Source organism: uncultured Methanobrevibacter sp. (assembly GCF_947166415.1).
Classification (GTDB): domain Archaea; phylum Methanobacteriota; class Methanobacteria; order Methanobacteriales; family Methanobacteriaceae; genus Methanocatella.
The window spans coordinates 1-46,897 of record NZ_CAMVEE010000014.1; the positions used below are offsets into that span (position 1 = coordinate 1).

The following is a 46,897-nucleotide window of genomic DNA, read 5'->3' on the forward strand; positions in this document are numbered from 1 at the left end:
GAAGAAATGCTCACCTACTTCAGAAAAACCGATGATATCAGAACCGCAGCTGACGAAGCTCACAAAAAATTCATCGAAGCTCGTAAAAACGCTTCAGCTAAACACGAAGAGTTCAAAGCTATCTTAAGCGACATTCATGTTATCAACAAAAAATTAGGTTCCAACAAACCTAAACGCAGAAAATCCGATAACAAATCTTCCGGTGGATCCAACAAAAACCGTGAAGAAAGAGAAAGAGCTGAAGAAATCTTTGAAAAATTCAAAAACGGTGGAAAAGTATCTACCGAAGAGATTTTACTCTTGCAAAAATATAATATAGGTTAAATTATTTAACCTACTTTTTTTTACTTTTTTAAGGTCATAACATGTCTGAAGAAAAAATTGAAACTTGTTTTATTTGCGGTAAGAAATTTGATATGGCAAAAGCGGATTTAGCATATTATAGGCATGATAAATATCCTATTTGTGATTTCTGTGCCGATTTCTATCGTTTTTTCAATGAGGAGTTAACTCCTAAAAAAGAATAATTTTTTTTAATTTTTTTTTATTTCGCTGATTTTTTGAGAATAGAAATATTTTTATAGTACATATTTTATTAAAATATGTTTATAATTGAGATGGGAAGAATATAATGCATGAAGTAATAATTTGCGAAAAACCGAGTTCTGCTGAAAAAATAGCTAAGGCGCTTTCACCAAGTGCTAAAAAGAAAGTATACAATAAAAAAGTTAAATACTGGGAATTAACTAGGGATTCAAAAGACATTACAGTATTATCTGGTGTTGGTCATTTGTATTCATTGATTCCTAAGGAAGCAAGGTACAGAGTATCTTTTAACTTGCACTGGGTGCCTTCTTATGAAGCGAGCAAAGCCAGTTCATTTACCAAGAACTACCTTAGAGCTATTAAAAAATTCGGAAAGGATGCTGATGCATATATTCATGCTTGCGATTACGATGTAGAGGGAACCTTGATAGGCTATAATGCTTTAAAGTATGCATGCGGTGCAGATTCACTTAAAAAAGCATCTAGGATGAAATTTTCCACTTTAACCAAAAAAGACATCATAGATGCATATGAAAACAGAATTGACATTGACATGCATCAGGTCGACAACGGTATTGCCCGCCATATTTTGGATTATTACTTCGGAATGAATATCTCAATTGCTCTTTCTGATTCCGTTCGCAAAACCAAACACAGATTCTTGAAATTATCTGTTGGAAGAGTTCAAACTCCGACATTGTCCATTTTGGTCAATCGTGAAAAGGAAATTAGGGAGTTCGTACCTGAACCGTACTGGAATATCAAGGCGATTCTGGACTTTGAAGACATTGAAATCAAGCATGTCGCTGGAAACATTTTCGATCGCGAATTGGCCGAAGAGATTTTTGACAAGTGTAACGGAAAGGATGCGGTTGTCGATGAAATCGAGATTTCCAATTCCAGAACCAAACCTCCAGTACCATTCAATTTAAGCGGTCTTCAAGCTGAAGCTTACAGTGTATTTGGATTTTCACCAAAAAGAACTCAAATTGCCGCTCAAAACCTTTATAGTGCAGGTTATACTTCTTATCCACGTACTTCTTCTCAAAAATTGCCTGAAAGTTTAGGTTTTGAATCAATATTCAAGCAATTGTCTGCAAATCATGAATTCAAAAAGCACATTGACCAATTGCCTTCCAGATTGAAGCCGAACAACGGTAAAAAAGAGGATGCTGCTCACCCACCTATTCACCCAACAGGGATCCTGCCGACCAAGTTGAACAGCGACGAGCAGAAAATCTATAATTTAATAGTATACCGGTTCATTGCAGTATTTTTCGATGCAGCCAAGTTTGAAACCATGAAAACAACCCTTGACATTGAAGGCGAAAAGTTCAAGTTTTCAAGAAGAAGAGTTACCTACAAAGGATGGATGGAACATTATCCGTTCAAAAAAATAGACAATGAAAGGTTCCCTGACGTTAAGGAAGGGGATATTATGAGCGTTAAGGAACTCATTTCAGAAGAAAAAGAAACCAAACCTCCTGCCCGTTACAATCAGGCTTCATTAATTAAGGAACTCGAAAAGAAAAATCTCGGAACCAAGGCTACCCGTGCCGATATCATTGACAAGCTATACGACAGGAAATACATAGAAGGAAGCAAAATTGAAGTCAACACTCTAGGTGAGGACTTGATTGATACCTTGGATACCTACTGTAAAAATCTGACAAGCGAAAAGTTAACAAGGTCTTTGGAAATAAAGCTTGAGGATATCAATACTGACAAGACCACTAAAGACAGCGTTGTCAGTGAAGGAGAAAAGGAAGTTAAGGAAATCCTAATAGATATCGACAAGAACATTAAAGGTATAGGATCTAAGCTTTATGAAGCATATCAGGCAAGCAACATTGTCGGCGAGTGCAGCTGTGGTGGAAAACTGGTCAAACGTTCAGGAAGCTACGGCGACTTTGTAGGATGCACCAATTATCCCGACTGTAAGGTCACTTATTCTCTTCCGGTAAACGCGAATGTCATTAAGAAAACCTGCGATAAATGTGGCCTTCCAATGATTGTGGCAGGAAAAGGAAAGAATCGCCAGGAAATGTGTCTCGATCCTAATTGCGGTAAAGAAAATACTCAACCTCGCGGCAATCGTGAAGTTGTTGGCAAATGTCCTAAATGTGGTAAGGATCTTCTTAAAAGGTCTGGCCGTTTTGGAGAATTTGTTGGATGCAGTGGATTTCCGAGATGCAAATTCACATGTTCCCTTGATGAACTCGAAAGTAAAGTAAATTAAAATTTACTTTTTTTGAATTTTTTTTTAATACATAATATTTAATAATAGAAAAATAATAAATATAATTCAATAAAAATATTTTGCATATCATTCGAATATTTTTATTTGTTTCTTATAATTTTAATAATGAGTTAAAATTCTCACTCAATGGAATTTTAATATTAAAGGTATAGAGGATTTTTATATGAATAAAAATACAATTTTAACAATCAGTAAATCAATAATCATTATTTTGATTTTGTTGGCTGTTGTTTTTGCATTAAAGGCTCCTGCAGCCGATTTACCTGTACTCAATAACGATATCAAAGGTGAGTACGTGGATTCCTCTGGTCTTCCTTATTTCAGTGAAATGGATTCATACTATAACTTAAGGTTGACTCAGGATTATGCTGATCACGGTTATGTCGGAGACAAAATGATTAACGGCAGCGAGTGGGATATGCATAGGTACGCTCCTGATGGAAATAAGATTAATTATGAGCTGGGCATAGTATATCTTACTAATTGGTTGCACGATGTTGCAAACAGTGTATTTGGTGGAAATTATTCAATAAAAGAAGTTGCTTTCTGGACTGGAGCAATAATTTCTACACTTGCCGTAATCCCGGCGTATATATTCTCAAGAAGACTAACAAATGATTTGGGCGCAATAGTTGCAACATTACTTATTGTTCTTGCTCCAAACTACTTTGCACACACATTCCCAGGATTTTTCGATACAGATATGTTCTATTACATATTTTCCCTGTTCTTCATATTCTTCTTTGTTGAGACTATAAGAGCTGATAATATTATCTGGAAGGTTGTTTTTGCTGTATTATCAATTTTATCAATTGGTTTGTTCTCACAATCATGGACAGGTTATATCTTTTACATAGGTTTAATGGGAATATTCTCAATCGCATATCTAATTGTATGTTACTTCTTTAACATTGGTGATGACAAAAGTGATTATCCGTCTAAGTTGTCCTGGCTATTGCATCAGGACGCATTATTGTCTATAGTGATTTTAGGAATCATTGGATTTGCGGGTCTCGCTATTTTCAAAGGCGTCGACGGGGTATTTGGAATATTTGGAAGTTTAACTGGTTTATTAAGCTTGCAATCTGCTTCTAGAGTAGTTGGCGGTTTCCCTAACGTACTTGTTTCTGTTGCAGAGATGCAAATGCCGTCTTTACTTGGAAGCGGACTTACTTCTGCATTCCTGGCTAATACTAATGGTGTAGTCAACGGTATTGGTGGAATTTCAATCTTATTCGCTGGTTTAACCGTTATTTATGTACTGGTTTCCAGATCATTTAAATTCAGATCAGTTAGAGATGCTGTTAAGACTGAAGGCAAACCACAAAAAGGAAACAGGTTATCAGCAGCTAAAAGAATTGATAATGATCGTAAGTTTAAACTTTCATTAGCTGATTTGAAATTCAGTGGAGACAATGAAATTTTAGCAGACAAACGTTTAACAGTTTTATATGCCACATTATTTGTTGTATGGATTGTAATTACTGCACTTGCGGTAAGTAGAGGTTCAAGGTTCATTACAACTATCGTATTACCATTTGCGTTATTGACAGGTATATTTGTAAGTTATGCTTCAGACTATGTTAAAAACAGATTGGAAGACGACAGATGGTTGGTTGTTATTGTCTGTTTATGCGGATTTTTAGCAGCATTGCCATTGGCAGCTATCAACAATATTTTCGGAATAGCATTATTCTTAGTTATTATTGCAGTTGGTGTTGTTGCAATTTATGGAATTAAACCTAATGCGGCCACCAAAGTTCCGCTTAAAAAATATGTTGTAATAGCAGCTATTGCAATAGCTCTTGTCACTCCAACAATTTGCGGTGCTTATCTTACTTCCCAAACTGTAGTTCCGGGTACCAGCGATTCAATGTGGAATGCAATGCAGTGGATTAATGAAACCCAATCTAATGACACTGTTATCACATCATGGTGGGACTTCGGTTACCTCTTTGAGATTGCTGCCGATAAACAGGTAACATTCGATGGAGGTTCCCAGACAGGAAGCCGTGCATTCTGGCTGGGTCAAGCTATGACTACGGATAATCTGGAATTGTCCGCAGGTATATTTAGAATGTTGGATACAACAGGTGAAAGAGCTACCGAAGCATTAGTGAATATTACTGGTGATTCAGGTAAATCAGTGCATATTTTAATTGATATCTTACCGAAATCATCTTCCGATGCTCAAAAAACTTTAGTTGACAAATATAATCTAAATTCACAACAAGCAGCTTACGTGGTTAACTTTACACACCCTGAAAACCCTCGTCCGGTGATATTTGTTGCATCTTCAGATATGCTTCAAAAGGCTGGCTGGTGGACTTACTTTGGAGCATGGAACTTCGAAAACCAATCTTCAGTAAACTATAACTATTACGTTCCAACAAGCCAAGTAACCGTTAAACCTGGTCAAACAGGCAATTTATCCATACTCGATTCCGGCGGTATGGACATAAGGGCAGTCATTGAAAGGGGTACAGGCAACAATACTACAGCAGCACATGTTGAAGCGTTAAATAGTGCTACTGGTGAAAAACTCAAACTGAATGACAGTGAGTACAATCCGTTAAAAGCATCCAATCTCATTGTAATTGAAGATGGATATCTCATGAAAAATGAGTCTATCAAAGGTGCTGAAGATGGAAACTTCACTTTATTCCTGATGGGTAACAGCAATCAGTACACACCTATTTTAATGAGCAATGAATTGGAAAATTCAATGTTCACACGTTTATTCCTATTGGGTGGTGCTGGTCAGGATGTATTCACCAATGTCCATTCTGAAAACGGTGTAATGTTGTACCAAGTTAACTTCAACAATACTGTAGCTGGCGGTGCGAGCTCATCAAACAGCACTGCATAATAGATTAGGATTTTCCTAATCTTCCTTTTTTTATTTTAATCATGGTGATTTAATGGGGATTGAAGAGAAAATAAAAGACATTGAAGATGAAATAAAAAAGACACCATATAATAAAGCTACTTCACACCATATTGGTAAACTCAAAGCAAAACTTTCCAAATTAAAAGAGGAATCTTTGCAAAGAAGCAGTGGCGGGTCCAAAGGTCAGGGTTTTCATGTAAAAAAATCCGGTGATGCTACTGTGGTTCTTGTAGGCTTTCCTTCTGTTGGCAAATCCACTCTCTTAAATAACATAACAAACGCGGAAAGTAAAGTCGGAGCTTATCAGTTTACAACATTGGACATAGTTCCGGGAGTAATGGAACATAAAAATGCCAAAATTCAAATTTTCGATATCCCTGGAATTATTACCGGTGCAAGTAGCGGTAAAGGAAGAGGTAAAGAGATCTTATCCGTTGCCAGAACTGCAGATTTAATTTTAGTTGTTTTAGATACTTTGAATCCACAACATTTGGATGTTATTATCAACGAATTAAGGAGTATTGGTATCAGACCTAATGAAAGACCTCCGGATGTTACAGTTAAAAGGAAAAAGCTCGGTGGTGTAAAGGTTTCATCAACTTGTCCATTGACTCATTTGGATGAAAAGACAATTAGGTCGATCATTAATGAGTATGGAATGCACAATGCGGATGTGCTTTTCAGGGATGATGTGACAATAGACCAATTCATTGACGTGCTTGACAGGAACAAGTCATATGTTCCGATGCTGGTCCTATTGAATAAAGTTGACCTTGTAGATGAGGCATATATCGAAGAGCTGAAAAAATACATTCCGGAATTCATTCCAATTTCCGCGGACAAAAACACCAATATTGATGAGTTGAAGGATTTAATATTTGACAATCTTGACTTGGTGAGAGTCTACCTTAAACCTCAAGGAAGAAAAGCGGATATGGAAGACCCGTTAGTTATCAAGAAAGGTTCTACCGTCATTGATGCATGCGGAAAACTCCACAGGGAGTTTGTTAAGAATTTCCGCCATGCGAAGGTTTGGGGAACTTCAGTTAAATTCCCAGGTCAGAAGGTAGGTCCCGATCATGTGCTCGAAGATGAAGACGTTTTAAGAATTATTTTGAAAAAATAATTCTTTTTTTGATTTTTATGAAAAAGACTATTTTTATTTCAGGAACTCCATGCACTGGAAAGACTACTGTAAGTGAAGGATTGTCTGATAAGTTAGAGTGCAGGTTAGTCAAGATTAATGATTTGGCTATTGAAAATGATTTTGTATTGGGCATTGATGAAAACAAAGGCTATAAAATCATTGATGTTGACAGATTAAATGAAAAAGTCAATGAAATAATATCCTGCAGCAGTGAATTGCTTATTTTTGAAGGGCATTTGGCGCATTTGTGTGAGGGGGCAGATAAGGTATTTGTTTTAAGGGTGCATCCTGATATATTGCGTTCAAGGCTGGAAAAGCGTGATTATTCCGAATCGAAAATTCATGAAAACCTCGAAGCCGAAGCGATGGGAGTATGCACTGCGGAAGCCTATGACATTTATGGTGAAAATGTTCAGGAGATTGATGTTGGTGAATTGGGCATTGGTAAAATCATCGATTTGCTTGAGGATGCCATTTTTGACCGCATTACTTTTCCGGTGGGTGAAGTCGATTTTATGGATTGGCTTATCACTCAACACTAATTTTCAAATGATTTTTCAATCCACTCGAAAATATTGAAAAATCCACAACCTTTATAAATAGATAAAAACATAATTATTCTTAATATTCATATTAACCTAAGGTTACTTTTTAACTATGGTTTTTGTTTTAATTTGCGCAAATCATTTTAAATCAATTTTGAATATTATATCCTATTTTCATAATTCATGAGGAGGATATTTTGAGTAGAGGAAAAAGACCGAAGTGGATGATTGAAATAGCGATTGAAAGGATGAATATCCTTTTTGAGCGTGCCGAGATGGAATTCATCACCCATCCGGAAAGATCCGATCGTTATGTAGAACTTGCTTTGAAGTTATCCACCAAGTACAATACGAAGGTCCCTGAAAAGTGGTCCAGAAGATATTGTAAGAAATGCAAGAAATTCCTTTACCCTGGTCATAATTGCACCGTCCGGCTAGTTAACTCGGAAGTTAACATTTTTTGTGGTGAATGTGGCCATGTTATGAAAATTCCTTATCACAGGGAAAAAAAGTTAAAAAGGAGAGCTAAATATGAGTCAATCAAAAAAAGAAATGATGAATAGAGCTCTTTCCGCAATGACAATCAACATTGGTAAAAGTGGCGTTAATGATAATGTTATCGAAGAGATTAAACGTCAGCTCAAGGCTAATGAAATTGTTAAACTTAAATTTGCAAAAAATATCGCTAGAAATAAAGATGATTACATCGACGAAATTGTCACAAAAACAAGAGCTCAGCTCATTGACGTTAGAGGACATGTTGCTGTAATCTACAAAAAAAAGCCTTAAACATTATAAATTTAGAGTTACAGGCCCTATTTTTTTAGGTCTTAAATTTACAGTGGATTAAGCTACAATAAAAATAAATATTGGAGAATTAATATGACTACTGTATTTGATGTACCTGCAGATTTATTAATTGAAAAAGTCGCAGAAGAATTTAAAAATAATGATAAAATCAATTCCCCTGCCTGGTCCAATTTTGTTAAAACTGGTGTTCACAAAGAAAGAAAACCAGAAAACGCAGATTGGTGGTATATTAGGACTGCTTCCATTATCAGAAGAGTATACATGGATGGTCCAGTGGGAGTTATTAGTTTAAGAACTTTTTACGGCGGTAAAAAAGACCGTGGAGTACGTCCTGAAGTTTTCAGAAAAGGAAGTGGATCTATCATCAGAACCGCACTTCACCAATTAGAAGACGCAGGATATGTTGAAAAAGTTGAAGGTGGAAGAGTTGTTAGTCCAGCAGGAAGATCATTCTTAGATAAAATTTCTGCTGAAATTATTAAAGATATTCCTGAACTTGCAAAATATTAATTAGATTATTTGGAGAGTTTGATATGAGCGATTTAGATGAAATTCGTCAAAAAAGGATGGCTGAGTTGCAAGCTCAACAAGCTGCTGCGCAAAATCAAATGCAACAGCAAGCAGCTGCTCAAGCACAGCAACAAGAAGCTCAAAGACAATTCGAAGCTCAGAAAAAACAAATGTTAGCTCAAATTATGACCCCTGAGGCACGTAATAGATTGGCTAACCTTAAGTTAACTAAACCTGAACTTGTTAATCAAATTGAACTTCAATTGATTCAATCTGCGCAAGCAGGCAGTTTAAGAGGTAAAGTTACTGATGATCAGTTAAAAGTTCTTTTAAGACAAATTGCTGGTCAGAAAAGAGAAATTAAAATCACAAGGAAATAATATCAATGAAAGCTGGTGTTTTGTATAGTGGTGGTAAAGATTCATCTTTTATGGCAGTCATGCTTAAAAGGTTAGGTCTTGATGTAGAATTATGCACCGCTAACTTTGGCGTATACAAGTCATACATTCCAGCAAGCAAATCAGCAAAATCCTTAGGTTTTAATCATAGGGTTCTTGATTTGGACATCGGATTGCTTGATAAAACCTGTGACATGATAATGAATGACGGGTTCCCGAATGATGGAATCAAATTCATCCACGAAAATGTCATTGAAAAGGTCGCTGAGGAGTACGATATTATTGCAGACGGGACAAGAAGGGATGACAGAACCCCGAAACTCAATGTCAATCAAATAAGAAGTCTTGAAGATAGAAAAGATGTCCAGTACATTAATTTGGACAGTTTTGGTCACAAATCTGTTAAGTTAATCACATCAAATCTATTCGAAATATCTCATGAGAAGAGCAACAAGGACAACAGTTCAGATTATGAGGTTGAAATAAGGACTTTGATTGATGAGAAAGGAGGAAATTCATTGGACATTTTCCCCGAACATTATCAAACTCGTGTTATCGGATATAAAAAATAATTATTATATGTATTACAGGTGAGAAAATGAGTAGAAATAAACCATTAGCTAAAAAATTAAGAATGGCAAAAGCAAACAAACAAAACAGGAGAATTCCAATCTGGGCTTATGCTAAAACTAACCGTAAACTTAGATACAGACCAAAACCTAGACATTGGAGAAGAAACAGTCTTAAATTATAAGAGGGGTTATTATGGAAAGAGTTTACACAATTCCACTTAGAAATGTAAAAAACGTTAAAAGGACTATCAGAGCTCCTAGAGCTATCAGAGAAGTAAAAAACTTCTTAACCAAACACATGAAAGCTGAAGAAGTAAAAATTGATGAATCTATCAATCATGCTATTTGGGAAAGAGGTATTCAAAAAATACCTTCTAAAATTACTGTAAAAGCAGTTAAAGATGATGATGGTGTTGTACAAGCTACTTTAGCAGAATAGCTATAGTACCTTTACCATGCTATTGAGTACAAATGTGAGGTAACAATATGTTAAAAAGAGTAGATATTGTAGGAAATCCGAATGTTGGAGTCTTTGTTCTAGCAACTGACGATTTAGCTATTGTTCCTTATACCCTTTTAGATGAAAAGGCGGATATTATTAAGGAAGCTTTAGATGTTGAAGTTGTTAAGTCTTCAATTTCAGGTAGCAGTCTCATTGGATCTTTAGCTGTTGCTAATTCAAATGGTATTGTTGTTTCCCCACATGTTTTGGATAGAGAAATTAAACAGTTTGAAGAGCTTGGTTTAAATGTGGCAACAATTCCGGGTCAATACACTGCTGTGGGTAATATTGTTGCAGCAAACGACACCGGAGCTATCGTAAGCCCATTTTTATCTGACGAAGCTGTTCAAGTGATTGAAGAGACTTTGGATGTTAATGTCGAAGCAACTTCCATGGTTGGCAGCGACATTATCGGTTCTTTGATTTCAGTTACCAACAAAGGATTCTTAATCAGTGGTAACGCTGTTCCAAGTGAAATAAACTTTGCTCAAGAAGTATTTGGTGTAGAAGGAGATATTGGTACTGTTGGTAGAGGTATTTCTTTAGTCGGCGCTTGTATCATTTCCAATTCAAATGGTGCAATTGTAGCTAAAGATAGTACTGGTCCTGAAATGGCTAGAGTTGAAGAAGCATTAGGCTTTTTAGATGATTTTTAATTAATATATCATGAGGGATTTAATATGATAACAAAAATTTACAGAGTTAAAGGTACTTTTGTAATGGGCGATGAATATCATAAGTTTACTAAAGAATACAAAGCTACTTGTGAAGCTGATGTAGAACAAAAAATCTACGAACGTTTCGGAAGTAAACATGGTATTACCAGGAACCAAATTTCTATTAAAGAAATTGAAGAAATTGCTCCTGAAGATGTCGAAGACCCAATCGTAAAAGAAATTTTATAGGCACGTGTAGGTGTTATTATGGAAGATCAGCAAAGATTAAACAATCTTCTTAATGAAATTAATGCATACAGACAGCAAGCTGAGTTAATCCAACAACAGATTGAATTGATTCAAGCTTCCATCGCTGAAGTGGATGCATTATCCAACACTCTCGATGACATTGAAGGAAAAGAAGCAGTTGAAGCTTTCGTTCCTGTAGGTGCTGGTTCTTTCATTAAAGGGGAACTTAAAAGTACTGATGAAATCATTGTAAGTATCGGTTCCGGCCTTGCTGTAAAAAAAGATGCTGATGGCGCCCGCGAAATTCTCGCTGGACAAAAAGAAGACTTAAAAGATAGCTTAGATAAAATGTTAGCTAACTTACAACAATGCTCTGACATTATGGGAAGTCTTCAAGCACAAGCTGAACAGATTGCAGCTGCAGCTCAAGGCAACATTACTCAAATGTAATGGCATACTTTACAATTTTTTCTTTTTTTTCTTTTTTTGATTTTACAATTTTTTAATTTAGTCTTTTTTTTTTTTATTGATTTTGTCACTATAAACTCATAAGTTTCAATCCCATGAAAGATTTGTTAAAATTGATGATAAATGTGATGGATGGAGCGAAACGTCTAGTTATGTCCTGTTCTATTAAAATAATTTGATTCAGCACCCACCATGTGTTTAACTAAAATTAAAGGCAAAATCAGGGTTTATTCAACGTCAAAACCCTTTTCTATCATGCTGTTTTTAAGAATCTCCATAGCTTTTATAGTATCTTGTCCAGAAACCCTCTTAATCATACGATTGTTTTCATTGAACCTTCCGACAAAATAATCCTGCTGTTCCTTACTTACAAGGTCAAGCCGAGTATAGTTTGTAAGGCATTCCAGAAGCGCAAATACTCCTCGGTTTAAAGCCTTTGCACATGGATTGTTTTTGACTATTTCCACAACATCACTGCTTATGATATAAGCTTCTCCATTTGATGTTACATGGTCTTTAATCGGATCCATTTTTCTAATATCTGTGACATCACAAATGATATATGCTTCTGCATTTTTCAATATTGCAATGTCCTCATCATCTGTAAACTCTTCAATATCCAAGTTTCCGATGGTTGAATTTACAAAATTTATGGGATCAAATGTAATATTTACAACATATTTTCGTGTTTCCATAATGTTTTTCAGGGTTTGTGTGCCGACAAATAATCTGCATCCAAGTTTGTCTTTGCCTTTGCATACAATTCCTATTGGCGCTGCATTTTTTACACCGTCCTTGCTCATGGTAGTGTAAATCCCTTCATATTTCTGCCCTTCTTCAATTCCAATATCTGTCAAATCCAGAACCATTTTATCACCATATTAATTTACATTTTAATTATAATATCTATTTATTAATCTAATTAAAAATTATTGTCAAAACACCATTTAAAACGACATCATCTTTACTATTTTTAACTGTAATTAACTTTTTGTTTTTAAAAATCAGTATTTATTTAGATTATTGGGCTTAACTGAGAAATTATTTCCTTAAAATAAAGATTTAGCTAGTAATTTTAAAAGATATATAAATAGTATGTTAAAAATGGTTTACATTAGAATAATTCCGTTTGAAATATAGGGATTTAAAATTTGAGAGTTTTGGACCGCTCCGTTTTTTCTTTTTTTCACTTTTACAATTTTCAAATTTGGTCTTTTTTTACTCTTTTTTAAATAATATAAAAAATATAGATATTATTAATTAAATTTTTCACTAACTGATAGGTAGGGTTAATTTTGTTTGAATCATTGAAAAAGAAATTTTCACGTACTAGTGAACAATTGGAAGAAGAGCTTAAAGAAGAGGCTATGCAAGAAGATAATTTCCAGGAAGAATCCGGAAAAAGGTTTTCATTTTTCTCATTCGGCAGAAAAAAAGAGGAAGAGGATGCTGATGAATCCACTCTCCTTCCGGAAGCTGAAGAAGATGAAGAAAAAATTATCGAAGACACTCCAGAAATTGAAGAATTAGAGGAGGATTCTGAAGCCACTGAAGAGAAAAAATCTCGTTTTTGGAGCAGGAATAAGGATAAGGATGAGGAAGATTCAGAAGAGGATGAAGATTCAGATGATGGGTCTGAAGAGAAGAAATCTCACTTCTGGAGTAGGAATAAGGATAAGTATGAAGAGGATTCAGAAGAGGATTCTGAAGAAGAGGAGTCTGGAGAGAAGAAATCTCACTTCTGGAGCAGAAACAAGAATAAGGAAGATATTTCTGCCGATGGAGAAGCTAGCGGAGGACTTTTCTCCTTTGTAAGAGAAAAAACCATTCAGGAAAAACACGTTGAAGATGTGTTGTGGGACCTTGAAATGGGTCTTCTTGAAGGGGATGTTGCAATGGAAGTTGCAACTGAAGTGGTTGAAAGTGTAAAGAACAACCTTGTCGGTAAAAAGATTAAAAGAAGTAATGATATCACTGAATTAACTTACAACGCTTTAAGAGATTCAGTAGCCGAAATTATTGATGTTCCAGGCAAATCCATGACAGAAATGATTGAAGAGAAAAAGGTTCAAGGAGAACCTCTTGTCGTAATGTTTGTCGGAATTAATGGTACTGGAAAAACCACAACAATCGGTAAACTGGCAAATTACTATCTTAAAAAAGGTTACACTCCTGTAATTGCAGCTTCTGACACATTCAGGGCAGGAGCTATTGAACAGGTAACTTATCATGCTGATAATGTCGGCGTTAAAATCATCAAGCACCAAAAAGGCTCAGATCCTGCAGCAGTAGCATACGATGCTGTAGAGCATGCCCGTGCACAGGGAAAAGAGCTGGTCTTGATTGATACTGCCGGAAGGATGCAGACCAATACCAATCTTATGGATGAAATGAAAAAAATCAAGAGGGTAGCCAACCCTGATTTAGTCATATTCGTCGGTGATGCGCTGACAGGTAACGACGCAACCGAACAGGCTGCAAAATTCAATGAAGCTATTGACATTGACGGAGTCATTTTAACCAAAGCCGATGCGGACAGTAAAGGTGGTGCATCCCTTTCAATAGGTTACGTCATCAAAAAACCGATAATGTTCTTGGGTGTCGGCCAGGGATATGATGACATCATGGAATATGATGCTGAATGGATGTTAAATCAATTGTTCAGCGAAGATGAGACAGCAGTTGAAGCTTTAGAGGAATAAATGAATATCAAAAAAATATTATTGATGATATTGGCGGTTCTAGTCATAATCGCCATAGTATCAACAACTTTGGGTGTTGGAAGTGACAATTCATTAGCCCAGTCATTAAAAGCGAAGGAAAACGTTTCCATGGCTGTTACAGGCGATGTAATGTTTGCACGAAATATGCCTGGCGTTTTGAGTTTGGACTCAAGCCCATTTGAAGGAGTAAGTAATGTAACATCCAATGTTGATTTGCTTTTGATAAACTTTGAAAATGCAGCAACATACTCTGAAAATCAGATAAAAGGCGATGTGCCTTTAAAATGCGACCCAAGTTATGTTCCATTGGCCAAGGCCAACAACAATACTGTCGCATCTCTTGCCAACAACCATGCATTCGACTATGGTATTGAGGGCATGCAGGATACAGTCAAATATCTGGGAGATGCAGGAATAACTCCTATTGGCGCAGGTGAAAATGAAAACGAAGCCCACAACGCCGTTGTCAAGGAAATAAAAGGCAGAGACATAACAATTCTAAATTATATGGATTCAAACAATTTTGTAGAATATGGCTATGAGGTAATGCCTTATGCAAATGGATCTTCTGCAGGATATTCTGCATATGACTCAGAAGATGCTCAAAAGCAGATTTCCGAAGCAAAAGACAGGGGATCCGATTTGATTGTAGCATATCTTCACTTTGGAAATGAATATTCCACTTCTCCAAACGAAGATCAGGTTAAAATTGCCCATGAATTGATTGATTACGGTGCGGATGTTGTAATAGGTTCTCACCCTCATGTTCCTCAGGGAGTTGAAATGTATAATGGAAAACCGGTCTTTTACAGCCTTGGAAACTTCATATTTGACCAGTCAAACCCTGAAACCCATGTGGCATATTTCGTCAAAATCGATTTGGTAAATGATACAGGCAGATGTACAGTTTATCCTATAGTCATTTCAAATTACTTGCCTCAGTTCATGGGTGAAGAAGAGGGCACAGCTCTTTTAAGCGGACTGTCTCCACAATCCAAAGAGATGGAAATTCATGATGGCGTAGGTACCTTAAATTTCAATTTGACTGAAAATTAATATTTTCTTTCAAATTCATTATTTTTTAATTTTAATTCTTTTATTTTTATCAAATCTATTAAATTTTACATTATTTTATTTATAGGATGTTTAAATAATATCATTTTTGCTATAGCGAGTCAACAAATCAATATTTCATTCATGATTAGATTAGTATTTATCTATTTTAAATTCCATTTATTTAAGCTTATTATACTTTATTTTAATATAATTGTTCTTTTATTTTCAATTTATATGTATTTTTTATCTTTTTTTATTAATTTAGTCAATTTTAAAGCTATTTTCAAATTTTAAAGTTTTAAAAACATTTATATATGGTTTAAAATATAACTTTATCCACGAATTGATTTTTTTTAAAAATATAATGGATGGTGAAAAGATTTCGATAAAAAATAAGGCATTAGTAATTTCTTTAGTATTGATGTTGTTTTTAATACTAGGTGCTGTCAGTGCAGCAGATACTAATGTTTCAGATATTCAAAATTCAAATGAAAATGTAAATGTCGATTTGAATGAGGATAACGATATTTTAGAATCTACATCTGATGATAATTTACAAGATAATGAAGAGAAAACTAATTTAAGTTCAACTGAAGGCGAGAATAGTGTAGCTAGCCCAGAAAATAATGATGTTGTTGCTAGTCAAGAAAGTGAAGTTTTAGGAGATGTTGAAGCTTCAATGAAAGTCGTATCTCCTTCAGTGATAGTAAATAAAGAAGCATTTTCTGTAAGATTAACTGATGCAAATGGAAATGGACTAGCAAATAAGGAAGTGAAATTTTCACTTAATGGAGGCCATTTCACAAGATACACTGATGCGTCAGGTTACGCTAATTTAAAATTAAATTTACAAACTAAATATTATACAATTCATTACATGTTTAATGAAGCCGGTTACACTACCGTTAAAGGCAATTCAACTTTTTTAGTTGTCAGCGATAATCAGCCAACATTTGCCGCAAGCACATACATTGCTTACAGGGGATTCATGAATCCTTATACTGTAGCATTATCCGTTGATGGAGTAAAGTTGGCAGATAAGAGAATAAAACTCACTCTTGATGGAAAAACATATTACAGAACTACCGATGCCGATGGAAAAGCCGTTTTAAACATTTTCTTAAGTCCTGGAACTTATGTTGTAAGATACATTTTTGATGCTCAAGACGGCCTTAAAAAGGCTTCCGGATGCAAAACCATAATAGTTAGGCAAGGAATGCCGATTACAATTACTTCAGCATCCTCCCTGACAATGCCTGAAATGGTGTCTACACCTTATAAGGTAAAGGTGCTTGATGCTAGAGGAAATCCCGTTAATGGAAAAATCATTTTCAAAATCAAGGGCAAGTCCTATACAAGAACCATTGGCAGTGACGGCATTGCTTCTGTAAACATCAAATTGCCTCAAGGTACCTACAAAATCGCTAGTTACCACAATAAAGACTCATTATACAATTACAGGTACCTATCCAAAGACATAAAAACAGTTCAAGTAACTAAGGATCACGGGTTCTGGATTTTCGGTTCCGATATGAACAATGTGAACTTGAATACCTTGAATCAATATGGAACCAAGCACATATTCCTGAATTATTATGCACTTGAATTATATGGAAAGGCAAATGTGGAAAAATTCATAAGCAAAGCAAATAATTATGGCATGAAAGTCCACATATGGATGCAAGTGTTCTATGATGGAAGTTGGATTTCACCGGTAAACAGCGACGGGTCATATAAATACAGCTTCTTCAACTCTAAAATAAATGAAGCAAAATCTTATGCTGCCATTAAAGGTGTTGCTGGAGTTCACATGGACTATTTAAGATTCCCTGGAACCGCTTATAAACATCAAAACGGTGTGAAAGCTATCAATTACTTCACAAAACAGCTAGCAACTGCAGTGCATAAAGTAAACTCCAAGTTAATTGTTTCTGCGGCCGTGATGCCTGAAGTAAGTTCCAATAAATATTACTATGGCCAGGACATTCCTACATTATCCAAATATCTGGATGTAATTGTTCCTATGATTTATAAGGGAAATTATGAGGCAGGAACTTCCTGGATTAAGTCAACAACTGCGGCGTTCGTAAAACAAAGTAACGGTGCAAAAATCTGGACAGGACTTCAAGCTTATAGGTCTGACGACGATGTAACTTTATTATCCTCTACAGAGCTTTATAAAGATGCTAAAGCTGCAATGGAAGGAGGAGCAGCGGGAGTTATATCCTTCAGATGGGGTGTATCAAATTACATTAAATTCCACACATTATAGAAATTGATTTTTCTATAATCTTACTTTTTTTTTAAAGAGGTGCGTATGAAAAAAATATTCTTGTTTTCAATTATTCTTTTAACACTATTCCTGGCTATTTCTTCAGTTTCAGCTACTGAAAACGTAACTGACGTTCTTGATGATGTGGATGGAGATACTGTTGGAGGAATCATTGAAGAAAATGCGTTTGAAGAAAGCATTTCGGTTGAAAATGATAACTTGACTGAAGATGCAGACAGTGAATCTGAACGGGATATCTATCAGGCAAGCCATGATGATGATATTGGCAATTCTGTGGAAGTGGAAAGTTATCAGGCTAGTGATAATAATGCAATGGCCACTTCTGATGTTACAAAGGCCACTTCTAAAATGGCAACCTATAAATCTGCAAGCTACGATTCATTTCTCACCAAACTTACATTCAAATTAACTGCAGACGGTAAGAATTTAGCCACCAAAACGATTAAAGTATCTGTTGACGGTAAACGTTACAACATTACTACTGATATCAATGGTATTGCAAACCTTTATCTTACCTTTAAGAAGGGATCCTGCTTTGTTTATTATATCTACTCCGGAGATGCCACTACAGAATATCTTAAAGGTAAATTTACTGTATGTACTGGAGCATCCTATAAAACCCATATGACTGTGGCCGATAAGGATATCAATTACAGGGCAGGTTCCAGAACAGTGTTCGGAATCAAGCTATGCGATGAAAAAGGCAATGCCTTAAAAAATCAGGTAATCAGATTTACAATTAAGGGCAAAACATACACTGCCAAAACAGCATCCAATGGGTATGCGAAGATTTTTGTAAAACTTAACCAGGGATACCATAAGATGGCAGTATCATTTTGGGCAAATAAGCCTTATTTGAAATCAATGCTTTCCCATACAATCTATGCAAGGCCTGCAATGGGCGCAGGTAATGGATATTGGGTTTTTTCAGACAATATGAACAGCGTTAATTTCCAGGCATTGAAAAACAATGGCTGCAAACAGATATTATTGCATGTCCACTCAATTTCCGTTCACGGACAATCTGCTGTGGAATCATGGATTGCAAATGCGAACCGTCACGGAATCAAGGTTCATTTATGGATGCAGATCTGTTATGGTGAAGGAGGATGGGTTTCTCCTGTAAGGGATGACGGTTCATTCAAATACGCTTGGATGAATTCCAAAATTTCTGAAGCGATAAGCTATTCTAAAGTGAAAGGTGCTGCTGGAGTACATTTGGATTATGTAAGATACGGTGGAACAGCCCATAACCACATCAACGCTGTAGAATCCATCAACTATATAGTTAAAAAGGCTTCACTAGCAATCCATAAGGTAAGGGCAAATTCAATCTTTTCAATTGCTGTCATGCCAGAACCGGATATGATGCATTATTATTATGGTCAGGACATTCCGACATTGAGCAAATATGTTGATGCAATTATACCTATGGCATATTGCGGCAATTACGGCCAGTCAAATAACTGGCTCACTTCTGTAACAAGCACATTTGTCAAGCAATCCAATGGTGCTCAAATTTGGTGCGGATTGCAAGGTTATGTTTCTGATTATGATGTCACTCCGCTATCTCACTCAGCACTTCTTAAGCAAGCAAAAGCGGCTAAGGATGGTGGGGCTGCTGGTTCAATAATATTCAGACATGGATACTGTCCAAATCTTAAATTTACTTGGGTTTAGAAAGATTCAATCTTTCTACCATTTTCTTTTTGACAAGGCTTTGAGTCTCTTTTTCTCAATGTTTTTTTGTTTATCTGATTGATATTGCTTTTTTTGGCGATTGGTTGCTGTTTCATTGTTTCGCATTATGGTGACAAGATCTATGGAGTTTCCGCTGCAGGCAAGCATTATCCTGATTTCTTTGTAATCTTTTGATTCCGGTGCTTTATAAACAACGGCATATTTCTCTCTTTCAACGTGTTCCCAACTCAAAGGTTCTTCATTCATCAAACAATCGATAACATAGCTTCTTGAAAGTCCATTTTCATCGAGACGTTCCTGGAAATGTCTGTTTTCAAAACACCAGTTTATGCTTGAAGTTTCTCCCATTATGAATTTATCAAAAACATTCATTTTTATTCACAATTATAATCTGTTAGGTTTATTATATATTATTTACATAAATTTATCCAATAGAGGAAATTATTATGTCTGAACAAGCACAATGGGATTCATCCCTGGCGTTTATATTTGCAATGATTGGGGCCGCTGTTGGTCTGGGTAACATCTGGCGTTTCAGTTATGTACTTTATTCCAATGGTGGAGGGTCATTTTTCATTCCTTACTTTATTGCGATTGCTATAATGGGAATCCCTTTTTTAATATTAGAATATGGTGTGGGATTTAGTTTCAAGGAATCGTTTTCAAAAATCATGCGGAAAATAAAGCCGGAATTTGAAATCATTGCTTGGATATTGGTTCTTTTTGTCTTTGTAGTAACAATTTATTATATGGTAATTCTTAGTTGGGATTTAGTATATCTTTTAAGCAGTTTCACTTTCGGATGGGGAACTGATACCGCGGCTTACTTCGTAAACACTGTCGGCGGTAGTTCCAACCTTTCAAATGCCAGCTTTTTATTAATCCCTACAACAATTTGTGTTTTATTGTTATGGATTGTATTATGGTTTATTTCACACAAATCTGTAGATAAGGGAATAGGTAAAGTTTCTAAAATATTAATCCCGTTACTTTTCGTCATAATGGGTTTCATTGTTATTTATGCATTGACTTTGCCTGGTGCGGCAATAGGTATTGAAACATTGCTGACTCCTAAATGGGATATGCTTTTTGATGTAAACATATGGCTTGCGGCTTTTGCTCAAATTATCTTCTCATTAAGTATGGGCCAAGCTATTGCACTTACATATGCCAGTTACTTACCTGAAAACTCCAAATTAATTGACAACGTTTTGATTGTTGTTGCTTCAAATTCAGCTTTTGAAATATTTACAGCATTTGGGGTATTCTCAATTTTAGGATACATGTCAATGACAGCAGGTACTCCAATGATCCAATTGGTAACTGAAGGAACTGGTTTGGTATTTATCGTATTCCCAATGATTTTCAATATAATGGGACCTATCGGACGTATTTTAGCTCCATTACTGTTCTTAGCTATTTTATTTGCAGGAGTCACTTCAGCGCTAGGTTTCTTCGAACCGATGCTGAATTCAACTTCAAACAAATTAGGATGGTCCCGTAAAAAAACAGCCACTATCTTATCTGTAATAGCTTGTTTCTTCTCTTTAATTTTAACAACAGGAATCAGCAGTTATTTGGTTGGAATTATTGATTCATTCGTTAATGAATTCGGAATATTGTTGTTAATCGGTATTCAATGTATTATATTTGCATGGTTCTATGGTGTGGAACACTTTTTACCTGCATTGAACGAACATTCAACATTTAAAGTTGGTAAAATATGGAGCTTTGTAATTAAATACTTGCTTCCAGTCGTATTAATTTTAATGTGGATTGTTGGTATTATCAGTTTATTCAGCACTGCTAAAAGCTTTGAGATAATGGTTGATCTGGTCATTATCATTGCAGTTTTAGTCTTTGCGTTTATACTAACCAAAATCAAACCTGCAAGTGAATAATCTTTTTATTCGCTTTTTTATTTTTTAAGTGTATATTCTTAAATGAATATAATCTGATTTTTTCCGCAAACTTATTTTAAATATATCTTGGACTAATTATTTGGACATATTTTTAACTAACATATAAAATACTTTGAGCTATTTTTCATTATTTGCCATTCTTTTTTTCACACGATTTTAGAATTCTCATTGGTAAAATTAGTTCATGTTATCTTCAGAGTTTTTTCCCATGTTCATTAAAATAAGAGTATGCTTGCCGTGTTGCAAACGAAACAATATTGTATATAAAAAAAGTTCTGTTGTCAGATAAATCTAAAGGATAGAAATCCTTTAGACTTAAACTAAAATAATTTTTTTAGTGTAACCGAAGTTACAATTATTATTCTTTAAATGTATTTATTTAAATGTTTAGTTATTTAGGCATGCTTAAATAATCATATTTGGTAATATGGCGCCTATTTTTGATAAAAATCTAAAAAAAAGAAAAAGTGAGGTACTCTAGAAGTATTGAGTACCACTAGTTGGTTCCAAGCTAATTCCTTGAGTGTCCTGCAGGTTTCCATAGCAATCATATACGTTAACGGTAGCGTAATCAGGATATAGGCTATAGGAATCAGCGCTAGCAATGTTTACATATCCTGTTGATTCTACAGGTGTTGTAACGTAATTGCCTTGGTTCAAGCTATTTCCATCCCTTGAATAGAAAATTTTAATACCAATCTCTTCGCCTGCGTGTTCAGCACCCAGATAGATTTTGGCAAAGGTCTTATCATCTAAACCGCTTCCGGTTGTAAATGACCCTCCTCCTATGTATAGAGGATATGTTGTTTTTGTAGGGTTGTCTGTTATAACAGATTCCGGATTCGGATTGTTTTGACTAATCTTATTTGGGGATTTAGGGGCTTGAGTCTTTTGTTCATTTGTTTTTTCAACTACTTTTTCAACAGGGGTTTTGCTTTCTTGTGTTTTTGCAACAGTTTTGTTAACCTGATTTTTGGTTTTTTCAACTGTTTTGTTTACTTGATTTTGTGTTTTGTTCACGGTTTTGTTTACTTGAGTAGTAACGTTTTTTGGAGTTTTTACTTCTTTAACTGTCAAAGCACTGGTATCTTTTACATTGCTTGTGTTTGCCATTTTCTGCAATAGGTTCAAATCGTGTCCTGTAAGGATGATGTCTGTATCGTTTACAGTTTTTACAAGCTCATAGAAAGTACCGTTTCTACTTAAACTGGAGTATATTTTAACATCTGAACTGTTGGATGCTACCAGATCCATGTTGTCTGAAATCAAACTGTCAGTCAAGTTTTTATTTATAATGATTCCTTCAATCTCTTTTGCATAATCTCCGGAGTTTTTGTAGTATAACATTCCTTTTCCTACTTCAGTCTGATTATTCTTTAAGCTAAAATCAGATCCAACTGGAGTATCTATTTCAAATGCTTTAAAATCCTGAGTTTTTAGTTGAATATTGGAATTCGCTTTATCATTATCAGCACCCATTCCTTGTGAGTAAATAAATATTCCAGCTAGGATAATCAACGCAATAGCTATTAAGCCAATAATCAATGTTTTGTTTTTATCCATTTTCTAAACACCTCTCTAATAGTATATTTAATGCAATGTTATATATAAATTGATATTTTCACATCAGATTGTATTTTATCATAATAAATCCTATTATTGCCCATTTTCGTTATTTTATTGGAGTAATCTGCACTTCTGTATAGGATGGCTTTTTGAAATTGAACAATTCAAGTTAAATTGAATTTTATCAAAATTTTATATATCATGTCGACAAAATAATATTTAAAGAGGCGATATTTTGAAATTTAATAAAGTTTTTATTTTATCTTTCATTTTATTAGCTATTCTTCTCATAGGCGCTGCAAATGCAGCGGAAAATACTACTGAGGGACTTCAACAAACAGACAGCAATGAAATTTCCATTGATGATGACATGGAAATTCCAACAGAAACCCCGCAAGATGATGATTATCTTGCAAACGAAACATCAACACTAAGCAACGAAGTTAATCAAAGCGAAATAGCTAGTGAAATCAATATAACATTTGAAAAGCAAATGTGGAGATACAACTTAAGCGACGTTAAAGTAGATTTGCCTGAAAGCGCTTCAGGTGTATTTTCCTTAAAGATAGGTCACGAAACAATTTACAATGAGACCATTACAAACAAATCTTTCTCAATTCCAATCAAAATGCCTGACTATCACTATCCGATTTTCATCAATAGATGGCCATCCAGTGATTATATGGTATATCAGGTAACTGCATATTACAATGGCATTGATGTGTTAGATAGCCCGATTCATTTCATGCTTAACGCTCCGGACAGCTATAATATATTGACTGTTCCACCTGAAATTTTACAGAATGCAATAAATCATTTAATGTCTATTCAGCTCCCGTATTCTGCAAACGGAATAGTTAAAGTTTATGTGGACGGCAAATTGATTAATCATACCAATGCTGCCGGGTACTGGTTTAACTATGATATTAATGAAGTCATTTCATTACCTCTGGGCAATCATACAATGTGTGTCCAATATTCAAATGACACATATTACGCTCCAAAAAATGTAACAACCACTTTTGACGTTGTAAACGTTTTAATCGATATTCCAGATACCATTTACATTAACCATGACTCCTGCGTAACAGTTACTGTTCTCAATACTACCTCCGGTACAGTATATGTTTATTTAGATGGTAAATTCGTATATAAATCTAAAGTTGATAAACATGGGGAATTTTTGCTTTCCCTTGAAGATTATTTGAGATGCAATTCCAGCGAAGTGACAGTTGCATTTATGGGTGCTGAGTACTGCAGAGTCCTGACAAAAGATGTCAATATAACCTATGATTTCGGTATTGAGTATATACGTCCCGTTTTTGAAGTTGGCGAAGAAAACATTATTGACCTGTGGTTCCCGGACAATTTCAACAATTCTCTGGTAACCGTAACAGTCGATGGTGTAGACTATCCGTTTGTACATCCTGATTACATGATGAATAACTGGGTTGAAGTTGACGTTTCCAAAGTGGGTGTTGGAAACCATACCCTTGTTGTTTCCTATCCGGGTGATGATTTGTTTGCACCTAAAACCGAAAGTTTAAATTTCACTGTAATCTATGCCATCAATGGCCCTGACTGGGTTATTGAATTTAAGGATTCATCAGCATTTCATTTAACCCTTCCTAGTGATGCCGATGGTAATCTGTCAGTTTATATCGACGGCAAGTTATATAAAACTTCAAGGTTAGCTGACGGCAAAGCAGTCATAAAAGTAGATGATTTGGCTCCGGGTGAGTATATTTTTGCAGCCGAATACACAGGTGATGATTATGATGTTGACAATATCACAAGATTCTGTGAAATTGGGCCAAGAATTGCATTAAACCAATACTTCACAGTAGGTTCCAATGAATATATGATATTTGAAGTTCCTCAATCTTGCAGTGGAAACATAACAGTTGAAATAGGTGACAGGATATTCAAAAGAACTGTTGTCAGTGGTGTTGTAAAGATATCTCTAAAAGACTTTAAAGTCGGAGAATATGATGTGGACGCTTCCTATTCCATTGATGGCTATGAAGGTGTCGCATGGGATTATTTCACTGTTGTAAAGCCAAAAATACAAATCAAATCAATCAACCTATACACTTCCGGAGTTTATGCATCTGTTAAAATATTGGATGCACAGGGAAAAGCAATGGCAAACCAATTGGTAACATTTAATATTGCAGGCAAAACCGTCAAGACAAGGACAGGATCCAACGGCATTGCATCATTTAAAGTTTCAGCCAAACTTCTTGTTAAAAAATATAAAGTATATGTTTCATGCAATGGTGCAAAAGTATCCAAAACTCTGCTTGCCAAAAAGGTTGCGACATTAAAAACAGTCAAAATCAAAGCGTCAGCTAAAAGCCTAGTTTTAACTGCAACATTAAAAGAAGGCAAAAATCCAATCAAATCAAAAGTTGTCGTTTTCAAATTCAATGGTAAAACCTATAAGGCAAAGACAGCCTCTAATGGAATTGCAAAGGTTACCATTTCAAAAAATATTTTGAAAAATCTTAAAGTGGGCAAAAGGGTCACTTATCAGGCAACCTATTTGAAGGATATTGTCAAAAAATCAGGTCTTGTATCAAAATAGGGTTTTCCCTATTCTTTTTTTTATTTTTAAAAGATTTAATCGACTTTCTGTAAAAATTTAAATTTTTCGAGTAACCCCATATTTTCATGTAATTTTCAATAAGGTTGCTAAAAATATCTTATTTTACATAACCCGTTAACAATTTATAGGAATATTTGGATTCATAGCATTTTTATTCAAATTTGAAAAATTTTTTAACATCCTCTAAAATCGATAGATATTTTCTAATTTTTTTTGTTCACAGAATTTTTGATCTTTTGTTGTGATGATATTTTTTTTGTTTGAAAAGATTTTGATTTTTTGTGCCATGGAAAATTTTTTTCAATCAAATTTTTTTGCTAAGTTTTGAAAGTTGATATAACTTTTCATAATAATTTATCTGAAAGGGATATCTCAATTCAATTTAAGGACTTCTCTTATTAAAAATTTGTAAGAATTGCAACACAACCTATGGTTTAATGACACATAAAATCAAAATAAATGCAATCATCATAGGTTCTCAAATGGCCTTTTTTCAGGATAATCTTCCAAAAGTCATATTTTTTAGACTTATTGGAACGAAATTTTCTTCCAATAACGAAAACTATTTATATTATAATCATATACCTATGTATGACACTATGTAATACATCAAATTTTCGGGTGAAAAATATGCTTCAGATTAGAAATTTAACCCATTACATTTTGAAGGAAAACTCCCAAAAACGAAGCAAATTTTTATGCGTAGTTGATGAGAGAGGATATTATGATGAAATAGATGTTGAAGGTCATGTTACACTTGAAGAGGCACTCTCTATGGTGAAATCAATGATGGCAGAAGAATTAATTCACTTATCATTGAAGGAAACAGTTGCCAAAATTCATGCTCCAGATGACACCTATGAGTTTTTTGGTCTGGATTTGAGAAACCTGATTTTTGACATTGATATTTTTGATAAGGATTCCGAGCTGTACAAATCATTTGAAAGGTTGATTGTAAACAACTGGCAAAATGAGTTTGCACATGCATACTACTTATTTTCAAACTTGAAGTATATGAAAATTCATGATGACTCGGATAAGAAAACTTTGTATAATCATTATTTCGGTGGCCTAAAGGAATTTCACAATAAGATTAGCTTTCTTGATTATGTCAACTCAAAAGTCAAGCTTCCAATTATTCGCCAGCCTTTACCTTTCATAGACTTGAATCAATTGATTGATTACTACATTATTGATGTCACTGTTAAAAGATCAGAAATTGAATACGTATTGTCCCGAAATGATGTGGATATAAAATTCACAAAGGAAAACAAAAGCCATTGGGAAGGTTTTGCCTATTGTTATGGTATGGACAACGATTTAAATGATTTCGAGGCGTTAAGTTTTGCAAAGCTATTTTCAAGAATCATTTTTGGAAGCGAAGAACCTGCAAAGAAAAATGAATTCATAAAGGAATATCTAATTGAAGAAAAAATCACACAAAGATTTTTCGAATACCCTTCAGATGATGTTGAAATCGAAGACCAGATAAAGGACATATTTTATGCATTGTTCGAAATTTATGCCAACGAAATCAAGGAATATGAATACAAAAATAAGAAGTTGAATTTTAGACTTTCACAAAGGCAATACAATAGGTTCATGAATGTCAAGGGTGAAAACAAGGCTGAAAAATTGGAAAATCTGATTAATTTGTATGATGAAATTTTCAGCTCAGGTGATGAAAATATTGACATTGGGGATTGGTTCAGCGATGACTATATTGAAATTGTGAATATTGAAAAACCGGTTAAAAATTTGAACGACAGCAGGTATAAAAATGTCCGAAAAATACATCCGAAAGAATAAAAATTCCTATAAAATTATTAAAAATTCGCGAGTTTTTGGGAAGTTCGATTCGCTGGATGATGCAATTTTTGTAAGAGAAATCCTAATCAACAATAATTGGGATATCGATAATTTTACACTTGAAATGCACCTCTCTCTGGACAATTATATTCCAGTTTCAAAAATTGATGAAAAATTGGTCATATTAGGTAAATTCAAGGACAAACCAAACGATAAGTTTCTTGAAAAACTTGCCAAAAAACGAATCAGAAATCCAAATAACTCAAAGTATGGGTTGAACATTGTGAAGGTATTTGATTTATTCATGGTCAAAAAACAGATTGCTGGTGATGAGTACGTCTTTGGCGTATTTGACAATCTAGATGATGCCATATTCACCAGAAATTTCTTACTTGACAATAACTGGAACGTTGAAGCGTTTAATGAAGTCGAATATTGCGACGAGTCCGAAACTTATAAAATCGTAAAAGTATATGAGGATAGGGTTTACATATTGGCAACATTCAAATCAAGAAGTGATGCCCTGAACAATATTGAAAATTCAAAATCCGAATTTTTGAATAAAATCACAAAGCACAAGCATGGCCTTGCCAACCACCCTCACCTTGATGCGCTAACAGAACACATTGAAGATTTGGAAAATGAATTCCATATCACCACCGAAGATGATGTTTGGAATTTCAGTGAGGTGAATGATCCATTAAGTGAAATCATTTTCAATTTGACCCCTTGGCAAAAAATCATCTATGATGAAATTTCAGATGAGTTTGCTTTTGATGATTTGGTTCAATCACTGAGCAGATACAAAACTAAAAATTTTGATAAAAAAGTTAAAAGATATCTTGATGAGCTTGTCGATTTAGGTTTGGTTGAAAAATTAGAAGATAAAAATTATAGAAAAATTTAATGGTTCGCAACTTCAACAGTCGCTTTAAGTCTGCACAGGAATTCTGACTTTTTCAGAATTCCATCATCACAAACCTTTTATTTTCTATCAGATAATAATTCCCCAGCTACTCCAATACTTTCTTTTGGATAAGCTTGAACTAAAACAGTTATAGCTTCAACAGGTAATTCATATGCATCAGCAACAACTTCTGATACTTTTTTAACCATTTCTCTTCTTTTTTCTACACTAATTCCATCATTTCCAGCAATTGTAATAACAGGCATTTTTTAACCTCCAATTAAAATTTATAACCAAGATACTATAAATAAATTATTAAAGGTTTTGATATGATGTTAGGTGAAAAAGAACTTGTAAAGTTATTTCCGGATTTTGCAGATTTGATTCAGCCTTCCGGAATTGATTTGGCATTGGATAAGATTTACACACAGGAAAGTGCAGGCTCACTTATAGACAATGAAAAAAATCTGCCCGAAATTAAAGAGATGTCTGGCGATATTTACACACTAAAGCCACATACCGCTTATTTGGCAAGTATTGACAGAAAAATCAAGATTCCAAAAGGATATACAATGCTGTATCTTCCACGCTCAACACTGCTCAGGTCTTTCATTTCCGTTCAAACGGCTGTTGGAGACCCTGGATTTTATGGGACATTAATGTTCATGATTTACAATCATGGGGATTTTGAATATAAAATTAAAAAAGGCGATAGAATAGCTCAAGCTGTAGTATTTCCGGTCGAAGGCTCCGGGGAATATGATGGATCTTATCAAGAGGAAGAAGAATGAATGTAGCAAATTATTTAGTTAAAGTTTTGCAGGAAGAGCAGTTCGAAAATGTTTTTGGAATTCCAGGTGAGCAAATAATGCCCCTCTATGAAGCATTGTCCAAATCAAATATCAATCATATCCTAACCCGACATGAACAGGCCGCTGCCCATGCCGCAGATGGTTATTATAGGGCCAGCGGTAAAATTGGAGTTTGCATCGCAACCGCATCTCCAGGTGCGCTTAATTTCACCATGGCTCTGGCTACAGCATATAAGGATAACATTCCGATGCTGGTCCTAACTGGAGATAATGAACTCAAGTACAGGGGCAGCGATCATTTCCAAAGCCTGCCTCAAGTGGAAATCTTCAGGCACATTACCCAAGATTCATACAATCCGTTGAATGGATCCGAAGCCATATTCTGTTTGAGGGCAGCAATTTTCGCACTCAAAAATAATCCGAAAGGGCCGATTCATATTAATCTTTCAAAAGATGTTCTTTTGAGTGAAGAGTTTGATGACATTGAGTTGTGTTATTTATGTGAAGATGATATGTCAAATATCTCCCGGGCTCAGGAGTTGATTGACAGGTCTTCGAAACCATTGCTGATTTTAGGTGCTGGTGCAATTTCCCAAGCCGATAACATAAAGGGAATTGCAAGCAAATATCAAATTCCAGTAGCCACCACATTTCATGGAAAGGGAATCCTCTCTGAAGAGGATGACCTGAATTTGGGGTTGGTCGGCATACGCTCAACACCTCGTTCAAAATATGCATTTGAAAATGCCGATTGCATTGTTGCATTGGGGATTAAAGCTAGTGAAAGGACATTTCTAGAAATTCCAGATAATCTGATTCATGTAAACATCAATAAAGATGTTTTAGTCGGCGAGTATCCAATCCATGGAAAAGTTGAGGATTTCCTGGCAAATATCAGATTTGCCAAAGTCGATTGGCTGGATGAAATTTTAAAGATTGACAACACTGTTGAAGTTGAGGGCTTAAATGATGATTTAAAGCCGCAAGCAGCCATCAATCAAATTTTAAAAAGATTTGAAGATGAGGTTATTGTAAGTGATGCGGGGAGCCATACGACCTGGACAACACTTCTGATGAAATCCAAATCACCTGGCCAATATCTGTTTTCAGGTGGCCTTGCACCAATGGGTTACGGTTTGCCTGCAGCTATTGGGGCAAGTGTTGCAACCGGTGAAAAAATTATTTCAATAAATGGTGACGGCGGAATCCAGATGAACATTCAGGAGTTGGCCACCTTAAAAAATTATGATTTGAATGTAATTGTATTTATTCTCAACAATTACGAATTTGGAATTATTCGCCAATGGGAAGAATCATTTTATGGGATGGATCCATATCAAGTTAAGTTGGAAAATCCTGACTTTCTAAAATTATCTGCAGCATATGGAATTGATGCAGTTCGTGTTGAAAATTTGGATGACCTGACTATGCTTCTTGAAAAGGATTTGTCAGGACCACTTGTGGTTGAAGTGGTTGTTGAAAGTGAAGATATTCCGCTTCCGAAATGATGAAAATTTTTATTTATCCTTTTTCATGTTTTTCGATTTAATGGGGATTATTTTCATTTAACAAGTGCAGGTGCTTTTAATTTCTATAATATTGCTGGTCAATTTTTATTAGGCCTCATCATGGCCTTAAAAGTATATTAACATAGTCATTATTAAAGTGTCGTTTGGGCTTTAATTTTAAATTTAAAAATATGATAACTTATTTTTTGTTAAATATAATCAAATAATTTTGTTTGCTATGATTTGAAGAAAATTATTCCTTTAGAAATAGTATTGTCTCTTTTAAAGGGGTTTTCTATTTCATGTAGTTATTGACAAATTCTTTAATAATTTGTTCTATTTTGCTATGTTTATCTAGGGGTGCAAAGTAATATTCACCATTTTCTTCAAAAATTATTCCGGCAACTTTCACTTCAGCTGATGTGACTTTTTTATTCAGTTTCAAAAATGATTTTTTTATGACAAATGTAAACCCATAAATTTCACGAAAATGAAATTCTACAGTTTCATCGAAATTGAATGCATGCTTTACTAATTCCATAATGTCATCGTTCATCTAAAACACCCCTTATGAATTTGCGAACATGCTTTTTTGAAAATAATCTTATTGTCGGAACAACCAGCTTTAAAAAATAAATTTCAATTTCATTCACTCCGTGGCCATCAAGCACACTGCCGTTAAATGACGGTTCGGCAGATAATCTCAGTTTTTTATGCATTGGATTTATGGATGCTAAAATTGCCCAGATTATGCCGATATATTTTCCGGTATCTGCATAATCGTCCATACCAAAAATAAGATGGTTATCAAGTGTTTTAATGTTAATGCTATCTAAACAAGATTTCAGAAATATCTTAAAGTCTTCAAAACAAGGTTTGGCCAGTTCAAACAGTTTTTTAAGGTCTCTTTGGCTTTCATCCTCGTCTTCATCATCTTCATCATCGTGGTATTCGTCTTGTGATGGGAATTGACGAGAAATTATTTTGATTTTTTTAAAAATAAGTATTTTTAAACATCCTTTTATTTCACTACCCTTTTTTTCATAGTTTAGGGATATTTTAATCCCTATCAATAGCAAAATAATTATGAATAAGATGATTATTAAGATAATCATCCCAAGGATGCTTAACATATGATATAGTTCCTATTCTTCATCAGTTGTTGTAAATTCCGGTTCAATGTATTCTGATTCATCAAAATCATCATCTTTTTGGGATCCCATGTATTTTTTCACTAAATCAGAGACAATTAAACCTAAATCTGATAATGCTTTGTTGGCTTCTCCACCTTTGCTTAAGTCAAGTACGCGAACTCCTTCAGCATCATTTCCTTTTTTAGGAATCAATACCATTGATACAGGTTCTACTCCCGCACCTGCACCGGCTGCGTCTCCACCTTCTTTGCCAAGTATGTTTTGTCCGCCTCCAAATCCGAATCCCATTTTTACAACTGGAATAAGGATCTTGTCTTCAGTTTCAATTGGTTCACCTATGACATTGTCAACATTGATTAATTTTTGCAGTTCTTCAACTGTTGTTTTGATATTTTTTACCATGGTTTCACATCCTATGTTATATGTATGATATTTGTATTTAATATTTAAAATATTTTTAGTAATCTACTTTTAAAATTTGATTTGATATTGTAATGTTGATTTTTTCATCATTTTGACTTATTTTCCCGCGCAAGTAAACACAAAAAGTATTACTTTTTTTGTTATAATAACGTATGTTTCAAGTGTAACTTTTCACTTATAATCCTTAATTTCAAAATCGAGGGGTATGTTTCAAGTGTAACTTTTTTCTTATAACTTCTAATTTTTGAAATTTGGTTTCATTTCAACTGTAACTTTTCACTTATTTCTTCTAACTTTTAACAAAGAGGTATATTTCAAGTGTAAAAATTTTTGTGATAACTTGTAACTTTGAAGTGAGAGGTGAATTTCAAGTGTAAAAATTTTTAAGTTATAAGTAATATATTTTTTATATTTTTTGTGTTATAACTTATAATGATCTTAAGAGTGGATATTATTTATGTCTGAAATTACAAAATCTTTTTGGAGATTTTTTAATGAAAAAGGTAAATGTACTGTGGACTGGCGGATTTGATTCTACTTTTAGGGTTACACAATTATCCAGAATGGATGTGGAAATAGAGCCTTATTATCTATCAGACGGCAGATTGTCAGAAGAGTATGAATTGAATGCAATAAAGGAAATAACCGAATATTTGAAAGGTTTAAATGAAACAAAAGCCAAATTTTTGCCTATGGTATATCATACTCTTGATGAATTGGAAAAGGATTGCGAAATTGCCGATGCGTTAAGCAAAGTCCTGGAAAATGATTATCTTGGAGGCCAGTACAGGTATCTAGGCCCCTTTTCAAAGAGGTATCCTGGAGTGGAGCTGTCCGTACATAAGGATGACAAGGCAATAAGGGTCATCAAGAAGTATGGTGCCTTAAGGAAAGTCCACGATGAGACAATAGGCGAGTATTATGTCCTTGACGAGTCTAAATCCCCTGACTATTTAATTGAACTGTTTAAAAATTATCACTTCCCTTTGGTTGACTATACCAAAAAACAGATTAGAAAGGAATATAATGATTATGGTCTGAAAGAAGTGATTTCAAAAACCTGGTTTTGCCATAATCCTATAAGGGGCAAACCTTGCGGATACTGCAATTCCTGCATGTATACTATTGAAGAGGGGCTTTACGAAAGATTTGGCATATTGGCTCTGATACGCTTTTCATTGAGGAAAATAGGGGTCTATTCTCTGCCGAAACGTTATCGCATATGGAAGCTGAATGCAAAACGGCTCAGCTATTTCCTTAAAAGGGATTCAAGAAAATATCTCAGATACATGAGACGGGATTTAAGTAAATATTCCAGAATTGGCCTTAAGAGATCCCTGAAATTGCTCGGAAGAGACGTAGTGAAATATCCGAAAATGATAAAAAAAGACATCAAGGGGTATATCGAATTTTTCAAAACTCATTAAAAAAATAAAAAAAGAGAATCATAAGTATGATTCTGCAATGGATGCCACACCAGCGCCGGCATCGTCAATTACACCTAAACCTTTTAAGGTCATTCCGATAGCGGCAAAGGTTTGGGTCAGTTCCTTGTAGGAAATGTTTCCCATGTGGCCGATTCTGAAAATGTTTCCTTTCAAGTGGTCTTGCCCTCCAGCCAATTCTACGCCGTATTTGTCACGGGTGGTTCCTCTGAATTCAGCATCGGTAATTCCTTCAGGCATTTTGACTGCAGTAACTGTAGCTGATGAAACAGCTTCATCTGCAAATAATTCTAATCCTAAAGCTTTGACTGCTTCTACACTAGCTTTTGCAGCTTTGTGGTGGCGTGCAACTCTTGCGTCAAGTCCTTCTTCCATAACCATTTTCAATGCTTCGTTCATGGCATAGGTTAATGATACGGATGGGGTGTATGGAGTTTCAGGAGGCATTTTGTCACCGCTTTTTCTTGCTGCTTTTAAGTCTAGATAGAATGTATTGGTTTCTACTTTTTCAACTGCAGCCCATGCTTCATCGCTTAAGGTAATAGCTGCCATTCCTGGAGGTGCTGCTAAACATTTTTGAGATCCGGTAAGACAAACGTCAATTCCGAATTTTTCCACGTTCACTTCGTCTCCTCCGAGGGAGGATACAGTATCTACGATGTATAGTGCGTCATAGTTTTTCATTACTTTACCAATCTCTTCAATAGGTGCAGCTACACCAGTGGAAGTTTCATTGTGGATTACACTGACAGCCTTAATGTCTTCATCTTCATCTAATGCTTCAGCGACAGCTTCAGGGGTAACTGCAGTTCCCCATTCAACTGCTAATTCTTTTGTATCGATTCCATGAGTTTGAGCTATTTTCATGAAACGTTCGCCGAATTTTCCGCCTACTACATTTAACATTTTTTCTCCAGGTGCAACTGTATTTGCAATACCTGCTTCCATAGCTGCAGTTCCAGATCCAGTTAATAAATAAGAATTATTAGGGGTTTGGAAAACTTTACTCATTAATTCAGTAGTTTCAGTTAAAATTTCACCATATTTAGCGCCTCTGTGGTTCACAACAGCTTTAGACATTGCATTGAGTACTCTTGGGTGTACTGTTGTCGGTCCAGGAAGCATTAATAAAATATCGTTCATTAAATTTCCTCCGTATAATAAAAAGATTTAGCATTTCTAAACCTATATTAATATTTATTTTACTACTTTTTATAGATTGTCGTCGGCAAATATTTTTCCGATTTGAACGGAAAGTTGATTTTGATGGGGGTTTATATAGAAAATAATAGAATATTATTAATTATGGAGTTTAGTGGCGAAAAAGTAACTTTTAAACGCGTATTCAATTATATTTTTGGCCTATTTTTAATTACTTTAGGGGTTGCCTTTTCAATCAAATCAGGTCTTGGCTCAACGCCGGTAGCTTCAGTTCCTTATTCATTAAATCTGATATTGGGTATAGATTTGGGAATCACTACATTGATGTTTCAAATATTTCTGGTATGTCTGGAATTGGTGCTTTTAAGGGGTGATTTTAAAAGGAAGCATTTCCTTCAGGTCTTTGTAAGCCTTATTTTTGGGGCTTTCACAAGTTTTTCAATATCCCTCATGGCTTTTGTTCCTCCTGCAGATAATTTGATGGTTGCCTTTTTGATGAGTTTCATTTCAGTATTTCTAATAGCTTTAGGGATATTTTTCTATGTTCCGACAAATATCGTTCCGGTTTCTGTTGAAGGCGCAATACAGGCCATTGCAATTGTAACCAACAATCCATTTCCGAAAATAAAAATATGCTTTGACGTCACTGTTGTTTTATCTTCCTTAATTTTGAGCTACATATTTCTTGGAAACTTCGGAAGTGTGGGAATCGGAACAATAATCGGCGCTGTATTCATAGGATATGTAGTTAAATTAATCCATAGCCTGAATTATAGGTTAACTGGACAGAATGTTGATTTAAAAAAGATGTAATACTCAATTCAATAAAAAATTATTAATAAATTAAATGATAAAGTTTCTAATCAGTGAGGTTTGAATATGGAATTTGGACTTTGGGAAAAATATTATAAGGAAATACTTGATGATTTTGGATTTTCAAGAAGCGGAGATGAGGAGTCAGCGAAATTATTGGATGAAATATTGTCCACTGAAGGCTGCCTTACATTGGATGATTTAAGTCAGATTGTTGGTTTTTCAGACAAATTTATTGTATTTGGCGCAGGTCCGTCACTAAAGGAGCATATTATCCATTTAAAAGAAAATTATGATTTAAGGGATTATGTTTTGGTTGCAGCGGACGGAGCAACAACTGCTTTAATTGAAGAAAGGCTGTCTCCAGATATTGTGGCTACAGATTTGGATGGAAACATCGATGATATCCTCCTGGCCAATATCAGGGGAGCGAATATAGTAATTCATGCTCATGGAGACAACATTGATAAAATTGCTTCATTGACTTCATTTTTCAACAATGTGCTTGGAACTACACAGGCACAACCTGTCGGCAATCTCTACAACTTCGGAGGCTTTACAGATGGTGACAGGGCAATGTTTTTGGCTGTAGCGCTTGGAGCAAGTGAAATGACATTGGCGGGAATGGATTTCGGAGACATCGTGACCAGATATTCAAGACCTAACATCGAAACAGATTTGGCGGAAGCCGATGACTTCAAAAAGAAAAAGCTGAAGTATGCGGAATTGTTCACTCAATGGATTATTGATAATGAGGATGTAACTATTATTAATTTGTGTAAATAATAATTGATTTATAATAGATTAAATAAAGTAGATAATATGGGAATCGAAGATATCTTAATGTATGATGAAAGTCTTTTTCAAAACATAAACGCTTTTGATCCGGATTATATGCCTCCAAACTATAATTTCAGGGATACTCAAATGGAAGCGATGGCAATGTCAATAAGACCTGCCATGAGAGGGGGTCAACCGTCAAACGCAATTGTTTTGGGGTCACCGGCAACAGGAAAAACAACAGCAATAAGGAAGGTTTTTGAACTTGTTGAAAGGAACACGGAAAGAGTAGTATGCGTTTATATCAACTGTCAAATCCATACAACCCGTTTTGGAATATTTTCACAAATCTACAAAAAGATGTTCGGGCACATTCCTCCTGAAACAGGGGTTCCGTTTTCAAGGATTTATGACCAAATCATGAAGGACCTTCAAAAAAATGAAAAATCATTAATCATCGCATTGGACGATGTAAATTATCTATTCCAAAGTAAAAATGCAAATAAGATATTTTATGACATGTTAAGGGCATATGAAGAATACCCTGGTGTTAAAACAGCTATTTTTGCCATTCTTTCAGATTTGGAATTCAAATATGCCTTCGATAAGAATGTAAATACTGTCTTCATTCCTCAAGAGATACATTTCCCGCTTTATTCATACTCAGAAATTGAAGATATCCTAAGAGACAGGGCAAAAGCCGGATTTTTCCCAAATGTTTTAAGTGATGACATCTTAGAGCAGGTTGCGATGCATACATATGAAAACGGCGATTTGAGAGTAGGCATCAATCTCTTAAAATCATGCGGCAATATTGCAGAAGCCGATGCGAGCCGTGAAATCACTCAGGAACATTTCGACAAGGCAGTTGACTCTCTAGTTTCAATTAACATTTCCCAAACAATCGATTCATTAACTGATTTGGAGAAATCCCTTTTAAGAATAATTGCAGATTATGATGGAATTTATACTGCTGGAGAATTATCAGAGGTATTTAAAGAAAAAACAGATTCCAGCTATTCTTCTTTTAACAGAACATTGGAAAAATTAGAGTTTGTAAGATTGATTGATACTAAATTTACAGGAAAAGGGGTTAGGGGAAATTCTCGTGAAATTATATTGCGTTTTAACCCCGATGATTATACCATCTAAATTTTCCTGGGAAATTAGTTTCTGTTAACATTAGATGCTTGCATGGTATGCTTGCAGTTCTAATGTATGGCACTAAGGGTTTGGTATTTTATTTAAAAAATAAATCCAAGCTTAAATTATGCTCGGTGTTTGTGCGGCAACAACAGAAATAACTGATAAAAGTAATGCAGCTATTACAAGAAGCATTACCATGCAAGATTGAACATCATAATTGCTGTATAAAATCTCATCCCTTATTGAACTTTTTTTTCTTAAATCTGCTTTTAATGAGGTATCTTTACTGCTTAACATTTTAATCACTATACTTATTATTATTAAAAAACTAATATAAACAAAGAGATAGAGAGCATTTGAAAAGTAATATTTTTGGGGCAAAAACATGAAAAAATTTGAATATTTCGACGTAACTGCTGACATTGGATTTAAGGCTTATGGTAATGATTTGGATGAAGCTTTTGAAAATGCAGGATTGGCTATGTTCAATATCATTTCCAATACTGATGAGGTGGATGCAGTTAACTCCATATCATTTGAAATATCCTCAGAAGACGAAGTATCTCTTTTATATGATTATCTTGAAGAGCTGCTCTTTCACCATGAAATCGATTTCATGCTTTTTTCGGATTTTGATGTTGAGATTAAAAAGTTGGCTGATGGATACTCGTTGAATGCAACCATCATGGGTGAGCCGATTGATTGGGATAAGCATGAGAGAAAAACCGAAATCAAGGCAATAACATTTCACATGATGGATGTAAAAGATTCTAGACCTTTTGAACTTCAGGCGATTGTCGATTTGTAATTTATTTATAATATAACATTAATATATATAATTATGAAAAGAACTAGAACTGTATCCAGAAAATTTGAAATGATTATGGGGATAATCGGATCAATTATAGGCATGTTTTCAGGTTCATTCTTAATATTTCTTGAAAGCATGGGTCATGTCCATACTCCATTTTTAGGTCTTGTTGCTATTTTAGCTTCTATTTTAGGATTCATATCCAGTTATTATGTCCAGAAAAACAGTGAGGCGGCAGGCGTCGGATTCATAATTGCAACAATGTTCGTAATTGCCGGTGCAGATCATATCAATGTAATCAGTTCTTTATTCTTGCTTATTGCAGGAGTATCATCACTTTTTAGAAAATAATCTTTCACTTTTTATACTTTAAGCTATTCACCAAAACATTATTTAAATATTAACTTAAATATTAAATTATAATAAACTGTGATTTTTATGACAATTAAAGACAATATTAATAAAATTAGGGATAACGTTTATGAGATTCCAGGGTCTTTCAACAAGAAGATGAGGGCTTCCGGAAGATTATATATCGATGATGAAAGCTTTGAAGCATTGGAAGAGGGGGCTATTGAACAGATTGTCAATGTGGCTTGCCTTCCGGGTGTTCAAAGATACTCAATAGGTTTGCCGGACATCCATTTCGGGTATGGATTTCCGATTGGAGGCGTTGCAGCATTCAGCATGAGAAACGGAATAGTTTCACCTGGAGGAGTCGGTTTTGACATTAATTGTGGTGTCAGATTGATAAAATCCAATTTGACTTTGGCAGACATCGAAGAGCACCTTGATGAACTCACCGAAAAGTTATTTAAAAATATTCCTTCCGGTGTTGGAAGTAAAGGAAAAATCAGGCTCGATGAAGGTGAAATAGACAAGGTTCTTGATTATGGTGCTGAATGGGCAGTTGAAAATGGCTACGGCTGGCCTGAAGATTTGGAAGTTTTGGAAGAAAACGGAAGAATGGTCGATGCGGATTCAAGTATCGTATCAGACAAGGCTAAAAAAAGAGGAATTCCACAATTGGGTTCACTTGGTTCTGGAAATCACTTTTTGGAAATTCAGGAAGTCGATGAAATCTTCAATGAAGAGGTAGCTAAAGTATTTGGCCTTGAAAAAGGAATGATAGTTATTATGGTCCATTCAGGTTCCAGAGGCTGCGGACACCAAGTATGCTCAGATTATTTAAGGCAAATGGATAAGGCTTATAAAAAATATAAGATTCAAATCGATGACAGGCAGCTTGCATGCGCTCCGTTGGATTCAAAAGAAGCGCAAAATTATATTCAGGCAATGAGCGCAGCAGCAAATTATGCATGGGCAAATAGACAGTTGATGACCCATTGGATTCGTGAAACCTTTGAAGAAGTTCTGGGCAAATCTGCAAAAGACATGGAAATGGACATTGTCTATGATGTGGCCCACAATATTGTCAAAATGGAAAGTCATAAAGTTTATAATCGTGAAGAAGACCTTCTAGTTCACAGAAAAGGCGCTACACGCGCATTCGGTCCTGGAAGGGAAGAAGTTCCTGAAAAATACAGAGCTGTTGGACAGCCTGTGTTAATTCCGGGAACTATGGGAACAGCATCATACGTATTGCATGGAACTCAAACAGCAATGGACGAGACATTTGGTTCCACTGCACATGGTGCAGGAAGAATCCTGTCCAGATCTCAAGCTAAAAAGGATTATAATCCTGATGAAATCACAGGTGAAATGGAAAGCAAAGGCATTAAAATCAAGGCAACCAGCAAACATGTAATTGCTGAAGAGGCTCCAGGCGCTTATAAGGACGTTGACAGTGTAGTCAGAGTGTCTGACAGTACTGGAATTGCTAAATTGGTTGCTAAATTAAAACCATTAGCCGTTTGCAAAGGATGAGATTTCATGATTGGCATAATCGGCGGCAGCGGAGTTTATGAAATTACTCAAAAAGCGGATAGCTGCGCAATTGAATTAGTTAAAACTGATTATGGGGATGTTGAAGTATCCATTTTGGATATTTTCTCAAAAAAAGTGGCATTCATCCCTCGCCATGCTAAAGGTCACAGCATTCCCCCCCATAAGATCAATTTCAGAGCGAACATTGATGCATTGAAGAAGGTTGGCGTTACAAAGGTAATAGCCACAAACTCAGTCGGGTCAATGAATGAGGATATGCCTCCGGGCTCATTTGTCATTCCAGACGATTTTTTAGATTTCTCACAAAACAGGGTCAAAACATTCTTTGAGGACAAGGTTGTGCACATTGATGTGACTGAACCATATTGCCCTTATTTGAAGGATGTTTTGGATGAATCTGGCGATGTGATTTTGGGAGGAACATATGTCTGCACTGAAGGGCCTAGATTCGAGACTCCTGCAGAAATCAAAATGTTTAAGATGCTCGGAGGAGACCTTGTTGGAATGACAGGGCTTCCGGAAGTCACTTTGGCTCGAGAAAGGGAGATGTGCTATAATTCCATATGCATTGTTTCAAATTTCGCTTCAGGAATCTCTGAAAACGAGCTGACAATCGATGAAGTTTTTGAAATGGTTGCAAAAAAGGAAGTTGAGCTACTTGAATTGATATATAATTTCATAAAAAACGTCGATGATTCACAGGATTGTAGATGCATGCATGCATTGGATGGTGCTGAAGTTTAGGTTTCATGATTGTGGCATCGTTTTTCGATTAAAATGGGGGAAGATTTAATATGCGTTTGGCGGTAGTTTCATCCGATGGTGTGAATGTTGATTTGCACCTTGGAAGGGGAAAGTCTGTATATGTGTATGATTATGATGAAGATGTGAATTTTGTTGAAAGAAGGGATGTCGAAATTGCAGAGGATGCCAAACATCAGGGCGGTAAAGTCATAAAGGCATGTGAAGACTGTGATGTATTGATTTCTGTTCAATATGGATTCAAATCTAAAATTAAGGCTGAAGATGCTGGTATTAAATTGGTTGAGGATGAAGGTCCAATCAGTGATGTCCTTAAAAGGTACATTGATCATTACAATTTCATGAAAAATTAGTTTACAATATATTTTTAATAAATCTATTTGATTCTTTTAATCAAAGGCATTAGGTGGGGTAATTCTTCTCAATTCCGTTTCATATTCATTTTTTGTATTTCTCATGAATGTCTTTCGATTAAAATTTTTTCATTGAAATTTTAATTTTTTTTTAAAAAAATACTTTTTTTAATAATCTTTATATACCATGAATAAAATAATTATAGATAACCTTTATGGGCGGGTTTTAAAAAATAAAACTTAATTACAAATATTTTCTTTAAATAAGGTGAGTATAGCTCACAATAGTCGAATAACTGATTATAGGACAATTATTTCTTGTAATCGTTTTTACAGTTTGTTTTGTAGTTTATATAGGAAATACTGTATTTTAGACTATTTTTTAAAATTTTAATGGCGTAACGCTAGATTATTACATATATTATTTATAAACAAAAACGGTTGATATAATGGCAAAGGCAAAAGCAAGACGTAGAGTACGTGATACATGGAAAGAAAAATCCTGGTATACTATTAAAACACCAGTAAACTTTGAAGATAAAGAAATTGGGGAAACTCCAGCAAGAGATCCAGAACTTCTCATCGGTAGAGGAGTAGAAGTTACTATGAGAGAATTAACCGGAGACTTCTCTAAACAATACATCAAACTCAGATTTGAAATTGATAATGTTGCAGGTGATGTTGCAAACACCAAATTCACCGGCCACAAAACCACTACTGACTATGTAAGAAGCATGATCAGAAGAGGAACTTCCAGAATCGACGCTTCAGCTATAGTTAAAACCAAAGACGGACGCAGAATCAAACTTCAAGTGCTTGCAGTAACAATCAGAAGAGCAAAATCTTCCCAACAAAAATACATGAGACAAGTAATTGAAGAGTTAATCAAAGAAACTGCAGCTGAAAAATCATTTGATGATTTAGTAAAAATCGTTGTCAACGGTAAGTTAGCATCTGAAATTTACCACAACGCTAAAAAAATCTACCCTCTCAAAAGAGTGGAAATCATCAAAAGTAAAGTAATCAAATAGATTACTTTTTTTATTTTTTATAAATTGCATATATTATTTTAGATTTACTTAAATAATTCATTATTTTTTTTCTTTTTTATAATTTTTCTAACATTTGTTAATTTTTTTTAAACAATGTTCTATAAATTAATCATATGACTGAATGAACTTTTCCTGTTTTAATTTTTGAAATATGGGTGATATAATATATTTTTTATAAAGAGGAAATTTGTTTAATTAATTTCTTGTATTTTTGATAGAATTTATTATTTCATTCGAAATTTCTGTTTTGTTTAGAAGTTTCCTATATTAATTAAATAATGGTTGTCATTATATCAACTATTTTTTAGAAAACTTTATATTGTTATTAATTTATACTTGATAGTACAACATGTTGTATGATTTTAGTATTTGGAATACTAAATGAGATAGTTGAAATTTATATGTATTCATTGAACGATAAGTTCGATGAATTTCGTGAGAGGAAAAATTATGGATAAATTGAAATCTAAGATCTTGTTGGTTTCATTCATCATCATGGTGCTGTTTTCCGTTCAGGCGATTGCAGCCGCCGATGCTGGCGATGTCAATTTAACAAGTGAAAATATTGATTTATCTGTATGCGATATTGAAAACAATGTAAACATAAACAATCAGGAAGAATTATTAACAGCGACAAATACAGATGATACTTTAACAGCTGATGAACATCCATTCTCAGAATTGCAAGGTTTGATTGACACTGCAGGTGCTGGCGGTACTATAGATTTAGCTCACAACTACATCTTAACTGAAAACAACGGCACTCTTGTAATTCCTTATGAGATTACAATAAATGGTAATGGATATACACTTGACGCTAACCATCTTGGCGCAATATTGGTCACTAACTCAAAAATCATTTTGAATAACATTACATTCATAAATGGTAATTGTACTGGCGTATCTGACAATTATAAAAGCCCCGTCATTTTAAAAGGCGGAAGTGTCGGTTCTATTATCGACAATTGTATTTTCAAAGATAATGAAGGTATTAATGGTGGTGCTCTCTATTGGGCTGGCGATGACGGTAAACTCACAAATTCAAAATTTGAAAATAATTGTGCGGTTAAACCTAACGAACATGTTAGTGCTCATGGTGGAGCCATTTATTGGGCGGGTGATAATGCTACAATTGAGAAAACTAACTTCACTGGAAATAAAGCTCCGTTTCAAAGTTCAGGTGGTGCAATCTATTTCACTGGTGTAGATACTCAGTTAATCACTGATTCCTATTTCTATGGAAATACAGTTTATGGATATGGTAATTCGAATGTTGGTGGTGGTGCAATCTTCTATTCATCATCAAGCAATGGACGTATTGTGAATACTAAATTCGAAGAGAATTCCGTCAACGCTTCTGGTGGTGCGATTCTTTTCGATAAAAATAGTAAAAATCATACAATTACCGATTCATCTTTCATTAAAAACACTGCCGACGGATTTGATAGTAATCAACAATCCGGAGTTTTCGGTTATGGTGGTGGAGCAATTTATTGGATGGGTAGTGATGGTAAGGTTGAAAATTGTAACTTTACTGAAAATTCAGCTAATATGGCTGGAGCTATCTACTATAAACCTGGTTCTGATAATCAGATAATCACTGGTTCATCTTTCTCCAATAATGCTGCTAATAAATCCGCTAATTCAGCTTCCCTTTCAACAGCACAAGGTGGTGGAGCAATTTATTGGATGAGTAATAATGGTAGAGTTGAGAATTGTAACTTTACTGAGAACTCTGCTTTCGCTGGTGGTGCTATTTACTACCAAGGTGATAAAACCTGGAGTTACGCTCAAAATCATTCAATTGTTGATTCATCTTTCTCCAATAATGTTGTTAATGTTTTAGACAGTAATAACTGTGGTGGGGCAATTTATTATAACTCTGCTACTGATTCCGTTATTGAGAACTCTAATTTCACTGAGAATTCTGCTATGGGTTCTGGTGGTGCAATTTACAATTACAACGGTGCAGGCACTCAATCAATCACTGATTCATCTTTCGCTAATAACGTTGCTAATGCAAGTACTGGTGGTTCTGGTGGTGCAATAGTATATGAAAGTACCAAAAACGCTGTTATTGAGAATGTAAACTTCACTGAGAACTATGCTAAGAGTTCTGGTGGTGCAATTAGTTTTGCTAAAAATTCCAAAATTTCTCACGGCAGTACTCACAGCAATATTACAAATGCAAACTTTATTGAGAATACAGCTGAGCAGGGTGGAGCAATTTCTTATTCTTCATCTGGCAATGCCATAATTGAGGATGTGAACTTCACTGAGAATTCTGCAAGCAAGTATGGTGGAGCAATTTATTCTGCTTCTTCATCTGATAGCCGTTTTGCGAATGCAAACTTTGTTGAGAATTCTGCTCAATCTTCTGGTGGTGCATTCTATGGTTCTAGCACTAACAATCAGGTAATTGTTGATTCATCATTCTCTAAAAACACTGCTAATGGAACCACTTACAAAGAGGGTGGTGGAGCAATTTTTTATAGTTCATCTAGCAATGGCATTATTGAGAATGTGAACTTCACTGAGAATTCTGCTAAAGCTGTAGGTGGTGCAATCTGTTATTACGGAACTGGTAATAAAAATCAGTTAGTCAATGATTCATCCTTCTCTAAAAATACTGCTAATATGTCTGGTTCTAGTTATGGTGGTGGAGCAATTTATTGGGCAAGTCCTAATGGCCGTATTATGGATTCTACTTTTGATGAGAATTCCGCTAAGGGTTCTGGTGGTGCAATTCTGTATTACGGTTCAGGTTCCAAAAATCAGACTATTACTGGTTCAGATTTCTCTAAAAATGCAGCTAATGCAACATCTAATGGTGGTGGAGCAATATATTGCGCTGCTAGCGATACTAGTATTGTAAACACCTCATTTGATGAGAATTCTGCTAGGGGTTATGGTGGTGCAATCTATTATAATAGTGCTAAAGGAGGCCATATTATGAATGCTAACTTCACTGAGAATTCCGCTAAGAATTCTGGTGGTGCAATCTATTATAATAGTGCTAATGATCACGTAATTGAAGATTCATCTTTCACCAAAAACACTGCTAACGGAACTAATCTTAATGGTGGTGGAGCAATCTATTATGGCGCATCTAGTTCTACAGGTTCATCAAGCAATAATCGTATTGAGAATGTGAACTTCACTGAGAATTCAGGTACTTATGGTGGTGCAGTCTACTATGCTAGAGCTATTAATCAGACAATCACTGATTCATCTTTCTCTAACAACCAAGCTAAGAATTCTGGTGGTGCAATCCATTATGGATATCCGACTGGTAGTAAAACAAGCGATAGTGCTATTATAAATACTGTCTTTACTGAGAATTCTGCTAAGAATTCTGGTGGTGCAATTAGTTATATGGGCACTAATAATCAGTCAATTACCAATTCATCATTCTCTAAAAACACTGCTAATGGAACAACCCCTTATCAAGGTGGTGGAGCAATCTATTATGGTGCAACTACTGCTGGCTCTATTTTAGCTACTAACAGTTCTATTGAGAATGTGGACTTTATTGATAACCTTGCTAAATATGGTGGTGCAATCTATTATGGTGGTGCCGATAATCAGTCAATTGCCGATTCCAATTTCACTGGCAATAATGCAACTTCAGGAAGTGCCATTTATCACACTTCCGGATCTTTAGGCATTTCAAGCACTGAATTATTGGAAAACCAGGCTCATTCAGATTCACTTGCTGTAGAAGTAGATGTGGACGGTTTCGATATAACAATTCACACAGTGTTTAAAGGCTTAGATAACATATTGAATGCTATCTATTCCAAAGCTCCTTCAGATGTTAAATTCACTGATGTTACCTATTGGGGTGCTGATGGAAAAATGAACACAGGCAGTTCTGAAGTTAGTCCAGTGGCTTCCGCTGATGAAAGTAATGATGGTGCTCTTGTTTATACAGATTCCCGTGAAGCAGGAATAAATATTACCGTAAGTCTTCAGAATATTGAAACCGGCGCTGTTGAAAATATCACAGCTTCAACCAATATTTATGGGGATATTAACTATACAAAAACCAGAGTCACTCCGGGCAAATACAAAGCTGTAGCCATTCATTATGAAGACAAATATTACACTGAAATTCAAAAAGACACTACATTTGAGGTTCCTAAAGCTAATTCAACCATTATGGCTGATAATGTCACTGTTACCTATGATAGTGATGTTGTTTTAAATGCTACTGGTGAGAATGCTACTGGTGTTGATCCTGCAAGTGTTGTTGTTTTAGATGCTAGTGGTAATCCTGTTACTGGAATTACTGTTACAGTTAACGGATTTAACATTACTATTAGTGGTTTAATCCCTGGTAATTATACAGTTAAGTATAACAACACAGTTTCTGATGAGGCTTTCTATAGCACTGCTAACAATGTTACTGGTGTTCGTGTCTTGAAGGCTAATTCCACTATTATGGCTGAGAATCAGACTGTTGTTTATAATGCTACTGTTGTTTTAGTTGCTACTGGTGAGAATGCTACCGGTGTTGATCCTGCAAGTATTGTTGTTTTAGATGAGGGCGGTAATCCTGTTACTGGCATTACTGTTACTGTTCAGGGTAATGATACCATTATCATTAGTGGTTTAATCCCTGGTAATTA

At 35.0% G+C, this 46,897-nt stretch carries 45 protein-coding genes and 1 pseudogene; 37 read left to right on the top strand and 9 right to left on the bottom strand.

Going from position 1 to position 46,897, the window contains the following annotated elements; translation table 11 throughout:
* From Q0W25_RS04270 to pfdA, 16 genes and pseudogenes are all read left to right on the top strand, one after another.
* Window positions 1-324, top strand: a pseudogene (locus Q0W25_RS04270) (phosphoserine phosphatase SerB); the annotation flags it as partial.
* A gap of 41 nt (window positions 325-365) precedes the next feature.
* Window positions 366-527: a hypothetical protein gene (locus Q0W25_RS04275; RefSeq protein ID WP_298519342.1), complete on the top strand. Its 162-nt coding sequence runs from the start codon at window positions 366-368 to the stop codon at window positions 525-527.
* A gap of 104 nt (window positions 528-631) precedes the next feature.
* Window positions 632-2,785, top strand: a complete 2,154-nt coding sequence (topA, locus tag Q0W25_RS04280; protein WP_298519344.1) for a DNA topoisomerase I — start codon at window positions 632-634, stop codon at window positions 2,783-2,785.
* Window positions 2,786-2,969: 184 nt separating this feature from the next.
* A complete protein-coding gene (locus Q0W25_RS04285; protein ID WP_298519347.1) occupies window positions 2,970-5,675 on the top strand; it encodes an STT3 domain-containing protein in 2,706 nt (901 codons plus the stop codon).
* A gap of 52 nt (window positions 5,676-5,727) precedes the next feature.
* Window positions 5,728-6,822 (top strand): GTP-binding protein, encoded by a 1,095-nt coding sequence (locus Q0W25_RS04290; RefSeq protein ID WP_297826177.1) that lies wholly within the window; start codon window positions 5,728-5,730, stop codon window positions 6,820-6,822.
* Between the two features lie 17 nt (window positions 6,823-6,839).
* Entirely contained in the window at window positions 6,840-7,385 is a 546-nt protein-coding gene (locus tag Q0W25_RS04295; protein WP_298519350.1) for an adenylate kinase family protein, read from the top strand.
* A 200-nt stretch (window positions 7,386-7,585) separates the two neighbouring features.
* Window positions 7,586-7,951, top strand: a complete 366-nt coding sequence (locus tag Q0W25_RS04300) for a ribonuclease P protein component 4 (RefSeq protein ID WP_298519355.1) — start codon at window positions 7,586-7,588, stop codon at window positions 7,949-7,951.
* Window positions 7,920-8,177, top strand: coding sequence for a YhbY family RNA-binding protein (locus Q0W25_RS04305; RefSeq protein WP_297826184.1), 258 nt, complete (start codon window positions 7,920-7,922; stop codon window positions 8,175-8,177). Before Q0W25_RS04300 ends, Q0W25_RS04305 begins: the two co-directional genes overlap by 32 nt.
* A 93-nt stretch (window positions 8,178-8,270) precedes the next feature.
* Window positions 8,271-8,708 (top strand): 30S ribosomal protein S19e, encoded by a 438-nt coding sequence (locus Q0W25_RS04310; protein ID WP_297826186.1) that lies wholly within the window; start codon window positions 8,271-8,273, stop codon window positions 8,706-8,708.
* Window positions 8,709-8,731: 23 nt separating this feature from the next.
* A complete protein-coding gene (locus Q0W25_RS04315; protein WP_297826189.1) occupies window positions 8,732-9,088 on the top strand; it encodes a DNA-binding protein in 357 nt (118 codons plus the stop codon).
* A 5-nt stretch (window positions 9,089-9,093) separates the two neighbouring features.
* Complete coding sequence (locus Q0W25_RS04320; RefSeq protein WP_297826192.1) at window positions 9,094-9,678, top strand: hypothetical protein; 585 nt, start codon at window positions 9,094-9,096, stop codon at window positions 9,676-9,678.
* 26 nt (window positions 9,679-9,704) lie between these two features.
* Window positions 9,705-9,860 carry a 50S ribosomal protein L39e gene (locus tag Q0W25_RS04325; RefSeq protein WP_004032463.1) on the top strand — a complete coding sequence of 52 codons (156 nt, stop codon included), beginning with the start codon at window positions 9,705-9,707 and terminating at the stop codon, window positions 9,858-9,860.
* A gap of 11 nt (window positions 9,861-9,871) precedes the next feature.
* Window positions 9,872-10,117, top strand: a complete 246-nt coding sequence (locus Q0W25_RS04330; RefSeq protein ID WP_297826196.1) for a 50S ribosomal protein L31e — start codon at window positions 9,872-9,874, stop codon at window positions 10,115-10,117.
* Window positions 10,118-10,164: 47 nt separating this feature from the next.
* Window positions 10,165-10,836: a translation initiation factor IF-6 gene (locus Q0W25_RS04335; RefSeq protein ID WP_297826200.1), complete on the top strand. Its 672-nt coding sequence runs from the start codon at window positions 10,165-10,167 to the stop codon at window positions 10,834-10,836.
* Between the two features lie 24 nt (window positions 10,837-10,860).
* Entirely contained in the window at window positions 10,861-11,085 is a 225-nt protein-coding gene (gene rpl18a, locus Q0W25_RS04340) for a 50S ribosomal protein L18Ae (RefSeq protein ID WP_297826203.1), read from the top strand.
* An 18-nt stretch (window positions 11,086-11,103) separates the two neighbouring features.
* Window positions 11,104-11,535 carry a prefoldin subunit alpha gene (gene pfdA, locus Q0W25_RS04345; RefSeq protein WP_297826206.1) on the top strand — a complete coding sequence of 144 codons (432 nt, stop codon included), beginning with the start codon at window positions 11,104-11,106 and terminating at the stop codon, window positions 11,533-11,535.
* A 245-nt stretch (window positions 11,536-11,780) separates the two neighbouring features.
* On the opposite strand, the gene Q0W25_RS04350 is transcribed toward pfdA, so the two are convergent.
* Window positions 11,781-12,422 carry a DUF447 domain-containing protein gene (locus Q0W25_RS04350; RefSeq protein WP_298519362.1) on the bottom strand — a complete coding sequence of 214 codons (642 nt, stop codon included), beginning with the start codon at window positions 12,420-12,422 and terminating at the stop codon, window positions 11,781-11,783.
* A gap of 426 nt (window positions 12,423-12,848) precedes the next feature.
* Here Q0W25_RS04350 and ftsY point away from each other — a divergent pair, with 426 nt between their 5' ends.
* From ftsY to Q0W25_RS04370, 4 genes are all read left to right on the top strand, one after another.
* Entirely contained in the window at window positions 12,849-14,255 is a 1,407-nt protein-coding gene (gene ftsY, locus Q0W25_RS04355; RefSeq protein WP_298519365.1) for a signal recognition particle-docking protein FtsY, read from the top strand.
* The gene (locus tag Q0W25_RS04360) at window positions 14,256-15,332 is read left to right on the top strand and encodes a CapA family protein (RefSeq protein ID WP_298519368.1); all 1,077 of its coding nucleotides are present in this window, start codon (window positions 14,256-14,258) and stop codon (window positions 15,330-15,332) included.
* Window positions 15,333-15,696: 364 nt separating this feature from the next.
* A complete protein-coding gene (locus tag Q0W25_RS04365; protein WP_298519370.1) occupies window positions 15,697-17,604 on the top strand; it encodes a putative glycoside hydrolase in 1,908 nt (635 codons plus the stop codon).
* 45 nt (window positions 17,605-17,649) lie between these two features.
* Entirely contained in the window at window positions 17,650-19,305 is a 1,656-nt protein-coding gene (locus Q0W25_RS04370; protein WP_298519373.1) for a hypothetical protein, read from the top strand.
* A gap of 15 nt (window positions 19,306-19,320) precedes the next feature.
* On the opposite strand, the gene Q0W25_RS04375 is transcribed toward Q0W25_RS04370, so the two are convergent.
* On the bottom strand, window positions 19,321-19,698 hold the full coding sequence (locus tag Q0W25_RS04375) for a hypothetical protein (RefSeq protein WP_297826223.1): 378 nt from the start codon (window positions 19,696-19,698) through the stop codon (window positions 19,321-19,323).
* 74 nt (window positions 19,699-19,772) lie between these two features.
* Between Q0W25_RS04375 and Q0W25_RS04380 the strand changes: the two genes are divergently transcribed.
* Window positions 19,773-21,227, top strand: coding sequence for a sodium-dependent transporter (locus Q0W25_RS04380; RefSeq protein WP_298519376.1), 1,455 nt, complete (start codon window positions 19,773-19,775; stop codon window positions 21,225-21,227).
* Between the two features lie 498 nt (window positions 21,228-21,725).
* On the opposite strand, the gene Q0W25_RS04385 is transcribed toward Q0W25_RS04380, so the two are convergent.
* Window positions 21,726-22,811: a hypothetical protein gene (locus tag Q0W25_RS04385; RefSeq protein WP_298519379.1), complete on the bottom strand. Its 1,086-nt coding sequence runs from the start codon at window positions 22,809-22,811 to the stop codon at window positions 21,726-21,728.
* Window positions 22,812-23,049: 238 nt separating this feature from the next.
* Here Q0W25_RS04385 and Q0W25_RS04390 point away from each other — a divergent pair, with 238 nt between their 5' ends.
* The 3 genes from Q0W25_RS04390 (at window position 23,050) to Q0W25_RS04400 (ending at window position 28,138) form a co-directional block, all read left to right on the top strand.
* Complete coding sequence (locus tag Q0W25_RS04390; RefSeq protein WP_298519382.1) at window positions 23,050-25,401, top strand: hypothetical protein; 2,352 nt, start codon at window positions 23,050-23,052, stop codon at window positions 25,399-25,401.
* Window positions 25,402-26,052: 651 nt separating this feature from the next.
* Window positions 26,053-27,231 (top strand): hypothetical protein, encoded by a 1,179-nt coding sequence (locus Q0W25_RS04395; protein ID WP_298519385.1) that lies wholly within the window; start codon window positions 26,053-26,055, stop codon window positions 27,229-27,231.
* Complete coding sequence (locus tag Q0W25_RS04400) at window positions 27,203-28,138, top strand: hypothetical protein (RefSeq protein WP_298519388.1); 936 nt, start codon at window positions 27,203-27,205, stop codon at window positions 28,136-28,138. Before Q0W25_RS04395 ends, Q0W25_RS04400 begins: the two co-directional genes overlap by 29 nt.
* A gap of 77 nt (window positions 28,139-28,215) precedes the next feature.
* On the opposite strand, the gene dmpI is transcribed toward Q0W25_RS04400, so the two are convergent.
* Window positions 28,216-28,404, bottom strand: a complete 189-nt coding sequence (dmpI, locus tag Q0W25_RS04405) for a 4-oxalocrotonate tautomerase DmpI (RefSeq protein WP_297826240.1) — start codon at window positions 28,402-28,404, stop codon at window positions 28,216-28,218.
* Between the two features lie 66 nt (window positions 28,405-28,470).
* Between dmpI and Q0W25_RS04410 the strand changes: the two genes are divergently transcribed.
* A complete protein-coding gene (locus Q0W25_RS04410) occupies window positions 28,471-28,929 on the top strand; it encodes a deoxyuridine 5'-triphosphate nucleotidohydrolase (protein ID WP_298519428.1) in 459 nt (152 codons plus the stop codon).
* Window positions 28,926-30,458: a thiamine pyrophosphate-binding protein gene (locus tag Q0W25_RS04415; protein WP_298519390.1), complete on the top strand. Its 1,533-nt coding sequence runs from the start codon at window positions 28,926-28,928 to the stop codon at window positions 30,456-30,458. The genes Q0W25_RS04410 and Q0W25_RS04415 overlap by 4 nt, the downstream gene beginning before the upstream one ends.
* A 295-nt stretch (window positions 30,459-30,753) precedes the next feature.
* Here the strand turns inward: Q0W25_RS04415 and Q0W25_RS04420 are convergent, their stop codons facing one another.
* From Q0W25_RS04420 to Q0W25_RS04430, 3 genes are all read right to left on the bottom strand, one after another.
* A complete protein-coding gene (locus tag Q0W25_RS04420; RefSeq protein WP_298519393.1) occupies window positions 30,754-31,014 on the bottom strand; it encodes a hypothetical protein in 261 nt (86 codons plus the stop codon).
* Window positions 31,004-31,531: a DUF2953 domain-containing protein gene (locus tag Q0W25_RS04425; RefSeq protein ID WP_298519395.1), complete on the bottom strand. Its 528-nt coding sequence runs from the start codon at window positions 31,529-31,531 to the stop codon at window positions 31,004-31,006. Before Q0W25_RS04425 ends, Q0W25_RS04420 begins: the two co-directional genes overlap by 11 nt.
* 72 nt (window positions 31,532-31,603) lie before the next feature.
* Window positions 31,604-32,014, bottom strand: coding sequence for a GerW family sporulation protein (locus Q0W25_RS04430; RefSeq protein WP_297828583.1), 411 nt, complete (start codon window positions 32,012-32,014; stop codon window positions 31,604-31,606).
* A gap of 515 nt (window positions 32,015-32,529) precedes the next feature.
* Between Q0W25_RS04430 and Q0W25_RS04435 the strand changes: the two genes are divergently transcribed.
* Complete coding sequence (locus Q0W25_RS04435; RefSeq protein WP_298519399.1) at window positions 32,530-33,462, top strand: 7-cyano-7-deazaguanine synthase; 933 nt, start codon at window positions 32,530-32,532, stop codon at window positions 33,460-33,462.
* Window positions 33,463-33,480: 18 nt separating this feature from the next.
* Here Q0W25_RS04435 and Q0W25_RS04440 read toward each other — a convergent pair whose 3' ends face one another.
* Entirely contained in the window at window positions 33,481-34,623 is a 1,143-nt protein-coding gene (locus tag Q0W25_RS04440) for an alanine--glyoxylate aminotransferase family protein (protein WP_298519402.1), read from the bottom strand.
* Window positions 34,624-34,785: 162 nt separating this feature from the next.
* On the opposite strand from Q0W25_RS04440, the gene Q0W25_RS04445 reads away from it, so the two are divergent.
* The 3 genes from Q0W25_RS04445 (at window position 34,786) to Q0W25_RS04455 (ending at window position 37,386) form a co-directional block, all read left to right on the top strand.
* Window positions 34,786-35,454 carry a YitT family protein gene (locus Q0W25_RS04445; protein WP_298519404.1) on the top strand — a complete coding sequence of 223 codons (669 nt, stop codon included), beginning with the start codon at window positions 34,786-34,788 and terminating at the stop codon, window positions 35,452-35,454.
* A gap of 66 nt (window positions 35,455-35,520) precedes the next feature.
* Entirely contained in the window at window positions 35,521-36,240 is a 720-nt protein-coding gene (locus Q0W25_RS04450) for a 6-hydroxymethylpterin diphosphokinase MptE-like protein (RefSeq protein ID WP_298519407.1), read from the top strand.
* A 36-nt stretch (window positions 36,241-36,276) separates the two neighbouring features.
* Entirely contained in the window at window positions 36,277-37,386 is a 1,110-nt protein-coding gene (locus Q0W25_RS04455; RefSeq protein WP_298519410.1) for an ORC1-type DNA replication protein, read from the top strand.
* 111 nt (window positions 37,387-37,497) lie between these two features.
* On the opposite strand, the gene Q0W25_RS04460 is transcribed toward Q0W25_RS04455, so the two are convergent.
* Window positions 37,498-37,677, bottom strand: coding sequence for a hypothetical protein (locus Q0W25_RS04460; protein ID WP_297828127.1), 180 nt, complete (start codon window positions 37,675-37,677; stop codon window positions 37,498-37,500).
* An 88-nt stretch (window positions 37,678-37,765) separates the two neighbouring features.
* On the opposite strand from Q0W25_RS04460, the gene Q0W25_RS04465 reads away from it, so the two are divergent.
* The 7 genes from Q0W25_RS04465 to Q0W25_RS04495 all read left to right on the top strand — a co-directional run.
* Window positions 37,766-38,188 (top strand): archease, encoded by a 423-nt coding sequence (locus Q0W25_RS04465; protein ID WP_297828126.1) that lies wholly within the window; start codon window positions 37,766-37,768, stop codon window positions 38,186-38,188.
* A 33-nt stretch (window positions 38,189-38,221) separates the two neighbouring features.
* Window positions 38,222-38,542 carry a hypothetical protein gene (locus tag Q0W25_RS04470; protein WP_297828123.1) on the top strand — a complete coding sequence of 107 codons (321 nt, stop codon included), beginning with the start codon at window positions 38,222-38,224 and terminating at the stop codon, window positions 38,540-38,542.
* An 87-nt stretch (window positions 38,543-38,629) separates the two neighbouring features.
* Window positions 38,630-40,078 (top strand): RtcB family protein, encoded by a 1,449-nt coding sequence (locus Q0W25_RS04475; RefSeq protein WP_298519413.1) that lies wholly within the window; start codon window positions 38,630-38,632, stop codon window positions 40,076-40,078.
* Window positions 40,079-40,084: 6 nt separating this feature from the next.
* The gene (gene mtnP, locus Q0W25_RS04480) at window positions 40,085-40,843 is read left to right on the top strand and encodes an S-methyl-5'-thioadenosine phosphorylase (protein WP_298519416.1); all 759 of its coding nucleotides are present in this window, start codon (window positions 40,085-40,087) and stop codon (window positions 40,841-40,843) included.
* Window positions 40,844-40,893: 50 nt separating this feature from the next.
* Window positions 40,894-41,214: a NifB/NifX family molybdenum-iron cluster-binding protein gene (locus Q0W25_RS04485; RefSeq protein ID WP_298519419.1), complete on the top strand. Its 321-nt coding sequence runs from the start codon at window positions 40,894-40,896 to the stop codon at window positions 41,212-41,214.
* Window positions 41,215-41,663: 449 nt separating this feature from the next.
* Window positions 41,664-42,245 (top strand): 30S ribosomal protein S3ae, encoded by a 582-nt coding sequence (locus Q0W25_RS04490; protein ID WP_298519422.1) that lies wholly within the window; start codon window positions 41,664-41,666, stop codon window positions 42,243-42,245.
* 471 nt (window positions 42,246-42,716) lie between these two features.
* Window positions 42,717-46,897 (top strand): right-handed parallel beta-helix repeat-containing protein (locus Q0W25_RS04495; RefSeq protein WP_298519425.1); only part of this gene is annotated, 4,181 nt, incomplete at its 3' end.

Bases quoted from the DNA above. Each gene is read 5' to 3' on its own strand.
- Q0W25_RS04275 (WP_298519342.1), top strand. From the start codon at position 366: ATGTCTGAAGAAAAAATTGAAACTTGTTTTATTTGCGGTAAGAAATTT.
- Q0W25_RS04385 (WP_298519379.1), bottom strand. From the start codon at position 22,811: ATGGATAAAAACAAAACATTGATTATTGGCTTAATAGCTATTGCGTTG.
- Q0W25_RS04460 (WP_297828127.1), bottom strand. From the start codon at position 37,677: ATGTTAAGCAGTAAAGATACCTCATTAAAAGCAGATTTAAGAAAAAAA.
- pfdA (WP_297826206.1), top strand. From the start codon at position 11,104: ATGGAAGATCAGCAAAGATTAAACAATCTTCTTAATGAAATTAATGCA.
- topA (WP_298519344.1), top strand. From the start codon at position 632: ATGCATGAAGTAATAATTTGCGAAAAACCGAGTTCTGCTGAAAAAATA.
- Q0W25_RS04470 (WP_297828123.1), top strand. From the start codon at position 38,222: ATGAAAAGAACTAGAACTGTATCCAGAAAATTTGAAATGATTATGGGG.
- rpl18a (WP_297826203.1), top strand. From the start codon at position 10,861: ATGATAACAAAAATTTACAGAGTTAAAGGTACTTTTGTAATGGGCGAT.
- Q0W25_RS04370 (WP_298519373.1), top strand. From the start codon at position 17,650: ATGAAAAAAATATTCTTGTTTTCAATTATTCTTTTAACACTATTCCTG.
- Q0W25_RS04325 (WP_004032463.1), top strand. From the start codon at position 9,705: ATGAGTAGAAATAAACCATTAGCTAAAAAATTAAGAATGGCAAAAGCA.
- Q0W25_RS04360 (WP_298519368.1), top strand. From the start codon at position 14,256: ATGAATATCAAAAAAATATTATTGATGATATTGGCGGTTCTAGTCATA.
- Q0W25_RS04415 (WP_298519390.1), top strand. From the start codon at position 28,926: ATGAATGTAGCAAATTATTTAGTTAAAGTTTTGCAGGAAGAGCAGTTC.
- Q0W25_RS04305 (WP_297826184.1), top strand. From the start codon at position 7,920: ATGAGTCAATCAAAAAAAGAAATGATGAATAGAGCTCTTTCCGCAATG.
- Q0W25_RS04445 (WP_298519404.1), top strand. From the start codon at position 34,786: ATGGAGTTTAGTGGCGAAAAAGTAACTTTTAAACGCGTATTCAATTAT.
- Q0W25_RS04490 (WP_298519422.1), top strand. From the start codon at position 41,664: ATGGCAAAGGCAAAAGCAAGACGTAGAGTACGTGATACATGGAAAGAA.
- Q0W25_RS04315 (WP_297826189.1), top strand. From the start codon at position 8,732: ATGAGCGATTTAGATGAAATTCGTCAAAAAAGGATGGCTGAGTTGCAA.
- Q0W25_RS04350 (WP_298519362.1), bottom strand. From the start codon at position 12,422: ATGGTTCTGGATTTGACAGATATTGGAATTGAAGAAGGGCAGAAATAT.
- Q0W25_RS04465 (WP_297828126.1), top strand. From the start codon at position 37,766: ATGAAAAAATTTGAATATTTCGACGTAACTGCTGACATTGGATTTAAG.
- Q0W25_RS04330 (WP_297826196.1), top strand. From the start codon at position 9,872: ATGGAAAGAGTTTACACAATTCCACTTAGAAATGTAAAAAACGTTAAA.
- Q0W25_RS04380 (WP_298519376.1), top strand. From the start codon at position 19,773: ATGTCTGAACAAGCACAATGGGATTCATCCCTGGCGTTTATATTTGCA.
- Q0W25_RS04410 (WP_298519428.1), top strand. From the start codon at position 28,471: ATGTTAGGTGAAAAAGAACTTGTAAAGTTATTTCCGGATTTTGCAGAT.
- Q0W25_RS04295 (WP_298519350.1), top strand. From the start codon at position 6,840: ATGAAAAAGACTATTTTTATTTCAGGAACTCCATGCACTGGAAAGACT.
- Q0W25_RS04290 (WP_297826177.1), top strand. From the start codon at position 5,728: ATGGGGATTGAAGAGAAAATAAAAGACATTGAAGATGAAATAAAAAAG.
- Q0W25_RS04285 (WP_298519347.1), top strand. From the start codon at position 2,970: ATGAATAAAAATACAATTTTAACAATCAGTAAATCAATAATCATTATT.
- Q0W25_RS04430 (WP_297828583.1), bottom strand. From the start codon at position 32,014: ATGGTAAAAAATATCAAAACAACAGTTGAAGAACTGCAAAAATTAATC.
- Q0W25_RS04440 (WP_298519402.1), bottom strand. From the start codon at position 34,623: ATGAACGATATTTTATTAATGCTTCCTGGACCGACAACAGTACACCCA.
- Q0W25_RS04435 (WP_298519399.1), top strand. From the start codon at position 32,530: ATGAAAAAGGTAAATGTACTGTGGACTGGCGGATTTGATTCTACTTTT.
- Q0W25_RS04485 (WP_298519419.1), top strand. From the start codon at position 40,894: ATGCGTTTGGCGGTAGTTTCATCCGATGGTGTGAATGTTGATTTGCAC.
- Q0W25_RS04375 (WP_297826223.1), bottom strand. From the start codon at position 19,698: ATGAATGTTTTTGATAAATTCATAATGGGAGAAACTTCAAGCATAAAC.
- Q0W25_RS04395 (WP_298519385.1), top strand. From the start codon at position 26,053: ATGCTTCAGATTAGAAATTTAACCCATTACATTTTGAAGGAAAACTCC.
- Q0W25_RS04455 (WP_298519410.1), top strand. From the start codon at position 36,277: ATGGGAATCGAAGATATCTTAATGTATGATGAAAGTCTTTTTCAAAAC.
- Q0W25_RS04320 (WP_297826192.1), top strand. From the start codon at position 9,094: ATGAAAGCTGGTGTTTTGTATAGTGGTGGTAAAGATTCATCTTTTATG.
- Q0W25_RS04420 (WP_298519393.1), bottom strand. From the start codon at position 31,014: ATGAACGATGACATTATGGAATTAGTAAAGCATGCATTCAATTTCGAT.
- Q0W25_RS04310 (WP_297826186.1), top strand. From the start codon at position 8,271: ATGACTACTGTATTTGATGTACCTGCAGATTTATTAATTGAAAAAGTC.
- Q0W25_RS04365 (WP_298519370.1), top strand. From the start codon at position 15,697: ATGGATGGTGAAAAGATTTCGATAAAAAATAAGGCATTAGTAATTTCT.
- dmpI (WP_297826240.1), bottom strand. From the start codon at position 28,404: ATGCCTGTTATTACAATTGCTGGAAATGATGGAATTAGTGTAGAAAAA.
- Q0W25_RS04335 (WP_297826200.1), top strand. From the start codon at position 10,165: ATGTTAAAAAGAGTAGATATTGTAGGAAATCCGAATGTTGGAGTCTTT.
- Q0W25_RS04450 (WP_298519407.1), top strand. From the start codon at position 35,521: ATGGAATTTGGACTTTGGGAAAAATATTATAAGGAAATACTTGATGAT.
- mtnP (WP_298519416.1), top strand. From the start codon at position 40,085: ATGATTGGCATAATCGGCGGCAGCGGAGTTTATGAAATTACTCAAAAA.
- Q0W25_RS04475 (WP_298519413.1), top strand. From the start codon at position 38,630: ATGACAATTAAAGACAATATTAATAAAATTAGGGATAACGTTTATGAG.
- Q0W25_RS04400 (WP_298519388.1), top strand. From the start codon at position 27,203: ATGTCCGAAAAATACATCCGAAAGAATAAAAATTCCTATAAAATTATT.